The organism is Cupriavidus sp. 05N40, assembly GCF_056397305.1.
In genome coordinates this window covers 1-56,206 of sequence record NZ_JBFTND010000005.1, presented here as the reverse complement: position 1 = coordinate 56,206, position 56,206 = coordinate 1, and the positions used below count along the sequence as shown (strand labels likewise).

Sequence of the window (56,206 nt, the reverse complement as noted above, 5' to 3'; positions counted from 1 at the left end):
TTGCGCTGGCCGACGCTGGCGCGCAGCGCTGCCATCAGGTCGATCACTTCGGCGCCGCCGCCTTCGGCCGTGCGTTCCTCGGCCACCGTGATCTTCTTGCCGGCAATCTTCTTGTCGATGGCGGCCAGKATGCGCTCCTTCTCCTCGTCGACATAGGCCGACGAGTCGTAGCCGTCCACCGAGTTCTGCTCGATCAGTTGCTGGGCCAGCGCGAGCTCGGCCGGCTGCACGTCCGCCTTCTCCACATGCAGGTCGGTCATGGAGCGGACTTCATCGGCGTACAGCAACTGCTGCAGGATCAGCCCGTCTGCGCCCACGCGCACCTGCACCATGGCCTGCTTGCCTTTCCAGACCCAGCGCGCCAGCGCGCAGGTGCCGGTCTGCCGCATCGCTTCGGCCAGCAGGTTGTACGGCTTGGCGCCGCGCCGGTCCGGGCCGAGGTAGTAGGCCTTCTCGAAATAGATCGGGTCGATGGCGCCGGACGGCATGAACGAGACGATGTCGATGGTGTGCTGGGCCGTTGCGTCCAGCACTTCGAGCTCTTCCGGCTCGAACACCACGTAGTGGTCCTTCTCGAACTCGTAGCCCTTGACCATGTCGGCACGGTCCACCACGACGTCCTCGCGCAGGCAGACATATTGCTGCTTGAGCCGCGAGCCGCAGCCCTTGTGCAGCAGGTTGAAACTCACGCCGGCCTTGCTTTCCGTGGCGGAGTACACCTTGACCGGGATCGAGACGAGCCCGAAACTCAGCGAGAGAGAGGCGATGGAGCGCGCGGCCATGGCAGTCCCCTTGGGTCGGGAGCCGGTACGTGCGCCGTACCGGAACGATATCGTCCAGCTTATACCGTGCCCGCGCCGCGCGGGCACCGGGGCTGGAGCGCGCACTGCACATTGTGGCGAAAAATCCCTAAAGTTCTGCCGTCCCGCGTCGTTATCCAGTCGGACGAAACGGGCGAAGTCCATGACAACGGGGAGATAGAGCAATGATGTCTTTTGGCAACCTGAGCATCCGCGCGCGACTGGGCGCCGGCTTCGCGGTGGTGCTGGTGCTGATGGCGGCGGGGATCGCGGCGGGGCTGGGCAGCCTGCCGGATGCGTCGGGCGGTGACCTGGCGCAGGCGGTCGCATCCGCGCGGACCTGGATGTACGGGCTATGGGTGGTGGCGCTGCTGGCCGCCGCCGTCTTCACCTTCGGCATCGCGCGCGGGGTGGAGCAGCCGCTGGGCGAGGCGGTCTTCATTGCCGAGACGGTGGCCTCCGGCGACCTGAGCCAGGAGTTCGAGACCGAGCGCGGTGGCGAGTTCGGCCGCCTGCTGCGGGGCATGGGCGAGATGGAGGACATGCTGACCGACCTGGTCAGCCGCATCAAGGGTTCCACCGATTCCATCACGGATGCATCCAGGCAGATCGCGGTGGGCAACACCGATCTGTCCCAGCGCACGGAAGAACAGGCCGCCGCGCTGCAGGAAACCGCCTCGAGCATGGGCGAGCTGACCGCCATGGTCCGCCAGAACACCGAGCGCGCGCATGCGGCCAACGACCTTGCCGCCAATGCCTCCGAGATCGCGCAGCGCGGCGGCGCGGCGGTGGGCGAGGTGGTGCAGACCATGCAGGCGATCAGCGCCAGCTCGAAGAAAGTGGTGGACATCATCGACGTGATCGAGGGCATTGCGTTCCAGACCAATATCCTCGCGCTCAACGCGGCCGTGGAAGCCGCACGTGCCGGCGAACAGGGGCGCGGCTTTGCCGTGGTGGCGGGCGAGGTGCGCACGCTGGCGCAACGCAGCTCTTCCGCCGCCAAGGAAATCCGCGCGCTGATCGGCGACTCCGCCGACCAGGTGCGCAACGGTTCCGTGCGGGTGGAGCAGGCCGGCGAGACCATGCGCGAGATCGTGGCAGCGTCGCGCCAGGTGACCACCATCCTCAAGGAGATCTCGGTGGCTTCGGCGCAGCAGAGCAGCGGCATCGACCAGGTCAACCAGGCCGTGATGCAGATGGATTCGGTCACGCAGCAGAACGCGGCGCTGGTCGAGCAAGCCGCGGCCGCGTCGTCGGCGCTGGCAGAGCAGGCACAACAACTGCAGGCTGCGGTAGGCGAGTTCAAGCTCGACTGAGGCCGTACCGGGACGGGCCCGCGCGATGCGGGCCCGTTCGCGCAGCTTTGCACGTGGATTGAAATTTTTACCTGCCGCGCGGGCCGTTCGTGCCCGCCGCACTCCCGGGCCGCCGTGCCCGCCCGCCAGCCGGATCTCGCGCGCCTGAAGCGGCGCATGGCGCCGGTATTGCGCGCCACGGTCACTCTCCAGCCACTATCCTTGAACCGGGCATCGATGTTGCGAGCCATCCTGGTGCGACGAGTCACCGCGCGTGGCTAGCTCGTGACATGGCGCGTGCCCGGACGGACGTGTCGACGCGCCGCCACCGCGCGGCCACCGCGGCTATCGTGGCCGACCAAAGGAGTGCTCTATGACAAAAACCGTGAAAAGCAGATTGCTGGCGGGTCTCCTGCTAGCCTCCGGGCTGGTGGTCTGCGCGCAGGTCAGCGCGCAGCCCGGCCCCGAGCGCGGCTATCAGTACCAGGACAAGTCCGGTGAGGACCAGCGCCGCCCCGGTGGCCCGGGGCCCGGTGATGACCGCAACAACAACCGCATGACCCCGCAGCGCTGGCACAAGGGCGACCGGCTCCCGACGGAGTACCGCGACCGCCAGTACATGGTCGAGGACTGGCGCCAGTACAACCTCCCCGCGCCGCCGAAGGGACGCCACTGGGTGGGCGTCGGCGCGGACTTCTATCTGGTGGCGCCCAACGGCGCGATCATGGACATGGGACCGGGCGGCCGCTAGGCGGTCGATTCCTCTCGCCGGCGGTCCGGCGGCCCATGCCACCACGCTTGCCCCGCGCACGATGAACGTGTAGCCGGGCAAGCAGGCCGGCGCGCACCTTTTCTCGCACGCCGGCTTTCCGTTCGGCTTGCCTTGTCCCCCGCTTTTTTCCGTGTTTTTCCGTCTTTCCACGCCTTTTCCGCGCTTTTTTCCGCTTTCCATTGGCCTGCGTCAAAGCCGGTGCGACGCGCGCGCCAGGCCCTGGGCGCCGCGTTATTGCCGTGGCCTAGAATCAATCCAGCACCGGCCGGCGGCACGGCGCCCCCCGCTGCGTTTCCAGGTGTGTCTGGCGCCTGGATACCCGCAGCAGCGCGCGCCGTGCTCCGGCTGGTGCAGCGGTGCGCCGCATGGCGCGCCGCAAGCCGACGGGCCGGCCGCGCCGCGCGCTTGCGCGCGTGTTCCCGCCCGGGTTGTTCCCCCACAGAAAAAAGGAATAAAGATGTCAACTCGCCGTCATTTCCTGAAAGGCATCCCAATCGTCGCCGCCGCGGGCGCGTTGGGTTTTTCCGTATCGGCGCGCGCGCAGGGCAGCGGGCCCATGGTGGATGAAAAAGACCCGCAGGCTGTCGGACTCGGCTACAAGGCCGATACCACCAAGGTGGACAAGGCCAAGTACCCGAAGCACGAGGCCAGCCAGCATTGCGGCAACTGCCAGCTGTTCCAGGGCAAGGCGACCGATGCCAGCGGCGGCTGTCCGCTGTTCGCCGGCAAGCAGGTCGCCGGCAAGGGCTGGTGCAGCGCGTGGGCGAAGAAGGCCTGACCGGGTGCCTGGGCAGGGCCCGGTGAAGTCAGGCAGGCGGGCGCGCATCCAGGCGCGCCCGCCTGTTTTGCCTTTCAGCGGTCGACCGGCCAGAGGGGCCGGCGTATGCGGCGATAGGGCAGCGTGCGCAGGTCCAGCGCCACCGAGCCCGGCGCGTCCGCGTAGATGACCTTGCGCGCCACGCCCGCGAACGCGGCGTTGAAATGCTGCGCCGACTTGACCACGATCAGCGTCTTGTCCTCGAGCCGGCAGCCCAGCTGCGTGAACACATCGGTGTGCAGGGCCTGCGCGCGCAGCGTGATCAGCACGATCTCGATGCCGTCGGCCTCCACCAGCGCCGCGTTGCCCACCGGCGCCGGCGCTCCCGACAGGCCGGTCATGACCATGTCCGGCACCAGTGCCTTCACCGTGCAATCGAGATCGATCGGGTCGCCCGACATCGGGCTGACCTTGCCGCCGATGCGCAGCGGCAGCCGCGCGCCCGTGCCGGCGCTGAACGCGATGCGCACCGCCACCGGATCCCACAGCGGGCCCAGCGCCACGTTGCGCACGCCGCGCGCATGCAGCCGGCGCAGCAGGAAGGTGGCATCGCCAGCGCCGCCGCCGCCGGGGTTGTCGCCGGCATCGGCAATCACCACCGGCGTGGCGTCGGCGGCCAGCGCCTCGTCGATGGCTTCGTCCGGGCCGGGACAGGCCGGCATGAGCAGTTCACGCAGGCCGGCCAGCTCGGCGGCCAGGCGCTGCGCGAGCCGCTGCGCGGCGGCGCCGTCGCCGTCCGCGTAGACCAGCAGCCTGGTGCCCATGTCGGGCACGTCGCCCCAGGGGAATCCGTGCGCGACGGAGATCGAGAGGATGCCGTCACGGCCTTCGAGCGCCATCAGGCGGTCGACATAGCTGCGCGCCGGTTCCTGGTTGGTGCGGATGGTGACGATCATGCCGCAGTCGGCCACCGCCGCCACCGGCGCGATGCGCCCGGCCACCTGCGCCGCGCACAGGTCCACCAGTTCCAGCGCGCGCTCGCGGATATCGGTGTGCGGATATTCCTTGTAGGCCACCAGGATGTCCGCCTGCGCCACCATGGCCTCGGTGAGGTGGCTGTGTGGGTCGATCTCCGCGCCGATCACCACGCCGGGGCCGGCCAGCGCGCGCACGCGCGCCAGCAGGTCGCCCTCGCAGTCTTCATAGCCATCGGCCACCATGGCGCCGTGCAGGCCCAGCAATACCATGTCCACCGGCAGCGCGCGGCGCAGGTCCGCCAGCAGTTCGTCGCGCAGGGTCTCGTAGGCATGGCGCGTGGTCACGCCGCCCGGCTGCGCGCCGGCGGCCATGCCCTCGATCACTTCCCAGCCATGCTCGCGCGCGCGCTGGCGCGCGGCCCACAGCGGGCCGCTGAACACGGCCATCTCGGGCGGGTGCGTGCCGGCGGGATAGTAGCCGCGGTCGACGAAGGCTTCCAGCGAGGTGGGCAGCGGGGCGAAGGTGTTGGTCTCGGTGGCGAGCGAGCCGGTGAATACGCGCATGGTCACTCCGGGGTCGCGCCCGAGTTGCGCACCACCGCGCCCCACTTGGTGATTTCGGCGGCCACGTGCTGGCGCAGCGCATCGGGGCTACCGCCGCCAGGCGTGGCGACCATCGCGGCGAGCTTCTCGCGCGTGTCCTTCTCGGCCATGATCGCGTTGACCTCCTTGTTGAGCGTGTCGACGACGCCGGCCGGCGTGCCGGCGGGCACGAACAGCGCGTACCACGAGGTGACTTCATACCCCTTCAGGCCGCTGGCATCCACGGTGGGGATCTCCGGCGCGGACGGGTCCCTGGTGGCGCTGGTCACCCCGAGCGCGCGCAGCTTGCCGCTCTTGATCAGCGGGATGACCGACGGCGCGGTGTCGAACATCACCTGCACCTGGCCGGCCATCAGGTCGGTAAGCGCCGGCGCGCTGCCCTTGTACTGTACGTGCTCCATCTGGATGCCCGCCATCATCTTGAACAGTTCCGCGGACAAGCGCGTGGACGAGCCCGCGCCCGAGGAGGCGAAGAAGATCCCCTTCGGATGCGCCCTGGCATAGCTGATGAATTCCGCCACCGTGGTCGCCGGTACCGAAGGGTTCACCGCCATGATGTTGGGAAAGCGCGTGAGCAGCGCCACCGGCGCGAAGTCCTTCTGGAAATCGAACGGCAGTTTCTTGTACAGCGAGACATTGATGGTGCTGGCGTTGGAGCCCAGCAGGATGGTGTAGCCATCGGCGGGCGCGCGCGCCACGCCGGCGGCGGCGATATTGCTGGCGGCGCCGGGCCGGTTCTCGACCACGAAACTCTGCCCGAGCCGCTCGGACAGCCGGTTGGCGACCAGCCTGGCCACGGCATCGGAGGAGCCGCCCGGCGCATAGCCCACCACGATCTTGACCGGCTTGTTCGGGTACGCGCCGTCCGGCGGGGCCGCGCTTGCCGGTTGCGCGCAGAACATGCCGAGGGCCGTGGCGGCCAGGAGGGAAGCAAAGGGTTTCATGAGTGTGGGTGCGAGGAGTTCGTGGCCACTGATTATTCGCAATTCCGGTGTCCTGAATCAATGTAAGCTATCCGGAATTTTGTTGCCTATTTGGCAACGATCGGGCGGCGGCGGACCGGCCCTTGACAGCCCCGGACAGCCCCGGACAGCAGCAACGAAGAGACGCACGGAAAACGAAGTGAACCAGGAGGGAAGCGATGGAGGGAGGGCTGAGCGCGCGGCGCCTGCAGTATTTCTTCGAGGCGGTGACCGCCGGCTCGGTGCGCGGCGCGGCCGAACGGCTGGGCGTGGAGCCATCCATCGTCAGCCGGCAGATCCAGTTGCTGGAGTCCGAACTGGGCGTGGCCCTGCTCGAGCGCAAGGGCAGGGGCATCGTGCCTACCGAGATGGCCTCGATCGTGATGGACCATTACCGGGACCGCCAGGCCAGCGAGCAGGCGATGATGGCGCGGCTCGACGAGGTCAACGGCCTGCAGCGCGGCGATATCCACATCGTCGCCAGCGAAGGGTTTGTCGATATCCTGATGGGCGGGGTGGTGGACGCGTTCTGCCGCGAGTTTCCCGGCGTGCGCGTCTCGCTGCGCGTGGCCGGCGCATCGGACGCGGTGCGCGCCGTGGCGCATGACGATGCGCATATCGGCGTGGTGTTCGGGCCGCCGGCCGATCCTGCCGTGCGCGTGGTCAGCGCGCGCAACCATCCGCTGTGCGTGATCGCCTGGCCGGATCATCCGCTTGCGCGCCAGCGCAGGCGCGCCACGCTCAAGGATGTGGCGCGCTACCCGGTGGCGCTGATGGCGCCAGGGTTCGGCCTGCGCCAGCTGATCCAGATGGCGGAGCTGTCCGAGAACATCGTGTTGACGCCGAGCTTCGTCGCCAACTCCATCGTGACGCTCAAGCGCTACGTGGAATGCCGGCTCGGGCTGACCTTCACCTCGGCGAATTCGGTGGTGAAGGAGGTCGCCCGCGGCGAGCTGGTCGCGCTGCGCACCAGCAATCCGATCTTCGAAGCCGCGCAGTCGCGCTTGCTCGTGCGGGCCAACCGGCCGCCAACCAGCGCGATGCGCGCGATACTCGCGCGCATCGAGGCGTCGGCCCTGTTCGACGGCGGCGGGCGGGCGCCCCGGGCTGGCGTCTAGTCCGGCGTCCAGGTCTTCAGGTCGGTCATCCTGGCTGGCGTGGCGGTCGATGCGGCGACGCCGCTGCCGTTGCCGCCCGATGGCGCCACTGCCGCGCTCGACGTGCCGGCCCCGGGCGAGGGGGCGGCGCCGGTTGTCGGTCCGCTGGTTGCCGGTCCGCTGTTTGCCGGTCCGCTCTTYGATGCGGTCGCGGCGCCATATCCGCTGACGCCGGCGCCGCCGTCCCGCTGCACGCGGATGCTGTTCTGCACCTCGGTCACGCCGAACACATGGTCGGTCAGGTCCTCGATATCGTATTTCTCGCTGCGGCTGCGCACGATCCCGCTCAGCGTGGCCACGCCTGCGGTCACCTCCACGCCGACCTGGCTGACATCCACGCCGCGCGCGTAGGCGAGCTGCTCGCAGATGGCTTCCCGGATGCGCTCGTCGCTGCGCTGGTAGCCCTTGGGGCCCATGCGCCGGGTCGGGGCCTGGCCTTCGCGCCGGGCTTCACGCTCATCGGAGCGGTCGCTGTCGTTGCCGAAGACTTCGCCCACCACCTCGCCTATGCGGCGGCCGAGGTTGTAGAGCGCGCCGTGCTCCTGCCCGCCGTCGCGGAAATCCTCGCGCGGGTCGTCGCGCTCGCCGCGATATCCGCGACGCGGATCGTCATGGTATGCGTCGCCATATTCGTCACGGGATGGCCGGCCATATGCATCGCCGCGCTTGCCGCCGGACTCGCCATACCCGCCGCCTGCCCCGCCGCTTGCCCCGCGGCCATATTCGCCGCCATACCCGCCGGCGTACTCGTCGCCACGCTGGTTGCCGTAGGCACCCCGGTACGGCATCGTGTACCCGTGGCCTTGCCGCTCGCCTTCCGGCGCGTTGCCATAGCCGCCGCGCTCGCCGCGCCCGCCGATATCGCTGAAGTAGCCGCGTGCGGCGTGCCGGCGCATGTCTTCATAAGGCCGGTCGACCTCGCGCAGCCACTCCTGGTCGCGGTTGCCGGATCCGTAGCTCTCGCCCAGCCGCCAGGCCTCCTCGTCGGCGCGGTCGTACTGGCCGTTGAGGCCATAGCGCAGGTCGCTGCGGTATTCGCCGCGGCGCTGGTCTGCCCGCTCGGACGGGTGGTCCGGATAGCTGTCGCGCCCGTATTCGCGCCCGTACTCCTGCCTTTGTTCGCGCCCGTAGCTGCGTTCGTCGCGGGCCGCTCCGCCGTCGCTCAGTTGTCCGGGCGCCAGGCGCTGGCGGCGGCGTTGCGCTTGCCAGTCGTCGGCATCGGATTCGGGCTGCCGTGCATCGCGGTCCGTGCCGCCCTGCTCGTAGCCGCGCCAGGCCTGGCCGCGGCGATAGCGTTCGTTGTAGCGGTCGTCCATGCTTGTCTCCTAGTGTCGGGTTGGCCATGGGCGCGCAAACGACGCGCGCCGCACGGGAACTCCAGAAGAGGCGCAAGAAACGTACCGCCGCCGCGTGGGTGCGGGGCAGGCCACAGGCGCGGGCTGCGGGCGCGCGCGCAAGGCGCGCGAGTGCCTGTACCGGCGGGGGAGATTGGAAGCATTGGCGGGTGCTTGTGTAAATCCTGCGCGATGGCGTGCGCGGATTCGGGCGGGCGATGTGCCTGCCCGGACACCCGGCCGATCGTCAGTGCTGCGATTCGACCTGGCGCTCGGCTTGCCGGCCGCGGCGCACGCTATGGTCGTGCAAGGTGGCTTTCATGCGCAGCAGCGAGGCCGTGAGCGCGGTGCGCTCTTCGCTGCTGAACGGCGCCACCGAGACCGAATGCAGCGCTTTCAGTGCGCTGTAGACGCGGTCTACGCGGGGCAGGGCGGTGGCCGGGACGAAGGGCTGGCCGGCCGGGTCGAAGGCAATCCAGCCATCGGCCTGCAGCGCGCCGAGCATGGGTTCGGATTGCGTGACGGAAATCAGCATCAGCCCGAAATAGGGCGCATGGCGCACGAATTCTTCCTGGCGTATCGCGCGCAGCAGGATCCATCCTGGATAATCGAGACCGACTTCGGAAAGGGTCTGGTCGAGCGCACCCTGCCACTCACGCACGCTCTCCATCAAGGCAAGAAGCACGGACTCAGTCGGTTCTAGAGCCTTAGGCCGCATTGATTTGTCTCCTGTCTTTGGGCATTGCCGCAGACCAGCGCCGGTGCTTGGCCGGCCCGGGCGGCGCGGGAACGCGGCGCTCCTCCTCCCCCCGCGTTTCCTGCGGATGCGACATTAGCAGACAATGATGACAATGGCGCAATCGAGTGCCCGCGTGACGGGCCAAAAAAGGCACGACACTGCGCTTGGCGCACTAAACCAAGGGAAAATCCCAAGCCCGGGCTTGTGCCTGCGGGCTTCACCGCGCCGCGGCGCGGATGTGCCTTCGATCACGCGGGCGCTCAGATTTCGAGCACCAGGCCGGGATCGAACTTCGGATTCTCCAGCTTGCCCTCGCGCGCATAGCCGCGCGGGTTGCACACCACGCGGGTGGCGCCCACCCGATAGTCGAAGCTGTCATGGGTATGGCCATGCACCCACAGCGCGGGCTGCCATGCCTCGATCTCGCGGCTCAGGTCGGAGACAAAGCAGGCGTTGAGCGCGGAACCGGCGAACTGCGGGCTGATGCTCTGCGGGGATGGCGCGAAGTGCGTGATGACCACGGTCTTGCCATCGTGGCCGGCCGCGAAACGCTCGCGCAGCCAGGCCACCGATTCGCGGAACAGGGCCTGGGAAACCGCCGGCGTGAAGCGGTCCTCGAAATCCGGCGCGATACGGATGCGCGAAAAGTCCCGCATCAGCGTCTGGGCGTCGCGCAGCCCTTCCTCGCGCTGCTGTGCGGACGCGAACAGGCTGTAGTCGGACCACAGGGTGCAGCCGAGGAAGCGCACGCCGCCGTGATGCCACTCCGAGCGCTCCAGCACCCGCACGCGCGTGCCGGCCGCGCCTGCGCGCAGGGCGTCCATGGTGGTGGCGAGGTCGCCGCCGTAGAACTCGTGGTTGCCGGCCACGTACAGCGTGGGCACGGGGGCGGCGGCGGCCCAGGCCATGGCTTCCCTGGGGCGCCAGATATCACCGGCCAGCACCATCACATCGACATCCGGGGTGGGGTAGTCCATCGGATGGACGGATAGGTGCAGGTCCGATACCAGGCCAATCTTCACTGGGGTCTCCTTGGTGGCGTTTTTCTTGGGTGTCTCGCTGGGACGCATTATGCCGTTCCGGCGCTAGGTGCGACGGGGCAGGGCGAGCGCGCCTTCAGCAGATATTCGCGTTTTCCCTTATCGTGTCGGCTTGCCGCGGCCTTTGGCCGGTCCAGCGCTGAACCGCGGTCCATGTATCAGACATGGTGGGCGGATGGCGCGCGATGCGCGCGCGCCGCGTCCGAAGCGGTCACGGGCAGAGACAGTGTCGAATTTAGCGGATTCCAACCTCGCAGCGCGCGCAGCGGACGCGCGCATGACATCGATTGAGCGCCGCGGCATGGCCGCCATCCTGCTGGCGGTGTCGCTCGCCACGCTGGATACGGCGATCGCCAACACGGCGCTGCCGGCCATCGCGGCCGACCTGCACGCCACGCCGGCGGCCTCGGTCTGGATCATCAACGCCTACCAGCTCGCGATGGTGGCGACGCTGCTGCCGTTCGCGGCGCTGGGCGGCATCGTCGGGCACCGGCGCGTCTACCTGGGCGGGCTGGTCCTGTTCATCGGCGCCTCGGTGGTATGCGCGCTGGCGTGGTCGCTGCCCACGCTGGCGGCGGCGCGCCTGCTGCAGGGCGTGGGCGCGAGCGCCATCATGAGCGTGAACGCGGCGCTGATCAGCGCGATCTTCCCGCCGCACCGCCTCGGGCGCGGGGTGGGGCTGAACGCGCTGGTGGTGGGGGTGTCGTTCGCGGTGGGACCCACGGTGGCGTCGATCATCCTGTCGCTGGGGCCGTGGCCGTGGCTGTTCGCGGTGAACCTGCCGATCGGCCTGCTGGCGCTGTTCATCGCGTGGCCGTCGCTGCCGCACACCGCGCGCGGCAAGCACCGCTTCGACCGCGTGGCGGCGGGGCTCAACGTGGTCACCTTCGCGGCGCTGATCTTCGCGCTGGGCGAGGGGGCGCAGCGCGCGCCCGTGGGCCAGTCGCTGGCGGCGGTGGCGGTGTTCGCCGTGGCCTTCGTGCTGCTGTTGCGCCGCGAGCGCGGCCACCCCGCGCCGATGCTGCCGGTGGACCTGATGAAGCGGCCGATGTTCGCGCTGTCGACCATGACGGCGATCTGCTCGTTCGCGGCGCAGGGGCTGGCCTTTGTCTCGCTGCCGTTCTTCTTCGAGAGCGTGCTGGGCCGCAGCCCGATCGAAACCGGATTCCTGATGACGCCGTGGTCCGCCGTGGTGGCGCTGATGGCGCCGCTTGCCGGGCGCTTGTCGGACCGCTATCCGCCGGGTCTGCTCGGCGGCGTGGGGCTGGCGGTGATGAGCGCGGGCATGGCGTCGCTGGCCTTGATGCCGGCGCATCCGAGCGCGCTCGATATCGGCATCCGCATGGCGATCTGCGGCGCGGGCTTCGGCTTCTTCCAGTCGCCCAACCTCAAGGCGCTGATGYCGAGCGCGCCGCGCGAGCGCGCTGGCGGCGCCAGCGGCGTGATCGCCACCGCGCGCCTGCTGGGCCAGGCCACCGGCGCGGCGCTGGTGGCGCTGAGCTTCGGCATTGCCGGGCGCCACGGCCCCACGCTGGCGCTGGGGCTGGGCGCGGGCTTCGCTGGCGTAGCGAGCATTGCCAGCGGCCTGCGGCTGATCACGCGCGATCCCGGCACGGCGAAGGCGTAGCCGGCCCGCGGGCCGGCCGCCGCAGTCTGCTCAGAACCCGACGGGTGCGTGCGGCACGTAGGGCGCTTCGAGCGCCTTGATCTCGTCGGCGGTGAGGCCGAGCGACAATGCGGCCACCGCATCTTCCAGATGGTGCGGCCTGGATGCGCCGACGATGGGCGAGGTGATGCCCGGTTTCTGCAGCACCCACGCCAGCGCCACCTGGGCGGCGGGCACGCCGCGCGCCTGCGCGATGGCATGCACCTGCTCCACCACGGCACGGTCCGAGTCCTCGGCGCCGTGGTAGAGCGTATTGCCGAATTCGTCGCTCGCTTCGCGCGCGCTGCCGGCCTGCCAGGGGCGCGTCAGGCGGCCGCGCGCCAGCGGGCTCCACGGCATCACCGCGATCCCCTCGGCCGCGCACAGCGGCAGCATCTCGCGTTCTTCTTCCCGGTTGAGCAGGTTGACATGGTTCTGCATGCTGACGAACTGCGTCCAGCCGTGCAGGCGCGAAGTGTAGATGGCGCGCGAGAACCGCCAGGCGAACATCGATGACGCGCCGATATAGCGGACCTTGCCGGCCTTGACCACGTCGTGCAGCGCTTCCAGCGTTTCCTCGATCGGCGTGTTCGGGTCCCAGCGGTGGATCTGGTAGAGGTCGACGTAGTCGGTGCCAAGCCGGCGCAGGCTGTTGTCGATCTCGGCCAGGATGGCGCGGCGCGACAGGCCGGCGCCGTTGGGGCCGGCGCGCATGCGCCCTTGCACCTTGGTGGCGATCACCACGTCGTCGCGATGGGCGAAGTCCTTGAGCGCGCGGCCCACGATCTCTTCCGAGGTGCCGTCCGAGTAGACATTGGCGGTGTCGAAGAAGTTGATGCCGGCTTCCAGCGCCTGGCGGATCAGCGGGCGGCTGGCTTCCTCGCCCAGCGTCCACGGATGTTTGCCGCGCTCGGGCACGCCATAGGTCATGCAACCCAGGCAAAGCCGCGATACCTTCAGTCCTGTCGAGCCAAACCGCACGTAGTCCATCTTGCCACTCCTTGCCGTTGATCGATGCCATGGATGCCGGCCAGCCCGCGCGGCCGCCGACGCACCCCCGGATGGTATGCGAATCCCCGCATGCCTGCAGGCGGCCGCACGGCGCCCGGGCGATGGCGTCCCCCGGCGCTTTTTCCTCGCGCCGTTGCGGCGTTCCATGGCGTCGTGCATCCGGGCGCATGCCGCGAGAGTAGAATCTCGCCACATTTTTCCGCCCGGCGGAACAACGGATGCACGGAAGACGGGACACAGGGATGGGGAACATGACTCAGGGCAACGCTGGCGCCGGGACGGCCGGCATGGGCGCGGGCGCCGCGCACACCGCGGACATGGCGCACGCCGCGCGCAGCGAGCGGGAACAGGATGCCTATGCACGCAAGGCGGTCATCGCCTCGGCGGTCGGCTACGCGCTGGATGGCTTCGACCTGCTGATCCTCGGCTTCATCCTCAGCGCGGTCTCCGCCGGGCTGGGGCTGACCAGCACCCAGGCGGGCTCGCTGGTGACCTGGACCCTGGTGGGCGCGGTCGCCGGCGGCATCTTCTTCGGCATCCTGAGCGACTATGTGGGGCGGGTGAAGGTGCTGACCTGGACCATCCTGCTGTTCGCCGCCTTCACCGGCCTGTGCGCGCTGGCCCAGGGCTACTGGGACCTGCTGGCCTACCGCACCATCGCCGGCTTCGGCCTGGGCGGCGAGTTCGGCATCGGCATGGCGCTGGCCACCGAAGCCTGCCGGCCTGGCCAGCGGGCGCGTGTCTCTTCCTATGTCGGGCTGGGGTGGCAGGCGGGCGTGCTGGCCGCGGCGCTGCTCACCCCGGTGCTGCTGCCGCATATCGGCTGGCGCGGCATGTTTGCCGTGGGCGTGCTGCCGGCGCTGGCATCCTTCGTGGTGCGGCGCTTTATCGGCGAGCCCGAGGTCTTCGTGCAGGGCAGCAAGGCGCCGCGCAAAGGCAACCCCCTCAAGATGCTGGTGGCCGATGCCGCCACGGCGCGCGCCAGCCTCGGCGTGGTGATCCTGTGCTCGGTGCAGAACTTCGGCTACTACGGGCTGATGATCTGGATGCCGACCTACCTCTCCAGGCAGTTCAACTACTCGCTGACCAAGTCGGCGCTGTGGACGTCGGTGACCATCGTCGGCATGGCGATCGGCATCTGGGTCTTCGGCCAGCTTGCCGACCGCATCGGCCGCCGGCCTACCTTCCTGATCTACCAGGCCGGGTCGGTGGTCATGGTGCTGGTCTACTCGCAACTGGTCTCGCCGTACGCGCTGCTGTTTGGCGGGGCGGTGATGGGGCTGTTCGTCAACGGCATGATCGGCGGCTACGGGGCGCTGATCTCCGAGCTTTACCCGACACAGGCGCGGGCGACCGCCCAGAACGTGCTGTTCAATATCGGGCGTGGCGTGGGCGGCTTCGGCCCGCTGGCGGTGGGAGCGCTGGCGGCCAGCTATTCGTTCGATACCGCAATCGCCGTGCTGGCTTCGATCTATGTGCTGGATATCGTCGCCACGCTGTTCCTGATTCCCGAGCGCAAGGGCGCGGTGCTGGCGTGAAGGGCCGGGGCGCGGCGCGCGTGCAATGCCTTGTCCGCCGCATCCCTGGTCTATACTTGTCAGCATGCTAACAATTTGGTGAGTGGAATGTCTGCAACGAAACGCCAAGCGCCGCGCCCGGCAGCCCAGGCCGAGGCACCGGCCTCACCCGACGCCGATCCGGCCAAGGAGCTCCTGTGGGCACGCCCTGGCTTCCTGGTGCGCCGCCTGCACCAGATCCATGTGGCGATGTTTTTCGAGGAGTGCAAGTCGGCGAGCATCACGCCGGTGCAGTACGCCATCCTGACGGTATTGTCCGTGCTGCCCGGACTGGACCAGACCGCGCTCGGCCAGGAAGTGGGGTTCGACCGCACCACCACCGCCGATGTCGTGCGCCGGCTGGAAGAGCGCGGCCTGCTCGAGCGCAAGGACAATCCGGCCGACCGGCGTACCCGCCACGTGCACCTGACCAAGGAAGGGCAGGCCGTGGTGGCGTCGCTGCGCGCGGACATGGAGCGCGCGCAGGAGCGCATGCTGGCGCCGCTGCGCCCGGCGCAGCGCAAGGTGTTCATGGAGTTGCTGTCCACGCTGGTGGAAGCCAACAACGACTACAGCCGCACGGTGCTGCGCATCTTGTGATGCGCGGCCCGGCGGCCGCGGCTTCGTTGCCGGCCCGGGCAGGGTGGTCTAGACCGGGTACACCAGGTCGTTGGCGATGATGGTGGTGTCGTAGATGACCTGGCGTTCGGCCAGCAGCAGCCCGTCGCCGGCGCGGGCGAAGCGGTCGTGGTAGCTGCCCGCCATGTGGATGGTGGTGGCGCCTTCGACCAGCGTCTGCAGCAACAGGAAGCTGGCCTGGGCGTGGATCGAGCCATCGGCGCTTTCGTCGGTGACGCGTGTATTGGTGACCAGGTGCAGCATATAGCGCGGGGCGAACATCTGGGTGCGGGAGATGGCCACTGCGCGGTCGTGCATCATGCGCCGGCCTTCGGCGTAGACCAGGCCGACCGGCATGTCGAGTTCCGCGTTCTCCCTCGAGGTGACGCGGTAGATGCAGTCCTCGGTGAAGAAGTCCGGCCACGACTCCACCAGGCCGGCGTCGAGCACGGCGCAGTATTCGGCGTGGAAGGCTTCGACCTCCATGCGCAGGGGCAGGGCGCGCGCGGCGGGCAGCGTGCGGGGGCGGTAGAGCGTATGCGTCGTCGGTGTCATGGTGCTCAGAATCCCATCACGCTGCGGTAGTACTGGTACATGGCGCGGATCGCGGATTCCGAGATCAGCGAGTTGGCGGTGCCCACGTGGCCCGGGTCCAGCTTGAGCACGTTGACGTCGCTGCTGGAGCGGCGCACGCCTTCCTGCACGAACTTCATCGCCTCGTTGTCCTCCAGCCCCAGGAAGCCGGCCGGGCCCATCAGGTTGCCCTGGCGCAGGCGGTGGCGGGTCATTTCCTCGGTGTCGTCCTCATAGCCGAACATGGTCCACAGCATCAGCATGCTGTCCGGGCCGTTGGGCACGATCTGGCGCACGCCCAGCGTGTTCATCTCGCGTTGCACGACCAGGTTGGGCCAGATGGTCTGCATCGTCACCGACCACGGCGAATCGAACTCCTTCACGTACTCCAGGAAGCGGTCGTCCTGCAGGCGCATGCCTTCGTGGAAGGAGCGCATTTCCTTCTTGTTCTCCTCGCTCACCGCGGCGTACTTGTCTTCCTTCTTGGCCGAGGCCATGGTGCCGTGGCGGCCGTGCACCGGATCCGCGATCATGGCCGACTCGTTGCCGGCCACCAGCAGGCCGAACACCACCAGGAAGGAGTGCAGCAACGTGGCGTGGTACGGGTCCTTCAGGTTCTCGTGGTACATCTTCCAGTTGCACGGCAGCTCGTTCTTGTAATACCCGAGTATCTTGAGCGGCTTGCCGTTGAAGACCACGTCGAAGTCCTTGCGGATCTCCGGCGTGAGGTATTCCTCGATGCTCTCCATGTCGCTGGCGTACGAGGCGAAGATCACGCCGTTGCGCGTGGTCACGTTGAGCTTGACCAGGCCGTGGTCCTCGTTGCSGAAATCCTTGGGCATGCCGCCGGCGCGGTTCACGCCGCGCTTGAACGGCACGCCCTGCAGGTTGCCCTTGAGATCGTAGGACCACTGGTGGTACGGGCAGACGAATTCCTTGGCGTTGCCCTGGCCATGGCGGCAGAATTCCGCGCCGCGGTGGGCGCAGCGGTTCTCGAAGACATTGATCGAGCCATCCTCGGCGCGCGCCACCACCACCGGCGTTGGCCCCACGTAGGAGCGCTTGAAGTCGCCCGCGGCGGGGATCTCGGCTTCCAGGGCGACGAAGTTCCACGAACGGCCGCGGAAGATCTTCTCCAGTTCGCGGTCGTACACGGCGTTGCTGGTGTACACCCAGTCCGGGATGAAGTGCAGGGCGTCGTCGGGCCATCGGCAGGCGGCCAGTTCGGCATCCTTGGCGCGCGGCGTGCGGTTGATGACCGCATGGGTCTGGTACATGTCTGTTCCTCGTTCAGGATGGGGTTTGGCACGCAGGCGCGGCGGTGGCTTCGCGCACCGCCTGCTTCAGGGGCAGGGTGGTGTCGCAGAGCCGCGCGATATCGCAGGCGGCGCGCGTATCGATCAGGCTGCGCAATTGCCTCAGGTCGCCGCCCGCGTTGACGGCGATGGCATGGCGCAGTCGCGCGCCATCCATGCCAAGCAGCAAGAATTTGTCGTGCTCCGCCGAGGTGCTGCCGCGCAGGGTGTAGTGCAGGTCCGGTGCGAAGGCGCCCAGCATCTGGATATTGCAGCCGAGCTGGTCGGTCCAGAACCAGGGCACGGCGGGCGGCGCGGTGTCCACGCCGAGCATGGCCGCCGCCGCGATGCGGGCCTGCTCGTTGGCGTTCTGCCACGACTCCAGCCGCATCTCCTGGCCGAACAGCGGCTGGTACTGGCTGGCGCAGTCGCCGGCGGCGAACACGCCATGCGCGCTGGTGCGGCACCGGGCGTCGACCCGGATRCCGCCGTTGGTGGCGTGGAGCGCCAGGCCGGCGGCCTGCGCCAGGGCAACTTCGGGCTGCAGGCCGATGGCCACCACCGCCAGCGGTGCCTGCAGGGCGCTGCCGTCCGCCAGCGCCACGCTGACCTGCTGCGCGCCGGTCTGCACCGAGGCGATCGCGCTGCCGAGGCGCAGGTCGATGCCCAAGGCGCGGGCGCGCTCCGCCAGCCAGGCAGAGAACACTGCCGGCACCGCGCGCTGCAGCAGCAGCGCAGCGGCTTCGATCACCGTGACCTGCAGGCCCAGGGCGCGCGCGGTGGAGGCCGTCTCCAGCCCCAGGAAGCCGCCGCCGATCACCAGCAGGCGGCCGCCGGCATGGGCCGCGGCACGCATGGCCGTGCGCAGGCCGCGCGCATCGCCGAGCGAGCGCAGGTAGTGCACGCGCGGCGTGCCTTCGGGCAGGGCGGGCAGGGTGCGGGCGCGCCCGCCGGTGGCCAGCAGGCAGCGGCTGAAGCGGATCGATCCGCCGTCGGCGAGGTGGGCGGTGCCGGTGGCGGGATCGAGCGCGGCAATCGTGGTGCCCAGGCGCAGGTCGATGCCCTGCTCGGCGTAGAAGCCCGCGGCATGCACGCCGATGCGGGCGTCCTGCTCCTCGTCCGCCAGCACGGCTTTCGACAGCGGCGGCCGCTCATAGGGTGCGTGCGCCTCGCCGCCGGCCATGACGATGCCGCCGGCATGGCCCAGCGCGCGCAGCGCGGCAGCCGCGGTGGCGCCAGCCTGGCCGGCGCCGATGATGAGGATGGGGGCGTCGTGTGACATGGCCGCGGGCCTCAGGCTGCCACCAGGACATCGACCATCACGTCGGCGCCTTCGATCCTGACCGGGTAGACGCGGATCGGCTGCGTGGCGGGCGCGCACATGGCCTGGCCGGTGCGGATATCGAAGCGGGCCTGGTGCAGCGGGCATTCGATGCAGCCGTCTTCCAGGTAGCCGTCGGACAGCAGGGCGTACTGGTGGGTGCAGACGTTGTCGGTGACGAAGAACTCGCCTTCGCTGCGGTAGAGGGCCAACTGGGCGTCGCCGAGCGTGAGCGGCATCACTTCGTCGTCCTGAAGCTGGCCGGTGGTGGCAATCTTGGTCCAAGCCATGATGCATCTCCTTTGTTCAGTACACTGAGTATTTATATTCAGTGTACTGATTTAAATTGGCAACTGAATCAGCGTAAACCCTTGGCTAGCCCTCGGGCGTGCCGGCGGAGGCGGAAGCGGCATGGAACGGCGTGTTGCCGCCTGGCGCGCGCGGCCGCGCGGCAGCCGCGCGCCGTGCGAACAAGGCCTGCACTTCGCCCATCACGCCGCGCCGGAAGGTCAGCACGCACACCACGAAGATCAGCCCGGTGACCATGCTGACCGATTCGCCGAGCGTGTTGAACCAGTCCACGCCTGTCAGCGCGGCCAGGCCGCTGCCGAAGTCGCCCAGCTTGTTCTCCACCGCGACGATCACCAGCGCGCCAAGCACCGGCCCGGACAAAGTGCCCATGCCGCCGACCAGCGTCATCAGGATGACCGAGCCCGACATGGCCCAGTGCACATCGGTCAGGGTGGCAAAGCCGAGCACCAGCGTCTTGAGCGCGCCGGCCAGTCCGGCCAGCGCCGACGACAGCACGAAGGCCAGCAGCTTGACGCGGTCGGTGTCGTAGCCAAGCGAGATGGCGCGCGGCTCGTTTTCCTTGATGGCGCGCAGCACCTGCCCGAACGGCGAGTTGACCACGCGCGCGATCAGGGCCAGCGCGGCTACCGTGACGGCCGCCGCCACGTAGTACATGGAAAGGTCGTTGTCGAGCGGCAGCAGGCCGAACAGGCGGCCGCGTGGCACGCCTTGCAGGCCGTCCTCGCCGCCGGTGACCGGCGCCTGCAGGCAGAAGAAGTAGAACATCTGCGCCAGCGCCAGCGTGATCATGGCGAAGTAGATGCCCTGGCGCCGGATCGCCAGCGCGCCGAAGGCCAGGCCGAGCAGCGCGCCGAACGCGGTGCCGGCCAGCAGGCCCAGCTCCGGCGTGACCTGCAGCGATTTCATGAGGTAGCCGCAGGCATAAGCCGCGCCGCCGAAGAAGGCGGCGTGGCCGAACGACAGCAGGCCGGTGAAGCCCAGCAGCAGGTTGAAGGCGCAGGCAAACAGCGCGAAGCACATCAGCTTCATCGCCAGTACGGGGTAGGCGCCGAGGAAGGGCGCCAGCGCCACGGCCGCCAGCAGCGCGGCCAGGACCAGTCTTGCGCGTGAATCGTTGCTCATCATTTTTCCTTTCCGAACAGGCCGGCGGGGCGCACCATCAGCACGCACACCATGGCGACGAAGACGACGGTGGCCGAAGCCTCCGGATAGAACACCTTGGCCAGCCCTTCGAGCACGCCCAGGCCCAGGCCGGTGAAGATCGAGCCGAGGATCGAGCCCATRCCGCCGATCACCACGACGGCAAAGACCGTGATGATCAGGTTCTGCCCCATCAGCGGCGACACCTGCATCACCGGTGCCGCCAGCACGCCGGCAAAGGCGGCCAGCCCCACGCCGAAGGCGTAGGTCAGCGTCACCAGCAAGGGCACGTTGATGCCGAATGCCTCCACCATGCGCGGGTTTTCGGTGCCGGCGCGCAGGTAGGCGCCCAGGCGTGTCTTCTCGATCACGAACCAGGTGGCGAAGCACACCGCCAGCGAGGCCAGCACCACCCAGGCGCGGTAGTTGGGCAACACCATGAAGCCGAGGTCGCTGGCGCCGCCGAGCGCGTCCGGCGTGGCGTACGACAGGCCGGACACGCCGTAGCCGGAGCGCACCAGTCCCTCGATCAGCAGCGCGATGCCCAGCGTGAGCAGCAGGCCGTAGAGGTGGTCGAAGCGATAGAGCCGGCGCAGCATGGTGCGTTCCAGCGCCACGCCGAGCGCGCCGGTGACGAGCGGGGCGAGCAGCAGCATCAGCCAGTAGTTCAGCCCGAGGTATTGCAGCCCGGCCCAGGCCAGCATCGCGCCCAGCATGAACAGGGCGCCGTGGGCGAAGTTGATGACGTTGAGCAGGCCGAAGATCACGGCCAGGCCCAGGCTGAGGATGGCGTAGAACGAGCCGTTGACGAGGCCGAGCAGCAACTGGCTCAGCAGCGCGGGCATGGGAATGCCAAGTAATTCCATAAGGGGTCTTCCTGGGGAGCTTGTATCGGGGAGGGCGAGGCGGCGCGCGGGCGCCGCCGCCGTTGAAGCGGGCCGCCTTACACGCCGAGCAGGGCGTTGAGCGTGGGCATCTTGCGTTCGAGCGCCGCGGCATCGAAGGACTCCACCATGCGCCCGTGCTCCATCACGTAGAAGCGGTCCGCGAGCGGCGCCGCGAAGCGGAAGTTCTGCTCCACCATCACGATGGTGTAGCCGCGCTTCCTGAGCGTGGTGATCATCCGCGCCAGCGTCTGCACGATGACCGGCGCAAGGCCTTCCGAGATCTCGTCGAGCAGCAGCACGCTGGCGCGCGTGCGCAGGATGCGGGCCACCGCCAGCATCTGCTGCTCGCCGCCGGACATGCGCGTGCCCTGGCTCTTGCGGCGCTCCCACAGGTTGGGGAACATGGCGTAGATCTCGTCCAGCGGCATCGGCTCGCGGCCGCCGGCCGCGCCGGTCTCCTTGAAAACGGGCGGCAGCAGCAGGTTCTCCTCGCAAGACAGGCTGGAGAAGATGGCGCGCTCCTCCGGGCAGTAGCCAAGGCCCAGCGGCGCGATACGGTGCGTCTTCATGCCGATGGTCTCGGTGCCGTTGACGCGCACCGAGCCTTTGCGCGCGCCGACCAGTCCCATGATGGCGCGCATGGTGGTGGTGCGCCCGGCGCCGTTGCGCCCCAGCACGGTGACCACCTCGCCCGGCTGGACGGTGAGGTCCACGCCGTGCAGGATGTGCGATTCACCGTACCAGGCGTGCAGGTCCTTGATGTCGAGGGCGGGGGTGGGGCGGCTCATTGCACCGTCTCCGCCGTCGTGCCCATGTAGGCCTCCATCACCTGCGGGTTGCGCGTCATTTCGTCGTACGAGCCTTCGGCCAGGATGGCGCCACGCTGGAGCACCGTGATGCGGTCCGCGATGGAGGACACCACGTTCATATTGTGCTCGACCATCAGCACCGTGCGTCCGGCGGACACCTGCTTGATCAGGGCGGTCACGGTTTCCACGTCTTCGTGGCCCATGCCCTGGGTGGGCTCGTCGAGGAGCATGAGTTCGGGGTCCATGGCCAGGGTGGTGGCGATCTCCAGCGCGCGCTTGCGGCCGTAGGCCAGCTCGGCGGTGGGCAGGGCGGCGAAGCTCTCCAGGCCGACCGCGCGCAGCAGGGCCAGCGCGCGCTCGTTGAGTTCGTCCAGCGCGCGCTTGCTCTTCCAGAAGTGGTAGGTCGTGCCCAGCTTGCGCTGCAAGGCCACGCGCACGTTCTCCATCACCGTGAGCTGCGCAAACACCGCGGAGATCTGGAACGAGCGGATCACGCCCTGGCGGGCAACCTGCGCCGGCCGCTCGCGCGTGATGTCCGCGCCGTTGAACAGGATCGCGCCGGCGGACGGCGCATGGAACTTGGTCAGCAGGTTGAAGCAGGTGGTCTTGCCGGCGCCATTSGGMCCGATCAGGGCATGGATGGCGCCGCGCCGCACGCGCAGGTTCACCTGGCTGACCGCGGTGAAGCCCTTGAACTCCTTGGTCAGCCCGCGCGTTTCCAGGATCACGTCGGACTGGCTCATGCAGGATCCTTGCTCTTGTCGTTGCGTGCCTCCATGCCCTTCTTCAACAGCGGGCACTCGCTTGCGGACAGCGGGCGGAAGGCCGAGTCGCCCGGGATGGTGCCGATGTACTTGACCAGGTCCCACGGGCCCTTGGATTCGGCCGGCGACTTGGCCTGCGCCAGGTACATGTCGTGCACCATGCGGCCGTCGGCGCGCACCTTGCCGCCATGCACGAAGTCGTCGTTGACGGCGAGCGCGCGCATCTTCTCCGCCACCGCCGGGCCGTCCACGGTCTTGGCTGCCTCGACCGCCTTCAGGTAGTGCAGCACGCCCGAGTAGACGCCGATCTGGCCGTGCGTGGGGTAGGCCTTGTGCTTGGCGTAGAAGCGCTCGACGAAGGCTTTCGACCTGGCGTCCAGGTCGGTCTTGAACGGGTCCACGTAGGTCAGCCCCTGCGCCACGCTGGGGCCGAGGCTCTTGAGGTCGGTGATGAAGGTGGACGGCGTGATCACGGTCTGCCCGCCCTTGATCAGGCCGAATTCGCCGGCCGCCTTGACGCCGTTGATCATGTCGTTGCCGGCGTTGGCCAGCACCACCACCTTGGCCTTGGAGGCGGAAGCCGCCACGATGGGGCTGCTGAAATCGCTGGCGTTGAGCGGGTGCTTGGTGCTGCCCACGTTCTTGCCGCCGCTGGCGTCCACCTCCTTGCGGAAGTCCGACTCCAGCGACTGTCCCAGCGCGTAGTCCACGGTGATGTAGTACCAGGTGCCCTTGCCCTGCTCGATCAGGCGCTTGACCAGCGGCGCCGACACCGAATACGTGTCCCAGCCCCAGTGGAAGCCGGTGGGCGAGCAGTTCTGGTTGGTCAGCGCCATGGCGCCGCCGGTGGAGACGATGTTGATCTTCTGCTTCTGCTTGGCGATCTCCTGCACCGCCAGCGCGGTGGAGGAATTGGGGAAATCGATCACCATGTCCACGCCGTCGGTGTCGAACCAGCGCCGCGCCAGCGACGAGGCGATGTCGGCCTTGTTCTGGTGGTCGCCCGACAACACCGTGACCGGCTTGCCAAGTGCCTTGCCGCCGAACTCGTCCACCGCCATCTGCGCGGCCAGCACCGAGCCGCGGCCGGAGAGGTCGGCGTAGGAGCCGGACATGTCGGTGATTACACCCACCTTGACGCCGTTGGCGTCGGCCCACGCGGCGGTGCTGCACAACAGCCCGACCAGGGCCGGCAGCAGGGCGGGAATCACGGTGAGGCGGGATGCTGCATGCAGAGACTTCATGGGCTTCATGGGGGCGCTCCAGACAGGTTTCAAGGGAAGGTGGGCATGCTGTCCCGCACCGTTTTCCTGCGCGGCCCGCGCTGCGGGCCTTGCCTTGGTGCATCGATCAGCATGCTGATTAATAATGCAGTGTACTGAGCAAATTCCGGGCCATGCGGCGCGGGTCGTGAATCGGTTTCGGGCCTTGGCCGCGCTTCAGGTATCCAGGTCGCGCCCGCGGGTTTCCGGCACGAACAGCATGCCGATCACGAAAGCCAGTGCCGCGATCGAGACCGGATACCACAGGCCGAAGTAGACATTGCCGCTGGATACATTCATCGCCGTCACCACGAAGGAGAGCATGCCGCCCACCCAGCCGGCGCCGAGGTGGAAGGGCAGCGACAACGAGGTGTAGCGGATGCGGGCCGGGAACAGTTCCACCATGAAGGCCGCCAGCGGCCCGTACACCATGGCGAGGAACAGGATGGGGATCAGCAGCAGCAGGAACAACATCGGCCGGTTGATGGCGGCCGGGTCGGCGCGCTCCGGCCAGCCGGCCGCCACCAGGGCCTGCTTGATGGCGGCCCTGTCGAAGTCCTGCAGGACCTGGCCTCCGACCCGCAGTTCGGGCGCCGGCCGAGCGTCGTCCTGCGTGAACTCGTAGCCCACGCCGAGATCGGTCAGGTAGCCCTTGACCTTGTCGCAGGCCGACACCGGCTCGGCGAACAGGCGGAAATGGCAGTCGCCGGCGCGCAGCTGCACGGCGTTGCGCTGCTGGAACTGCTCCAGCGCCGGGTTGGCATAGTGCGTCAGTCCCTTGAAGATGGGCTGGGTGCCCAGGGCGGCCAGCAGGCAGGCGGCCATCATGATGTGCTTGCGGCCGATCCGGTCCGACAGCCAGCCGAAGAACAGGTAGCAGGGCGTGGCGACCACCAGCGCGATGCCGATCAGCATGTGTACCAGCTCCAGCGGCACATGCAGCGTCTTGTTGACGAAGAACATGGTGTAGAAATGCCCGGTGCCGAAGATGGCGCCAAGCCCGGCCGACACCACGAACAGCAACAGCACGTACTTCAGGTTCGCCCAGTTGGTGAAGCTGTCGAGGATGGGCGATTTCGAGGTGTTGTTGCCGGCCTTCATGCGCGCGAAGATCGGCGATTCGTGCAGCTTGCCGCGGATGTAGACCGACACCACCAGCATGACGAAGGACACCAGGAAGGGCAGGCGCCACCCCCATTCGCGGAACTGCGCCTCGCTCAGGAAGGTCTTGAGCAGGTACACCACCAGCAGCGAAGAGAGCAGGCCGAGCGTGGCCGTGGTCTGCAGCGAGCTGGTGTAGAGCCCGCGCTTTTCCATCGGCGAGTGCTCCGCCACGTAGGTGACCGCGCCACCCACCTCGCCGCCCAGTGCCAGGCCCTGCAGCAGCCGCAGGGACACCAGCAGGATGGTGGCGGTGATGCCGATGTGCCCGTAGGTGGGCAGCAGGCCCACGCCGACCGTGGCAATGCCCATCAGCAGGATGGTGACCAGGAAGGTGTACTTGCGCCCGATCAGGTCGCCCAGGCGGCCGAACAGCAGGGCGCCCACGGGTCGCACCAGGAAGCCCGCGCCGAAGGTGGCCAGGCTGGCGAGGAAGGCAGCGGTCTCGTTGCCGGGCGGGAAGAACAGTGCGCCGAAATAGACCGCGAGCGCGGCGTAGATGTAGAAGTCGTACCACTCCATCAAGGCCCCGAAGGAGGACGCAAGGATCACCTTGCGCTCCTCCCGGGTCATGCCTTGCGTGCGCGCGGCGGTGCCGTCGCTGGTGAGGCTTGCTGTCATGGTCGTACTCTCCGGGGGCGTCGCAGCCGTGCTGTCGTGCTTTGCTCTACACTGTCAGCATGCTGATTAATTTCGATCAGTGTACTGATCAGAATTTGTGAGTGTTATGAGGGTTAACCCCTCGCCGTCACGGTCTGGACATTCGATATCGCGGTTGCTATGCTAAAAATACTCAGCATACTGATCAATTAAGCGGAAAGCCCGTGAAAGACGCCTTCGCTGCGATGTCACAGGCCTTGCGCATGCCCGCCCCCACCACCCTCAGGAGCCGTCCCAGCATGACGAGAATCCGCAAGATCGCCCTCGAAGAACACTTCATGACGCCGGATTTCCAGGCCTATTCGAAGGGCTATCTCCAGCATATCGATGCCGCAGTCATGGCCGACCTTGCCAGGCGCCTGGCCGATTTCGACGATATCCGCATCGGCGAGATGGACCGCGCCGGCATCGATATCACCGTGCTTTCGCAGACCGGCCCGGGCGTGCAGGCCGAAGCCGACCACGCCGCCGCGGTGCGCCGCGCGCAAGAGAGCAACGATTTCCTGGCGGCGCAGATCGCGCGCCATCCCACCCGTTTCGCCGGCTTCGCCGCGCTGCCCATGCACGATCCGCGCAAGGCCGCGCAAGAGCTGGAACGCGCGGTCACGCAGCTCGGCTTCAAGGGCTCGCTGGTCAACGGCCACACGCAGGGGGTCTACTACGACGACCCCGCCTACGACGCCTTCTGGGAACGCATGCAGGCGCTCGACGTACCCATGTACCTCCACCCCACCGATGCCTACGTGGCGCCGCACGTGTACTCGGGCCATCCCGAGATGGCCGGTGCGTCCTGGGGCTGGGGCGTGGAAACCGCGGGCCATGCGCTGCGCCTGCTGTTCGGCGGCGTGTTCGACCGCTTCCCGCGCCTGAAGATCATCCTCGGCCACATGGGCGAGGGTCTGCCGTACCAGCGCTGGCGCTTCGACAGCCGCTTCGCCGTCTACTCGCACGGCATCAGGCTGGCGCGCGCGCCTTCCGAATACATCGGCAGCAATATCGTCATCACCACTTCCGGCGTGTGCTCGCCGGCCGCGCTGGCCGGCGCCATCGGCGAGATGGGCGCCGACGCCGTGCTGTTCTCGGTCGACTATCCCTACGAATCCACCGCCATCGCAGCCGATTTCATCGAGCAGGCACCGATGGACGAAGCGACCCGCCGGCTGGTCTGCCACGGCAACGCCGAGCGCCTGCTCAAGCTTTGAACACCGACTTCCCTTCCTTTTCATAACGGAGCGCCCCCGTGCAAAAGACTTTCCGGATCGGCCAGATCGTGCCGAGTTCCAACACCACGATGGAAACCGAGATCCCCGCCATGCTGACCGCGCGCCAGCTGGTGCGGCCCGAGCGGTTCACGTTTCACTCCAGCCGCATGCGCATGAAGAAGGTGGTCAAGGAGGAGCTGGCGGCGATGGATGCCGAGTCCGACCGCTGCGCGGTCGAGCTCAGCGATGCGCGCGTCGATGTGCTGGGCTATGCCTGCCTGGTGGCGATCATGGCGATGGGACACGGCTATCACCGCGTCTCGGAGAAGCGCCTGCAGGCCCATACCGCGGCCAACGGCGCCGATGCCCCGGTGATCACCAGCGCCGGCGCGCTGGTCGATGCGCTCAAGGTGATCGGCGCGAAGCGCATCGCGCTGGTGGCGCCGTACATGAAGCCGCTCACGGAACTGGTGGTGGACTACATCCGCAACGAAGGCTACGAGGTGGTGGACTGGCGCGCGCTGGAAATTCCCGACAACCTCGAAGTGGGCCGCCATGATCCCGCGAAGCTGCCGGGCATCGTCGCGCAGATGAACACGAAGGACGTGGATGCCATCGTGCTGTCCGCCTGCGTGCAGATGCCGTCGCTGCCGGCCGTGGCCAGGGTGGAAGCCATGACCGGCAAGCCGGTGATCACCGCCGCCATTGCCACCACCTACGCCATGCTCAGGTCGCTCGACCTGGAGCCGGTGGTGCCCGGCGCGGGCGCGCTGCTGTCCGGCGCGTATTGAGCGCGGGCACAGGGAGCCAAGCGATGACCAATCTTGTCTGCGGCGGCAATGTCCAAGCCAATGGCATCCGCCAGCACTACCTGCGCTACGGTGGCAGCGACGGCGCGCGCGCACGGCGCGACCCGGTGATCGTGGTGCCGGGCATCACCAGCCCGGCCATCACCTGGGGCTTTGTCGGCGAGCGCCTGGGCGAACAGTTCGATACCTACGCCCTCGACGTGCGCGGCCGCGGCCTGTCGTCCGCGGGCGATACGCTCGACTACAGCCTCGATGCGCAGGCGGCCGACCTGCTGGCCTTTGCCGAAGCACTCGGTTTGCAGCGCTACAGCGTGCTGGGCCACTCCATGGGCGCGCGCATCGGCATCCGCGCCGCGCGCAGCCGGCCGGCTGCGCTGGCGCGCCTGGTGATGGTGGACCCGCCGGTGTCCGGCCCGGGCCGCCGCGAGTATCCCGCGCAACTGGCCTGGTACGTGGATTCGATGGCGGTGGCGCGCCACGGCGTGGATGCGCACACCATGCGTCGCTTCTGCCCCACCTGGACCGAAGCGCAGCTCGCGCTGCGCGCCGAATGGCTGCACACCTGCGACGAGCGCGCGGTGCTCGCCAGCTTCCAGGGCTTCCATATCGACGATATCCACGCCGATGTGCCGCGCATCGCGGTCCCGACGCTGCTGATGACGGCGGGGCGCGGCGACGTGGTCCGCCCGGGCGATATCGCGGAGCTGCGCGCGCTGCTGCCGGCGCTGCAGACCAGCCATGTGCCCGGCGCAGGCCACATGATCCCGTGGGACGACGAGGAAGGCTTCTACGGCGCACTCGGCGATTTCCTTGGCGCCGGGCTTGGCTCCCCAAGCGCTGCCGCAGCCTGAGCCGCCCCCAACCGCAGAGAACGAACATGCCAGTCAGCGATCACGCCCTTATCCAGGCCTGGAAACAGGTCCTCACGCTGTCCCGCCTCGAAGCCGGGCAGACCGTCACCATCCTCACCAGCGCGGCCACGCATCCGCAAACGCTGTCGTGCGCGCTGGTCGCCACGCAGGCCATGGGCGCCATCGTCAACCGGCTCGACCTGCCGCCGGTCAACGGCGACAAGGCCCTGAGCCGCGATCCGCTGGCTTACCTTGGCACCACGGCGCTCACCGGCAACCGCGCCGCCATCGCCGCGCTCAAGGAGAGCGACCTGGTGCTGGACCTGATGACGCTGCTGTTCTCGCCCGAGCAGCACGACATCCTCAAGACCGGCACCAAGATACTGCTGGCCGTGGAGCCGCCCGAAGTGCTGGTGCGCATGGTGCCCACCGAGGCCGACCGCGAGCGCGTGGCCAGCGCCAACGCGCGCCTGTCGCGCGCGAGGGAGATGCATGTGACCTCCGCCGCCGGCACCGATCTGCGCTGCCCGCTCGGTGAGTTCCCCGTCATCAGCGAGTATGGTTTCGTCGATGAGCCCGGGCGCTGGGACCACTGGCCCAGCGGCTTCGTGCTGACCTGGCCCGACGAAGGCGGCGCCAGCGGCCGCATCGTGCTCGACCGCGGCGACATCCTGCTGCCGCAGAAGGGCTATGTGGCGGACCGCGTGGAGCTGACCGTGGAGAACGGCTTCGCCACGCGCATCGAGGGTGGCCTGGACGCCGAGCTGCTCAACGACTACATGGCCTCGTTCAACGATCCGCAGGCCTATGCCATCGCGCATATCGGCYGGGGCCTGCAGCCGCGCGCACGCTGGTCCACGCTCGGCCTGTATGACCGCGAGGCCTCCATCGGCATGGACGCGCGCGCCTACGAGGGCAATTTCCTGTTCTCGCTCGGCCCCAACAACGAAGCCGGCGGCAGCCGCACCACCGCCTGCCATATCGATATCCCGCTGCGCCATTGCACCGTGCGCCTGGACGGCGAGGAAGTGGTCAGGCAAGGCAAGGTATTGGACGGATGGACATCGCAATGACCGCAATGACTGTAATGACTGCAAGCACCACCGCGCACAGCGAACTCCCCACCTACGCGCGCCAGGGCTTCGGCACGCAACTGCCGTTGCAGGCGCCCGTGGGCCTGCTGATCGTCGACTTCGTCAACGGCTTTGCCGATCCGGCCGTGTTCGGCGGCGGCAACATCGCTGCGGCGATCGCCAATACGGTGCCGCTGCTGGCGGCGGCGCGCGCGCAGGGCTGGGCCGTGGCGCACAGCCGCATCGTCTTTGCCGACGACGACGGCGACCACAATATCTTCACGCTCAAGGTGCCCGGCATGCTCACGCTCAAGGAGCATGCGCCGGCCAGCGCCATCGTGCCGCAGCTCGCGCCGCGCGCGGGCGAGCTGGTGGTGCGCAAGACCGTGCCGTCCGCCTTCTTCGGCACCGGGCTGGCGGCGTGGCTGACGCAGCGCGGCGTGCGCACCTTGCTGGTGGCCGGCGCGGTGACCAGCGGCTGCGTGCGCGCCAGCGTGGTGGATGCCATGTCGCACGGCTTCCGTCCGCTGGTGGTGTCGGATTGCGTGGGCGACCGCGCCCTGCAGCCGCACGAGGCCAACCTGTTCGATATGGAGCAGAAGTACGCGGCAGTGATGCCGCGCGAACAGGCGCTGGCCGCACTGGCCGCGCTGTGAGCGGCGGCGGGATCGGCTGAAGTCCCGATTGACGCGTGCCGCACGCTTCGCCAATCTGGCGATAAGTTCAGTGCACTGAATATGTGCGCTGCGGGGCGTACGGAAATTGCTTTGGAGGCCTCCTTTGGAGGCCGCATCAGGCTTCTTCCGGTTTCCCGGCCTGGTCGCGATCCACGAACCCCACAAACAGCCCCGGCGGCCACCCAGGCGGCAATGCCGGACTGAATAATGTATGGACAAAGACGACATGGACAAGCAAGGAGCGCACGCCAGCCAGGGCGGCGGCGGTGATCACAGCGATCACGGCGATCACGGTGGCCGCGGCGGGCAAGGCGTCGGCGCGCGCGTGGCGCGCAAGGAAGATGCGCGCCACCTGCACGGCAAGGGCCGCTTCGTGGCCGATATCGCCATGCCGGGCCTGCAGGAAGTGGCCTTCCTGCGCAGCCCGATGGCGCATGCGCGCCTGCTCTCGGTGCGCAAGCCGCAGGGCATGGAGGCATCCGTGATCGTGCGCGAAGACATGCAGGGCGCGCGCGATATCGTGGCGGACTCTGCTTTCCCGTCGTACCAGCCCTCCGCGCAGCCGCCGCTGGCGGCCGGCAAGGTGCGCTTCGTCGGCGAGCCGGTGGCGATGGCCTTCGCGCCCACGCGCGCCGAGGCCGAGGACATCGCCGAGGCCATCGTCGCCGAGCTGGACGAACTGCCGGCGCTGACCGACGTGGAAGGCGCCCGCCAGGCCAGCGCCACCGCGCGCGTGCACGAACACTGGAAGGACAACCACTTCCTCACCCTCAGCGCCGACAAGAACTTCGACGCGCTGAGCCGCACCGCCACGGTGGTGGTCAGCCGCAAGATCGACCTGGCGCGCCAGTGCATGGTGCCGATGGAAGGCAAGGCCGTGCTGGCCTACTGGGACCACCAGTTCGACCAGCTCATCGTCTACAGCGCCACCCAGGTGCCGCACATGATCCGCACCGTGCTGAGCCATTGCCTCGGGCTCGAGCAGGAAAAGGTGCGCGTGATCTCGCCCGACGTGGGTGGCGCCTTCGGCTACAAGTGCGTGTTGCAGCAGGAAGAGCTGTGCATCGCCTGGCTGGCCATGACCTACCGCAAGCCCTTCCGCTTTATCGAGGACCGCCGCGAGCACCTGACCGCCGGCGCCAACTCGCGCGAGCACCACTACGAGGTGACCGCCTATGCCGATGCGCGCGGCCGCCTGCTGGCGCTGGACGCGAAGATCGCCATCGACGGCGGTGCCTACTCGGTATGGCCCTTCACCATCGGCCTCGAGCCCGGCCAGGCCATCGGCAACCTGCCCGGGCCCTATGCCTTCGACGGCTACCGCTGCATCACCGAGTGCGTCGCCACCAACAAGCCGGGCTTCGTGCCCTACCGCGGCGTGGCGCGCACCGGCGTGTGCTTTGCCATGGAGCTGCTGATGGATGCGCTGGCGCGCGAGGTCGGGCGCGAGCCGTGGGAGATCCGCTGCGAGAACCTGGTGCAGCCCGAGGCCATGCCCTACGTCAACGTCACCAACAAGCACTTCGACGGCGGCGACTACCCGGCCAGCGTGCGCAAGGCCGCGGAAATGATCGGCCTGGCGCGCGTGCGCGAGCGCCAGCGTGCCGGCCCTGACGGCGCGCGCTACCTGGGCGTGGGCTTCGGCACCTACACCGAGCAATCGGCGCACGGCACCTCGGTGTTCGCCGCCTGGGGCACGCCGGTGATTCCGGGCTTTGACTCCGCCACCGTGCGTATCACGCCCGATGGCGGCCTGGAAGTGCGCGTGGGCGTGCATTCGCACGGGCAGGGCATGGAGACCACCTTCGCCCAGATCGCGCACGAGATCCTCGGCATCGACGTGGCGCGGGTCAAGGTGGTGCACGGCGACACCGGCATCACGCCGTTTTCCACCGGCACCTACGCTTCGCGCTCGCTGGTGATGTCGGGCGGCGCGGTCTCGCGCGCCTGCAAGGCGCTGGTGCCGCGCCTGCTCAAGATCGGCGCGCACATGCTGCAGCAGCCCGAGCACGAGGCGGCGCTCGGCAGCGGGGCGGTGAAGGCCGGCGATGCGGCCGTGGCCATCGCCGAGATCGCCAATGCCTGGTACATCAACCCCCAGCGGCTGCCCGCGGATGTGGACCCCGCCGGGCTGGAAACCACCATGGGCTACAAGCCCGGGGTGGATACCGGCAGCTTCACCTACTCCACGCACGCCGCGCTGGTCGAGGTCGACATCGACTCCGGCCACGTGGAGATCCTGGACTACGTGGTGGTGGAAGACTGCGGCACCATGGTCAACCCGATGGTGGTGGAAGGGCAGACCTACGGCGGCGTGGCGCAGGGCATCGGCACCGCGATGTTCGAGGAGATGCGCTACGACGGCAACGGCCAGCCGCTGGCCTCCACGCTGGCCGACTACATGCTGCCCGGGCCCACCGAGATCCCGTCGATCCGCATCCATCATTTCGAGACGCCGTCGCCGCACACCGAGTTCGGCGCCAAGGGCATGGGCGAGGGCGGTGCCATCGCGCCGCCGGCCGCCATCTTCAACGCGGTCAACGATGCCCTTGGCCAGTTCGGCGTGGAGCTGCTGGAAACGCCGCTCACGCCGCGCAAGGTGCTCGAAGCGCTGGCGCGCGCGGAGCAGCAGGCGCCGCGCAGAACCGCGCCATCTCCGCAACCCGTGCCGGCGAGGGAGGCGGCCTGACCATGAAAGCAGCTGCATTCACCTATCACGCGGCCCCCACGCTGGCCGCCACCTGCGMCGAACTGGCGCAGCGCACCGACAACGCCAAGGTCATGGGCGGAGGCCAGTCGCTGGGCCCCATGCTCAACCTGCGCCTGACCCGGCCCGACACCATCTATGACCTGTCGAAGCTCGAAGAGCTGCGCACGGTCGGGCCGCAGGGCCAGCGTGTGCGTATCGGCGCGGCGGTCACGCACGCGCAGATCGAGGACGGCGTCTTCGCCGAGCTGCGCGGCGCCATGCTGCAGTCCGTGGCGCGCGGCATCGCCTACCGCGCCATCCGCAACCGCGGCACCATCGGCGGCAGCCTTGCCCATGCCGATCCCGCCGCCGACTGGGTGGTGGCGCTGACCGCGCTGGGCGCCGATATCGAGCTGGCCAGCGCGGCCGGCACACGCATGGTGCCGATGACGCAGTTCATGCTGGGCGCCTACACCACCGCGCTTGGCGAGGGCGAGGTCATCGCCGCCGTGCACGTGCCGCGCCAGGGCGATGGCGCGCGCTGGGGATACCACAAGCTGTGCCGCAAGACCGGCGAGTTCGCCGAAGCCAGCTGCGCCGCGTATTTCGATCCTTCCGCGCGCTTCGCCCGCATCGTGCTCGGCGCGCTCGACGGCGCGCCCGCGCTGCTGCCCGGGCTGGCGCGCGAGGTCGCCACGCGCGGTCCAGCCGCGCTGGACGCGCAGGCCATCGCTGCCGCCGTGGCCCAGGCCACGCCAGGCAAGGACGCGATCGACCGCAAGCTCTACTGCACCGCGGCGACGCGCTGCATCGAACAACTTTTCAACTGAGGGCCGCAGTGGAAACCATTGCACTGACCATCAACGGCCGCGCCGCCAGCGGTGCCTGCGCGCACCGTACCCACCTGGGCGACTTCCTGCGCGACGGCCAGGGCCTTACCGGCACCCACCTCGGCTGCGAGCACGGCGTGTGCGGCGCGTGCACCGTGCTGGTGGACGACAAGCCGGTGCGTTCCTGCATCACCTTCGCCGCCGGCTGCGCCGGCAGCAAGGTGGTGACCATCGAAGGCTATGACGAAGATCCCGTGATGCGCGAACTGCGCGTGGCCTTCAACCAGCATCACGCGCTGCAATGCGGCTACTGCACGCCCGGCATGCTGGCCACCGCGCGCGATATCGTGCTGCGCCTGCCGCATGCCGACGAGGCCACCATCCGCCACGAGCTGTCCGGCAACCTGTGCCGCTGCACCGGCTACATGGGCATCGTGGCCGCGATCCGTTCCGTGCTGGCGCAGCGGCAGCCACCCGCCGCGGCAAACGCAGCGCAGGCGGCACCAGGGGGCACGCCCCGCGGCTTCGCCTGTTTCACGCCGGACGCCGATGGCGCCGCGGTCGCCGCGGGTGCGGCCCCGGCCCCGGAAGAGTCGGGGCGCAGTGCCGACAAGAAGGGCTGGTCGCGCATCGACGGCGGCTTCAAGGTGCCGTTCCCGGTCGACGACGTATGGCGCTTCATGGCGGACTTGCCGGCCGTGGCGAGCTGCCTGCCTGGCGCCGCGCTGACCGAGCAGGACGGCGAGCGCGTCAAGGGCCATGTGGCCATCAAGTTCGGCCCCATGGCCGCGCGCTTCAACGGCGCCGCGCGGCTGGAGCGCGACGAGCAGAACCGGCGCGGGGTGCTCAAGGGCGCCGGCCAGGACTCGCTGAGCAACTCCAAGGCGGCCGGCGACATCACCTACGTGCTCAAGGCCGTCTCGCCGGCCGAGACCGAGGTGCTGATCGACCTGCAGTACTCCCTGCAGGGCCCGCTCGCGCAGTTTTCCCGCTCGGGCCTGGTGCGCGATTTCGTGCGGCGCATGATGGCGGACTTCGGCAAGAACGTCACCCGCAGGATGGATCCGTCGCTCTCGGAGAGCGAGCGGAGCAAGGCGGCGACCATGAACCCGGTGGCCATGATGCTCGGCGTGATGTGGGAACGCGTGAAGCGCCTGTTCGGCGCGGGCGGGGATTGAGGCGGGCGGCCGCGCCGGCGCGGCCGGCCAAGGCAAAAAGCCCAATGCAAAAAGCCCGTACGGGGTGAACCGTACGGGCTTTGGGAATCTGGTTGCGGGGGCAGGACTTGAACCTGCGACCTTCGGGTTATGAGCCCGACGAGCTGCCAACTGCTCCACCCCGCGAAACGAAATATACCCGGATCGGGGCGTAATGGAAAGTCCTCATTGGATTTTCTTTTTTCGTCGCAGGTGGGAGTGGGGCGTGAATTCAGCCGTTCCAGCGCGCAAAGATCCCGAAACGCCCGGCATCTGCGCGGTACGAAGTGGGAAAAACCGCATTCGCGGTCAACGTCGAGGCGTGCGGGGAAGCGCCCGGCCGCTGCTGCGCAGGCAAAATGCCGCCGGCTCAGGGGCCGCAAGGCGCTCACAAGAGGCACCAAGCGGCCATAGGCGGCCACAAGCGGCCACAAAGGATCGCAGGATCCCCACTCGCGCAGGGAACGCAGACTTAGCCGGTGCTGCCGTCCGCCTTCTGTACGGGCGCCAGCGTGAACCGGGCCGACAGGTCGGCTTCCCCGCTGAGCGGATCCTGGGGTTGGACGATGCCCTTGGTGCTGAGCTTGGTCAGCGTGCGCGCGGCCTGGATCGGGCTTACGCCCGCGGCCTTGGCGACCTGATATGCATCCATCGGGGTGCCCGTTTTCTGCAGGGCGTCGATTACTGCCTGTCGGGTGTCGTGATTGTTGTTCATTTCCGGGCGCGGGTTGGATTTGCTCAGACTAGACGGACTGAGGCGCGCGCGCAAGCCCGGGTTCTCGCCAATCCCGCCGGTGCCGTCGCTGTTTTATGCCGGCCTGCGCGGCTGCGCGCCGCGCGGCGCGGTTGCGCCGCCGGCCCGGCACGTCAGAATAGAGGGTCTGACGCAAGATGCACCACAAGCACAATGACGCAAACTCTCCTGCTGATCGACGGCCTGAACATCCTGCGCCGCGTCTACGAGGCCAACCCGGCGCAAGACATCCCGGCCAAGGTCGAGGGCGCCGTGATCTCGGCGCTGGCCTCGTTCCGGCGCGCGCTCACCGAGTGCCGCACCACGCATGCGCTGGCTGCCTTCGACGCCGGCGGCAAGACCTGGCGCCACGATCTGTACCCGCAGTACCGCCAGCACCGCAAGCCCATGGATCCCGAACTGGCCGAGGTGATTCCCGATTTCCGCCTGACGCTGACCGAGGTGCTGGGCCTGCAGACCGTCGCCATCGACGGCTACGAGGCCGACGACATCATCGGCACCGCCTACTACCGCTGGATTGCCGCCAAGGACGGCGCGGCGATTCCCGTGAGCACCGACAAGGACGTGCTCCAGCTCATCGCCGACGGCGCCGTCGTGCGCAACCACTTCGCCACCGCGAAGAACGGCGAGCGGTCCTGGTTCGACGAGACCTACGTGATGGACAAGTTCGGCGTGGCCAGCCACCAGCTGGCGGACTATCTTGCCCTGCTGGGTGACAGTTCGGACGATATCCCCGGCATCAGCAAGATCGGCGCCAAGACCGCCGCCCGGCTCCTGGTGCAGTACGGCGACCTCGAAGGCGTGCTTGCCAACGCGGGCGAGGAGAAGGGCGTGATCGGCAAGAACCTGGCGGAACAGGCCCATCTCGCGCGCCTGTCGCGCCAGTTGCTTTCGCTCAGGACCGATGCGCAGCTCGGGCTCACATGGAACATGCTGCGGCTGCCCGAGCAGGCCTAGCGGCGATGCCGCGACGTGGCTCCCGCATGCCCTGCGCACGCCTTGCGCATGCCGTGCCCGCGGCCTCGCCTAGTCGAGCGCGGGCAGCATCTTGGCCGGGTTGAGCAGGTTCTTGGGGTCGAGCGCGCGCTTGACCTGCCACATCAGCTCCAGCTCCACCGGCGACTTGTAGCGCTTCAGGTCGTCGCGCTTGGCCACGCCGATGCCGTGCTCGGCGGAGATCGAGCCATGTTCGGCGTGCGCCAGCGAGTCCACCGCCTCGGTGATGGGCGCATACCACCGGCCAAGGAAATCCGCCGCACTGGTGTCCCTGGGCCGCAGCGGGTTGAAGTGCACGTTGCCGTCGCCCATATGGCCGTAGATCACCATGCGCGCGGCCGGCTCGAGCGCCAGCACCCTGGCCGACGCCTCGCCGATAAAGGCGGCGATGCGCGACAGCGGCACCGAGACATCGCACTTGATGCTGCCGCCGGTGCGGGTCTGCGCGTCCGAGATTTCCTCGCGGATGCGCCAGAAGGACTGCGCATCCGCCACGCTGGCGGCCACTGCCGCGTCCTGCACCAGTTGCTGCTCCAGCCCGGCTTCCAGGATTTCCATCAGGGTGGCATCCAGGCTTTCGCTGCTGCCGCCGGAGGTCAGCTCGATCAGGACCATCCAGGCCGGTTGGCCGGACAGCGGCGAGGCCACGTCGCCCAGGTATTCCAGCACCAGCTCGAGCGCCGGCGCGGAGATCAGCTCGAAGGCGGTGACAGCCTGGCCGCCATGCTGCTTGGCCAGGCCCAGCAGCCGCACCGCGGCCTCCGGGTCCGTCACCGCCACCAGGGCCACGGCGCTGGCGCGCGGCAGCGGCATCAGCTTGAGCACGGCGGCCGTGATGATGCCGAGGGTGCCTTCCGAGCCGATGAAAAGCTGCTTGAGGTCGTAGCCGGTATTGTCCTTGCGCAGCCCGCGCAGGGACGAATAGATGCGGCCATCGGGCAGCACCGCCTCGATGCCCAGCACCAGGTCGCGCATATTGCCGTAGCGCAGCACGGCGGTGCCGCCCGCGTTGGTGGCCAGGTTGCCGCCGATCTGGCACGAGCCCTCGGAGCCGATGCGCAGCGGAAACAGGCGTTGTTCCTGCTCGGCGGTGGTGCGCGCCGCGTTGAGCGTCACGCCGGCCTGCACGGTCATGGTGTCGTTGACGGTGTCCACCGCCAGCACGCGGTTCATGCGCGCCAGGCTGAGCACCACGGCGCTGCCGCTGGCGTCCGGCACCGCGCCGCCCATCAGCGAGGTGTTGCCGCCCTGCGGCACCACCGGCACGTCGTGCGCGTGGCACCACGCCATCACCGCGCTGACCTGCTCGGTGGTGGAGGGCAGCACGACCACCTGGGCCTTGCCGCGATAGAGGCGGCGGTAGTCCGTGACGAAGGCTTCGGTGTCGGCGTCGCCGCTGAGGCAGGCGCCGGCGCCGACGATGGCGCGCATGGCTTCGAGCGTGGTTGCGGGGCTGTGGTCGGGGGTGGTGGCAGGCATGTCGGTGTGTGGCGTGGCCAGGAGGGCAGGCGCGGCGCGCGCGCGGGTGTCGCGCGCGGCCGGGCGCTCAGGAGAGCGGAGAGCGGAGGTTGAGCGGGAAATGAGCCGGTTGGCGGGCGGCGTTCAGTAGGCTGCCGAAGGGCCGGCGGCCGGCGCCGCGGCGGAACCGATGAATTCCGCGGCCAGGCGGCGCGCCGCGCCGGCATAGAGCATCACGTCCACGCCGGTGGCCACGAAGGTGCAGCCCAGCTCCAGGTAGCGCCGGGCCAGGCTGGTGTCGGAGGTCAGCGTGCCGGCGGCCTTGCCACTGGCGACGATGGTGCGCATGGCGCCCTCGATGGCGGCCTGCACCTCGGGATGGCCCGGGTTGCCGCGGTGGCCCATCGACGCGGCCAGGTCGGCCGGGCCGATGAACACGCCGTCCACGCCGTCCACCGCGCAGATGGCTGGCAGGTTCTTCAGCGCGGTCACGGTCTCGGCCTGCACCAGCAGGCAGATCTCATCGTCGGCCACCGCCAGGTAGTCGGTGCGCGCGCTCCAGCGCGAGGCCCGGGCGATCGCGCTGCCCACGCCGCGCACGCCCTGCGGCGGATAACGCGTGGCAGCCACCATGGCGGCCGCCTGCTCGGCGGTATCCACCATCGGCACCAGCAGGCTCTTGGCGCCGATATCGAGCAACTGCTTGATCAGCGGCACTTCGCCCGCCACCGCGCGCACCACGGGCTGGGAGGGATAGGGCGCGATCGCCTGCAGCGCATGCAGCATGTCGCCCAGCTCGTTGGGCGCGTGCTCGCCGTCGACCAGCAGCCAGTCGAAGCCGGCCGTGGCCGAGACTTCGGCCAGGTAGGGCGATGCCATCGACAGCCACAGGCCGATCTGGGGCTTGCCGGCCGCGAGCGCGGCCTTGAAGGGGTTGTTTGCGGGCATGATGTTCCGGATGGTGTTGGTCGGGTTGCGGCGGTGGGTGGCCTGAAGTTTAGCGCGCCTCTCAGCCCAACTGGCCCTGGCAGATGTATTTGGTGTGCATGTAGTCATCCAGCCCGTGGCGCGATCCCTCGCGGCCGTAGCCCGATTCCTTCACGCCGCCGAACGGCGCCGCCTCGGAGGCAATGGCGCCTTCGTTGACGCCGACGATGCCGGTCTCCAGCGCCTGCGCCACGCGCCAGATGCGGCGCACGTCGCTGGAGTAGAAGTAGGCCGCCAGGCCGAACGGCGTGTCGTTGGCGTCGCGCACCACTTCGTCTTCGTGCGTGAAGCGGAACACGGCGGCCACCGGGCCGAAGGTCTCCTCGCTGGACAGGGCCATGTGCGGGGTGGCGTGGGTGAGCACGGTGGGCGCGTAGTAGTGCGGGCCGTCGTTGCGGCGCACGCGTTCGCCGCCGACCACCAGGCGCGCGCCCTTGGCGACGGCGTCTTCCACGTGGCGGGCGATCTTCTCCACCGCGCGGGCATTGATCATGGGGCCGATCTGGGCCGCTTCCTCGGTGGCCGGGCCCACGTGCAGCGCCGCCACGCGCAGCGCCAGCCGCTCGACGAAATCGTCGTGCACGCCGGCCTGCACGTAGACCCGGTTCGGACACACGCAGGTCTGGCCGCCGTTGCGGAACTTGGACGCCATCAGGCCGTCGACCGCGGCATCGAGGTCGGCATCGTCGAACACGATAAAGGGCGCGTTGCCGCCCAGCTCCAGCGAGAGCTTCTTGAGCGTGCCGGCGGATTCGCGCGCGAGGTGCTTGCCTACCGGCGTGGAGCCGGTGAAGGTGATCTTGCGCACGCGGCTGTCGGCCAGCCAGCTGTCCACCACCGCCGGCGTGCCTTCGCGCGAGGCGGTGACGATATTCAGCACGCCCGCGGGGAAGCCCGCCAGCTCGGCCAGGTAGACCAGCGCCAGCGCGGTCAGCGGCGTGTCCTCCGCCGGCTTGGCCACCACCGTGCAGCCGGCGGCCAGCGCCGGCGCGATCTTGCGCGCGATCATGGCCAGCGGGAAATTCCACGGCGTGATCGCCGCCACCACGCCGACCGGCTCCCTGAGCACCAGCATCTTGCGCCCGGGCACGGCCTCGGCCACGATCTCGCCGCTGATGCGGGTGGCTTCCTCCGCAAACCACTCCACATAGGACGCGCCATACAGCACTTCGCCGCGGCTCTCCTGCAGAGGCTTGCCTTGCTCACTGGAGATGATGCTTGCCAGGTCGTCGCGGTGCTCGAGGATCAGCGCGTGCCAGCGCTTGATCAGTTGCGCCCGCTCGCGCGCCGGGCGGCGGCTCCAGGCCGGGAAGGCGGCATGCGCGGCATCGGCGGCGCGCGCCGCGTCGGCGGCGGTGCTGTCGGGCACGCAGGCGAAGGCGGCGCCGGTGGCCGGGTTACGGACGTCGAAGCGCTGGCCGGCATCGCTGGCGCACCATGCGCCCTGGATGAAGTTGCCGGTGCGCAGCAGCGCGGGATAGGACAGGGGAAGCGAGGTCATGGGCTTGCCGGGATTCAGGGGTTGTTCGGGTTTGGCGCGCGTTTGGGCGGGGACTCAGCTGACGATGCCCAGGTGCCAGGGCACGAACTCGTTGTCGCCCAGGCCCAGCGCTTCGCTCTTGGTTGCCTCGCCCGAGGCGGCCCGCAGGATATGCTCGAAGATCCGCTGGCCCATCTCGGCCACGCTCAGCTCGCCGTCCAGCACCAGCCCGCAGTTGATGTCCATGTCGCCTTCCAGGCGCGTGTACATCGGCGTGTTGCTGGCCAGCTTGATGGTGGGCGCTGGCTTGGAGCCGAACATGGAGCCGCGCCCCGTGGTGAAGCAGATCAGGTTGGCGCCGCTGGCGATCTGGCCGGTGGCGGCCACCGGGTCGTAGCCGGGCGAGTCCATGAAGACAAAGCCCGCCTGGTCGATGGGCTCGGCGTATTCGTAGACGGCCTGCAGCGGCGTGGTGCCGCCCTTCATGGCCGAACCCAGCGATTTCTCGAAGATGTTCGCCAGCCCGCCCTGCTGGTTGCCGTGGCCCACCACGCCGTTGAACTGCGCGTTTTGCCCGGCGGTGTAGCGCTCCCACCAGGCCAGGCGGTCGAGCAGCTTCTGGCCCACCTCCGGGGTTACCGCGCGGCGCGTGAGCATGTACTCGACGCCATGGATTTCCGGGGTCTCGGACAAGATGGCGGTGCCGCCGTGGCGCACCAGGATGTCCATCGCCGCGCCCAGCGCCGGATTGGCGCTGATGCCTGAGAAGCCGTCCGAGCCGCCGCACTCCAGGCCGATCTTCAGGTGGCTGGCCGGCACCGGCTGGCGCACCGCGGCGTTGGCTTCGGGCAGCATTTCCTCGATGGCGCGGATGCCCGCCTGGATGGTGGCGAGCGTGCCGCCGACTTCCTGCATGACCATGGTGCGCACGTGGCTGCCGGGCACCAGGCCCTGCGATTCCACCAGCGCCGCCACCTGGTTGCGCTCGCAGCCCAGTCCGACGATCAGCACGCCGGCCAGGTTGGGGTGGCGCGCATAGCCCGCCAGCGTGCGGCGCAGCACGTCGAAGTGTTCGCTGGGCGACGACATGCCGCAGCCGCTGCTCTGCGCGAAGGCCGCCACGCCGTCCACGTTGGGATAGGCCGCCATGCGCTGCGGCGTGAAATGGTCGGCGATATGCCGGATCACCGTGGCCGAGCAGTTCACCGAAGACAGGATGCCGATGAAATTGCGCGTGCCCACGCGGCCGTCGGGCCGCACGAAGCCCATGAAGGTGGCGCGCTCGGCCTCGGGCACGTAATCCACCGGCCGCACGTCCTCGCAGAAGGCCGGGTCGCGGTAGAAGTCCACCAGCGCCAGGTTGTGCGAATGCACGTGGTCGCCGGCCTCGATATCGCGCGCGGCCACGCCGATCACGGTATCGAACTTGCGTATCTGCGTGCCCTTGGCGATCGCGCAGGCGGCGATCTTGTGCCCGGCCGGCACCTGGGCGCGCACGCGCAGTCCCAGCCCGGGCAGGCTCTGGCCAAGCGCGAGCGCATCGCGGGCAATCAGCACGTTGTCGTTCGCGTGCAGGCGGATCAGGCAGCCGGGGGCTGCGGGCGTGGCGGGCGTGGCGGGCGTGGCGGGGGCGGCAGTGTTCACGGGGCGGTCAACCTTGTTGCAGCAGTTCTTTGAGCTTGAGGCGCTGGATCAGGTGGGTCTCCTGTTCGTACACCGTGCTGACGTAGCGCTTGTATTCCGGGCCGTCCAGGTACATCACGGGCGCGTCGATGCGCGCCGCCACCTGCTGGAATTCCTTGCTGGCCACGGCCTGGCGGAACGCATCGCGCAGCGTCTTCTCGATGGCCGGGTCCAGTCCCACCGGCGCGCCGATGCCGTTGGGCGCTTCCACCACCACGTTGTAGCCAAGCTCCTTGAGCGTGGGCGTGTCCTTGAAGCGGGGCGTGCGCTGGGCACCCCAGGTGGCCAGCAGGCGCAGCTTGCCGGCTTCCACGTGCGGCGCCCACGAGCTGGAATCGGCCAGCAGGTCGACCTGCCCGGCCAGCACATCCTGCAGGGCCTGCGCGCCACCCTTGTAGGCGATCGCATTGAAACGGATGCCCGCGGCCTGCGCGAACTCTTCCATGCCCACGTGGGTGGCGCCGCCGATGCCGGCATGCGCGTAGGTGAGCTTGCCGGGGTGCGCCTTGGCCTCGGCCACGACTTCGCCGAGCGACTTGAAGCGCGAACCCGCCGGCACCGCGATGCCGAAGGTCTGGCCGGAGGTGCGCGCCAGGTAGGTCAGCTCGCTGCGCGGGTCCATCTGCAGCATGCCGAGCTGCGAGAAGCGCGTCACCGAGATCGGCACCTGGCCGATGGTGTAGCCGTCCGGCTTCGCGCGCGCCAGTGCCTTGGTGCCGATCATGCCCGAGGCGCCGGCGCGGTTCTCCACCACGATCGACTGCTTGAGCACGACCGAAGCCACCTGGCACAGCGCGCGCATGGACTGGTCGGCCGTGCCGCCCACGGGCCACGGGCAGATGAAGGTGATCGGCCGCTCCGGGTACGCGGCGGCCCGGGCCAGGGCCGGCAGCAGCAGGCCGGCGCCCGAGACCGAGGCAGCGGTGGCAGCGGCGCCGCCGATGAGCAGGCGGCGGCGTCCGGGATTGAAGCCGTGGGGTGCGGTCATGTGTCGTCCTCGCAGGTCGTTATAGGTGTCGTGGGCCGGATGGATCGCGCAGCAACGGTTGCGCATCGGCGAGGCCCGATTGTGGGGGTCCGCTTCATAACAATCCAATCAAAGATCGGAATGGCTTCATAACCTGAAAGTTAAGTAGAATCGGTCCATGCCCCAGATCGACCGCGCCCTGCGCTCCAATATCAAGCTGCGCCACCTGCAACTGGTGGTGGCGCTGGACGAGTTCCGCCACCTCGGTCACACCGCCGACTTCCTCTCGGTGAGCCAGCCGGCGGTGTCCAAGATGCTCACCGAAGTGGAGAAGACGCTCGGCCTCACGCTGTTCACGCGTTCCACGCGCGGCACCGAGCCCACGCCGGCGGGCGCATCGCTGGTGCGCTTTGCCCGCTCGGTGCTGGCGCAATACGAGCGCACGCGCGACGAGATCGCCGCGGAGGCCAGCGGCGCCGCCGGCCGCACGCGCGTGGGATCGATGGGCGCCGCGCTGCCGGTGCTGCTGGCGCAGGCCGTGAGCCTGCTCAAGCAGCGCTCGGCACAGGCCACCGTGCTGGTCGAAGAGGGCGACCTGCCGCACCTGCTGCCCAAGCTGCGCCTGAGCGAGCTGGACCTGATCGTGGGCCGGCTCGAGCCTGGCTACGCGGCGCCCGACCTGCTCACCGAAGCGCTCTACAACGAGCCCATGGTGGCGGTGGTACGCAAGGGTCACGCGCTGGCGCGCAAGCGGCGTCCGGGCTGGCCGGACCTGGCCGGCGTGCCGTGCGTGGTGCCGCCGCCGTGGGCATCGCTGCGCGTCAAGATCGAGCAGGAGTTCTACCGCCATGGGCTGCAGCCGCCCACCGACCTGATCGAATCCTCGTCCTACCTGGCCATCAGCACCTTCGTCGGCCAGGGCGAGGCGGTGGGCTTCCTCGCCCGCTCCGTGGCGCGGCAGCTCGAGCGCGAGGAGCGCGTCCACGTCCTGGCCATGGACCTGTCGCTGGAACTGCCGCCGGTCGGCGTGATCACGCTGCGCGAAGGCCGGCCCACGCCCAGCAGCGTCCAGCTGGTGGCGTGCCTGCGCGCGGCCGCGGCGCAACTTGCCGCCTGATATCGCGGCCTCGATAGTCGCCTGCTTCGCGCCTCGCGCGGGCGAATCCGGCCGGACCCGATCGTTCGCCACCCCCTTGCGCGGCGGGCGGAATTGGCTGGCCGGGCGGTTTCCGGAGATTGCGCCGGCGCCACGGATGAGCGCACGGCGGCGAGACTAAGGCTGGCTCGCGGGCGGCCTGACGAACTTGAGCGTCATGCGGTCCGATTCACCGATGGCCTGGAAGGCCGCGCGGTCGCGATCGCCGCCGCGCAAGGTGGGCGGCAGCGACCACACACCGTCGGGGTGGTCGTGGTCGTCGCGCGGGTTGGCGTTGATCTCGCTGCGGCCGGCCAGGGCGAAGCCCGCCGCGCGCGCGTGGTCGATCACGAAATCCTCGGTGACATAGCCGGTGGCGATCATCTGCTCCAGCGACGTGCCCGGCGGGGCGCGGTGCTCCTCCACGCCCAGCACGCCGCCGGGCTTGAGCACCGCATGGAAGGCGCGCAGGCTCTCGTCCAGGTGGCCATCCTTGATCCAGTTGTGGATATTGCGGAAGGTCAGTACCAGGTCGGCGCTGCCGGCCGGGGCGAAATCGCCGGCACTGCGCAGCGGCAGCGTGCCGACCACCACCTTGTCGTAGCTGGCCGGATCGCGCGCCAGCTTTTGCGCGAAGTTCGCCCTCGATTTCATGCTTTCCTCGCTGGCCGGCCCCACCGCGTAGTGCGCGGCGTACAGCTTGCCGTGTTCGCGCAGCGTGGGCGCCAGGATTTCCGTGTACCAGCCGCCACCCGGTGCGATCTCCACCACCGTCTGGCCTGGCTGCAGGCCAAAAAAGCGCAGCGTCTCGCGCGGATGCCGCCAGGCGTCGCGCGCTTTATTGGCCGCGCTGCGCTGCGGGCCGGCAATGGCCGCGGCCAGCGCGGCATCGCCGCCCGCGGCCCCGACGCTGCGGGCGGCACCGGCCGCCAGGCCGAGCGCGGCGGCGCACGCCAGCAGCACGGCTTTGCGCRCCGGGATGTGCAGTGAAGACATCTGGATCATGGTGTTCCTTGTCTGAGGCAGGGCGCGGCGGCGGCCGCGCGGCGTGCTGAAGTGCATCATCGCACACGATTCCGGACGCGGTGCTGCATCGTGTCAAGCATGCATAAGTGTCTTTTGGATCACCGCAAAGCAGGGCGGGCAGCGCGAAGGCGCGCGAAAAACGCCGGTGCGGACGCCCCGAAACCCGCATAAGACCATGTTATCGGGCATGAATTGGCACGCGGCCTGCGTTTTCTCCTAAAATCCGCTATCTTTCTCACTTTTGAGTCGGCGTGTCTTCCAGCCTTCGGACCGGAGCCGCCTTGTTGAACGCAACCGGCAAGCTTTCGCCCGCCATTGGCACGAGGCCCTTCGACGCCGGCGCTACAAAGCGCTCTCCAGCGCCTTTTTCATGAGCAATCTCAACCAGCAAAGCATCCTCTCCGTCCACCACTGGACCGACRCGCTCTTCAGCTTCACCTGCACCCGCGATCCTGGCTTCCGCTTCGAGAACGGCCAGTTCGCCATGGTGGGCCTGGAGGTCAACGGCCGCCCGCTGCTGCGCGCCTACAGCATCGCCAGCGCCAACTACGAGGAAACGCTGGAATTCTTCAGCATCAAGGTGCCTGACGGCCCGCTGACCTCGCGCCTGCAGCACCTGCGCGARGGCGACCAGATCTTCGTCGGCAAGAAGCCCACCGGCACGCTGCTGGTCGACAACCTGCTGCCTGGCAAGACCCTGTGGCTGCTGGCCACCGGCACCGGCCTGGCCCCGTTCCTGTCGATCATCCGCGACCCGGAAGTGTACGAGCGCTACGACAAGATCGTGCTGACCCACACCTGCCGCTTCGTCGAGGAACTGGCTTACCGCGAACTGATCCAGGAGCACCTGCCGCAGCATGAATACCTGGGCGAACTGGTGCGCGACAAGCTGGTGTATTTCCCCACCGTGACCCGCGAGGAATTCGACAACCAGGGCCGCATCACCGACCTGATCGCCTCGGGCGAACTGTTCGAGCGCCTGGATGTGCCCTCGTTCTCGCTCGAGAACGACCGCATCATGCTGTGCGGCAGCCCCGACATGCTCAAGGATGTGCGCAACATCCTGGTCGAGCAGCACTTCGTCGAAGGCAATATGAACCACCCGGGCCACTTTGTGCTGGAAAAGGCCTTCGTCGGCTGAGCCTGCCGCTCACACCTGATACGACGGGCGACAGGGATGTCGCCCTCGCTTCCCGGCGGGGTTTTTCCCGGCGGCTAGGCCTGCTGGCGGGACATCACCCAGAAGTGCATGCCCAGGGTGGTCAGGAAGACCCCCGCCAGTTGCATCCATCCCGAGTCCGCTCCCAGCGCCAGGCATAGTCCCGCCGCGCCTGCGGCCGCGCCTGCGCGCCCGCGCCAGGCGCCGCGCCGCACGCCATGTCCCGCGCACGCCGGACCACCCGCTTCGTCAGCCGGTACGGGGCCTGCCGCCCCTTGCGCGATCGCGCTCGCTTGTTCCGTCGTTCGTTCCATTGCCTTGCTTCCCCGCTTTGCCGGCAAGGCCGTCATGCCTCGCGCCCGGCAGGCTACCGCGCGCCTGAGCGCCGGCGCAAAGAAGGAAACTGCCCATCGATATGCGCCCACCGGCTTTGGGCGCCCTGGCGTGAACCGCATATTCACTTGCGTTCTTATTCGTTAAGAACCGCGCAGGCGCGGCGTATGTTCACGGCTTGTCCGCGCGGACCGGGCCCATCGCCCATGCCGCCGCATCCCGAACCAGGAACAGGAGTCTTCGATGAGCGTGGAAATCATTGGCATGATCCAGACCCAGAAGCAGTCGGAGATCCATCCGGCCAGCGGGCCGGTGGTGGATCGCGACTATGTGCGAGCCTTCGCGCAGGCGCACGAACAGGCCGGCTTCGACCGCGTGCTGGTGCCACATCACTCCACCGGGCCCTCGGCCACGCTCACCATTTCCTACGCGGCGGCCGTGACCGAGCGCGTGCATTTCATGCTGGCGCACCGGCCCGGCTTTACCGCGCCCACGCTGGCGGCGCGGCAGATCGCCTCGCTCGACCAGTTCAGCGGCGGCCGGCTCGGCGTGCATTTCATCTCCGGCGGCTCGGACTCGGAGCAGCAGCGCGACGGCGATTTCCTCAGCCATGACGAGCGCTACGCGCGCACCGATGAGTACCTCGGCATCCTGCGCCGCATCTGGACCGAGGACAAACCGTTCGATCATGAAGGCAGGTACTACCGCTTCACGCAGGGCTTCTCGGAGGTCAAGCCAGCGCAGCGCCCGCATGTGCCGGTCTTCTTCGGCGGCGCCTCGGACGCCGCCATCGAGGTCGCCGGGCGTCATGCCGATGTCTACGCGCTGTGGGGCGAATCGCTGGACCAGGTGCGCGACATCACCACGCGCGTGCGTGCCCAGGCCGCGCAGAACGGCCGGCAGGTGCGTTTCTCGGTCTCGTTCCGCCCGATCCTGGCGCAGACCGAAGCGCTGGCCTGGGAGCGCGCCGAGCGCATCCTCGCGCAGACGCGCAGCCTGCGCGACGCGGCGGGCCTGGGGCAGGGCGGCCCGCAGCARAGCGAAGGCGCGCGCCGCCTGCTGGCCGCSGCCGRRCAGGGCSMKCGCGTGGACMAGCGCCTSTGGACCGAGATCGCGAAGCTGACCGGCGCACGCTCCAACTCGACCGCGCTGGTCGGCACGCCCGAACAGGTGGCCGATGCGCTGCTGGACTACTACGACCTTGGCGTCACCACCTTCCTGATCCGCGGCTTCGATCCGCTGGAAGACGCGGTGGACTACGGCCGCGAGCTGATCCCGCGCGTGCGCGAACTGGTGGCGCAGCGCGAGGCGGCAACCGGCGCCGGGCGCCGCGCGGCGTGACGACGACAGGCATATGACGAACCGCAACATGACGGCATCCAGAAGACAATTCCTGCGCCTGGGCGCGGCGGCGGGCGTGGCAGTGGCAAGCGGCACGCTGCCGCTGGCCGCGGCGGCGCAGGCGCGTCCCGTGCTCAAGGCCGGCGACCAGAAGGGCGGCCTGCGCGCCTTGCTGGAGAGCGCGGGCGAACTGAAGAACCTGTCCTACGACATCCAGTGGACGGAGTTTCCCGCCGCCGCGCCACTGGCCGAAGCGCTCAACGCCGGCGCGGTGGATTGCGGCCCCATCGGCGACGCGCCGGTCATCTTCGCGCTGGCCGCGGGCACGCCCATCAAGATCATCGGCGCCAACCGCTCGGACCCGTTCGGCACCGCCGTCCTGGTGCGCGCGGATTCGCCCCTGAAGACCGCGGCGGACCTGCGCGGCAAGAACATCGGCACCAACCGCGGCTCCATCGGCCACTTCGTCACGCTCAAGGCGCTCGCATCGGCGGGGCTCAAGCCGGAGGACGCCAACCTGCGCTTCCTGCCGCCGGCGGACGCCAAGCTGGCGCTGGTCAACGGCTCGATCGATGCCTGGGCCACGTGGGAGCCTTACACCGCGCTGGCCGAGACCAGCGGGCACGCGCGCGTGCTGGTCAACGGCCGCGGCCTGTGGTCGGGCCTGAGCTACCTGGCCGCCACCGACAGCGCGCTGGCTGCCAGGCGCGAAGTGCTGCGCGACTTCCTGCAGCGCGCGGCGCGCGCGCAGGCGTGGTCCTACCAGCATGTGGATGGCTTCTCCGCGGCGCTGGCGCGCATCATCGGCATCCCGCCCGAAGCGGCACGGCTGCAGTTCGAGCGGCGCCGCACGCAGTGGCGCAATATCGATGCCACGCTGATCGCGGAGCAGCAGCGCACGGCGGATTTCTACCTGAAGGCGGGTTTGCTCCGGCAGCGGCTGGATGTGCGCACCACCTTCGATACGGGCTTCCCGCTGGCCGCCCAGGCGGCGGCGTAGCCAGCCGCCGGCCCGGCGCTCAGAGCGGCAGGACGGGTTCGGGCGCCAGCGCGCACACCACCCGGTTGCGGCCACTGCGCTTGGCTTCGTAGAGTGCTTCGTCGGCGCGCCCGTAGGCGTGCTCGAAGCTGGTGCCGCGCGGGTTCCAGCTCACGCCGAAGCTCGCCGTCACCTGCAGCCCGGGCGCCTCGGCAAAGACACAGGCCGCAATGCGCAGGCGGATGCGGTCGGCCAGTTCCATCGCGGCGGCGAGCGAGCGCGCCGGCAGCAAGGCCGCGAACTCCTCGCCGCCCATGCGCCCGACGGTGCCCGCATCCAGTACGGCCTGCGCCAGGCAGTCGGTGATGCCGCGGATCACCGCGTCGCCCACCGGGTGGCCGAGTGTGTCGTTGACCCGCTTGAAGTGGTCGATGTCCAGCACGATCAGCGCCATGCTGCCGCCGGCCAGGACCATGCCGGCCTGCTCGATCACCGCGCCGCGGTTGAGCGCGCCGGTGAGGGTGTCGCGCGTGGCGCGGAACGCAAGCTCGCGCGCCAGCTCCTGCAGGCGCTGGTTGAGCCGGTTCATTTCCAGTTCCTCGCGGTCGCTGCGCCGGATCAGGCGCCGCGTCTCGCGCATCAGCCGCTCGTAGTGGCCAATCAGCTCGCCAAGCGTGCGGCGGTACGCCTCGGCGCTGGCGCGCGGGTCGCCGAAGACCGCGCGCGCCCCGGCCAGGGCGCTGTTCTCCGACTCGAAAAGATCAGGCTCGGACATCGGCGGATCGGCGCGTATCAGCCTGCGGTGGTGGCGTGGTCGATGAACTCGATGGCAGGGAAATCGGCGTGCAGCTCCTGCCCGAACTCCAGGATGGTGTCGTCGTCGACGTCGTGGTACCAGTTCACGATCACGTGGTTGCCCTTGTCGGCGGCGTCGTTCATGGCGTCGAACATGCTGAACAGCACCTTGGTGCTGGAGCTGTTGAAGTAGGTCAGCGCCACATGCGCGGTGACCTCGGTGTCCTCGCAGGCGGCCAGGTACTTGCGCAGGCGCACGATCACATCGCCGTAGAACACGGCGGCGTTCTCGGGATAGGACTCGCCCTTGAGCGACAGCGTATGCCGCGCGAAGTCGAGATTCACCTCGGGCGAGGAGGGGGTTGCGGCGATGAACAGGTTTTCCATGACGTTCTTTTCTCGTCCTGCTCAGATCGTGGCGACCAGGTGGAACATGGTCGAAGCCGGATCGGCGTCGATCGGCTGGAAGTTGTACTCCAGGGGCGCGCTGGCGTCGCGCGCCACGGTCAGGAAGCCCAGGCCGGCGCCCTTGCTTCCCTCGGGTGCCTCGGCCCGCATGGTCTCCTTGTAGGCCTGCTTGATCTGGTCCAGCGTCATCGTGCGCAGCGGCTCCAGCGCGGCGCGCAGCTGTGCCACGCGCGAGATCGCCACGGGGTTGGAGCACATCAGGCGGTAGCGCTCGTCGATCATGCTGATGCACACCGAGCCGTGGCGCAGCTGGTTGGTGTCCTGCGTGGGTGGCGTCAGCGCGTCAGACGAGTAATGGACGATGTTCTGCGCCATCTCCACGAACGACGAGAACAGCTTGCGCCGCGTGCCGTTGTCCACGCCGCTGACCGCCAGCTGAAGCCGCACCGCGTCCGACATGGCAGCGATGATGTTCTGGGAGAAATAGCCCACGTAGTAGAAGATCACGTTGCGTTCCCGGGCCATTTCGAAGAAGGCCCCGTATTCATGGTCAATCGAAGTACCGCTCATCGGCGTTGTCATCGACGTTGTCATCGGCGTTGTTGTCAGGCCCCGCCACGCATTCCCGGCTATTGAACGCGGAAGCAGAAGAAGGTGAGGTCGTCGCGGCGGCTCTGCTGGCCTTGCCAGGCGCCGTACTGCGCCAGCACGGCCTGGTTGATGCGCGCGGCCGGCTCGAGCCGGGCGGCCCGCACCGCCTCGCGGATACGGCGCTTGCCGAAGGCGATCTCCTTGGGCCCGCCGATCTGGTCGACCAGCCCGTCGGTGGTCACGAACACCAGGCTGCCCGGCGCGGTCTGCACGGTGCGGTTGCGCCATGCGAAATCCATGCCGGTGTCGACATAGCCCGCGCCCATGCGCTCGCCGTCCACCATCTCGCCGTCGTCGTCGCCCGCATGCAGCACGAACAGGGAGCTCTTCGCCCCCGCGAAGGACAGCCGCCGGCTGGCGTTGTCGAACCAGAAGAAGGCCGCGTCCAGGCCGTCATTGGATTCAGGCGTATCGCCGTTGCATTCCACCTGGCCGAGCATCTGCTTGATGCCGCGGTTGACCGCCATCAGCAGCGCGCCGGGGTCGCGCGGGCCGCGCTGCTCGATCGCCTGCGTCAGGATGGACGAGGCGATCAGCGTCATGAAGGCGCCCGGCACGCCGTGCCCGGTGCAATCCGCCAGGGCCGCGAACCAGCCGTCCTCGAATGCCGCGAAGTGATAGAAATCCCCGCCCACCACGTCGCGCGGCTCCCACACCAGCCCGGCATCGCCGAGCGTGCGGGCCATGGCCTCGCGCGAGGGCCGCAGCATCGAGCGCTGGATGATGCTGGCGTAGTCGATGCTGTGCATGATCTGGCGGTTCTTCTCCGCCTGCATGTCGGCCACCACCCGCATCAGCTGCAGGCCACGCCCGAGGCCGAGGAAATGGCCGTCGCGCGCGATGATGAAGCCGTCCGCGAGCGCCTTTTCACCGTATTCCACCGCCTTGAAGGTGAGCGCCTCGATGCTCATGGCSGCGTCCACSACSAGCGGCTCCTTGTCCATGAASGCGATGCAGCTCTTGCGGTTGTASAGTTCCYGGTGRTASGGCTTGCTCATCTGCGACAKGAAGATCGMSCGGTTGATCAGSCCGATCGGCCTGTCATCCTCGGTCACCGGCAGGCTGTCCAGGTCGCGGTGCTTGCCGAAGACATCCAGGACGTCCTGGTTGGTCTGCTCCGTGGTCACGGATGGCGTGGCGGCGCACAGATCCTCCGCGCAAGGCTGCCGGAAGCGGGCACGCCCTGCACGGGTTTCAACCCCACTGGAACCGGCCGGAACGTCAGACATCGCCAGGGAATCCGGATGATTTGGAAACCGCCGATTCTAGGAGTGGCGTATGTCGGCTTTGTGACGGTTTGAAGAAAAGAGGGGATTTACGGGGGTATTTCAAGAAGGACCGCTCCGGCCGCCGACACGCGCCGGCACGCGCCGGCCCGCTGCGACGGGCTCGCGCGGCGGAGTGGCGGGCGCGCCTTCAGAGGCCGAGCTGCCGCGCGGCCAGGTCCTTCATGATCTCCTCGGCGCCGCCGCCGATCATCATCACCTTGACCTCGCGATACAGGCGCTCCACCCGGCTGCCGCGCATATAGCCCATGCCGCCGAGCAACTGGACTGCGCGGTCGGCGCAGAACTGGAAGGTCTGCGTGGCGAGGTTCTTCGCCATGGCGATCTGCGCCACCGGCGCCGCGCCGTCGTCGAGCCGGCTGGCCAGGTCGTCCAGCATGGCGCGCGTCGATTCGATACGGGTGGCCATATCGATGAACTGGTGCCGCACCACCTGGTGTTCCACCAGCCGTTTGCCGAACGTCTGCCGCTCGCGCGCCCACGCCAGCGCGTCGTGGAAGCAGACCTGCGCGTAGCCGCAAGCCGCCGCCGCGAGCGCCAGGCGCTCATGATTGAAGTTCTTCATGATCGCGGCAAAGCCCTTGCCTTCCTCGCCGATCAGGTTCTCCGCCGGCACCCGGCAGTCTTCGAAGAACAGCTGCGCGGTGTCGGAAGCCCACCAGCCCATCTTCTTGAGCGGCGTGCGCGTGAAGCCCGGGGTATCGCGCTCGATCAGCAGCAGCGAAACACCCCTGGCATCCGGGCCGCCGGTGCGCACCGCCACGGTGAAATAGTCGGCCCGCATGCCCGAGGTGATGTACAGCTTGGTGCCGTTCACCACGTAGTGATCCCCGTCGCGCCTTGCGGTGGTGGCCAGGTGCGCGACGTCGGAGYCCGCCGCGGGTTCGCTGATGGCGAGCGCGGAGATCTTCTCGCCCGCGAGGATCTGCGGCAGGACCCTGGCCTTGAGCGCTTCGCTGCCGGCCGCGGCGATCGGCGGCGCGCCGATCGTGTGCGAGAACAGCCCCGACGCGATGCCGCCGGAGCCGCCCCAGGCGCGCTCCTCGAACAGGATCATGCGATAGAACGCGTCGCAGGGCGCGCCGCCATAGGCCTCGGGAAAGCCGGGTTGCAGCAGGCCCGCCTCGGCGGCCTTGCGGTAGAGCTCGCGCGGAAAGCTCTCGGCCTCGTCCCAGGCCTCGGCATTGGGCGCGACTTCCTTGTCGAAGAAGCGCCGCACGGAGGCGCGGAAGGCCTCGTGCTCGGCGGTGTAGTAACGGGGGTTCGGCGGCTGCAGGATCATATCGTGGCTGGGCATCTCATTGTGCGGACGGGTCCAGGCATTGCGGTGCCTGGTAGAGCGGAAAGCCGTCGAACGGCACCGAGCGCCGGTGCTCGGGCAGCGGCCAGGTGTGCTTGGCATTGGGCACGCCGCCATCCACGCGCAGCGTCGATCCCGTGATGAAGGCCGCCGCCGGCGAGAGCAGGAATACCACGGCGGCCGAGACCTCCGCCTCGGTGCCCAGGCGCTGCAGGGGGACCTTGCGCCCGAGTTGCCGGATTTTCTGCTGGAACGCCTCGGGGTAGGTATCGAAGCCGGAAGAGGCGATCCAGCCGGGCGCCACCGCATTGACGCGCACCCCCGACGCCGCCCATTCGCACGCGGCCGTCTCGGTGAACGACAACATGCCGGCGCGCGCCGCGCCGGAGTGCCCGAGGCCCGGCATGCCGTTCCACATGTCGGCGATGATGTTGACGATGGCGCCGCCGTTGGCCTCCATCCATTGCGTGAAGCATTCGCGCGCGACCAGGAAGCCGCCTGTCAGGTTGTTGCGCACCACGGCTTCCCAGCCCTTGAGGCTGATATCGCGCAGGGCCGACGGATACTGGCCCCCGGCATTGTTGAAGAGGCCGTCGATGCGGCCATGTGCCGCCAGCGCCGCGGCCACGGTGTCGCGCACCTGGGCTTCATCGCGGATGTCGCAGGCGTGCACGCTGACCCGGCCGGTAGCATCCGGCTGCGCGGCGACGATCTCCGCGCGCACCTGCTCCAGCTTCTCGAGCTTGCGCCCGGCCAGCGCCAGCCGGCAGCCGAGACTGGCCAGTTCGTGCGCCGTGCAGCGGCCGATGCCGCTGCCGCCACCGGTGATCAGCACCGTCTGCCCGGCGAACAGGTCCCGGTGGAATACGGATCGGTATTGCATGCCTTGTCCTTTCGGTTGGATTCGCGATGGATGTCGTTCAGCCGGCGCTCAGTCCCAGCCGCTTGACCAGCTTGCCCTGGCTCTCGAAGCGCTGGCGCGCGAACGCCGTGTAGTCGGCGCTGTCGAGGTACGCCATTTCCTGGTCGAGCCGGTCGAGCAGCCTGGCCGTGGACGGCTCGTAGAGCGCGCTTTTGAAGGCGTCGTGCAGCACGCGCACCACCTGCGGGTCCATGTCGCGCGGGCCGGCGATGCCGAACGGGCCGGTCGAGACGATATCGATGCCGAGGTCGCGCAGCGTGGGCACGGCGGGCCAGTGGCGCGAACGCCGGGCCGTCCACAGCACCAGCCAGCGCGCCTTGCCGGCATCGACGTAGCTGCCGATGGTGCCCGCGGTGATGCCCAGGTCGATGTGCCCGCCGAGCGTCGCCGTGATGATCTCCGCCTCGCCCTTGTAGGGCACGTGGTTGAGCTGGATGCCCGCCTTCTGGCAGATCTCCTCCATCGTCACGTGCATGGTGCCGCCCGTGCCGGTGGTGCCGTAGCTGATCTTGCCGGGGCGCCGCCTGGCGTCCTCGACCAGGTCCTGCCAGGTCTTCCAGGGCGTTTCGCTGCGCGTGGCCACGCCGAGCGGATAGCCGCTGAGATGGATGATGTAGGTGAAGTCCTGGAGCGGGTCGAACTGCGTCTTCTGCAGGTGCGGCAGGCGGAAGACCGGCTCCGGCATCACGGTGAGCGTATAGCCGTCGGGGCGGGCGCGCGCCACCAGGTTCGCGCCGAGCAGCCCGGACGCGCCCGGGCGGTTTTCGACGATCACGGGCTTGCCCAGGGTCTTGCCCGCGCTTTCCGCCAGGGCGCGGATGACGGTGTCGGTGGCGCCGCCCGCGCCGAAGGGCACGGTGAGCGTGACCGGCTGGGCCGGGAATGCGGCCGCTGCCGCGTGCCGCGAGAGCGCCGGCAGGGCAGTGCCGAGCGCCAGCGTCAACATGGTCTGGCGGCGTTTGCGATCGAAGGCTGCTGGTTTCATCGGTGTCTCCGTCTTGATTTTGTGGTTCCGATCAGCGAGGTACTGCGCGCGGTTTCAGTCGTGGTGCTCCTGGAGAACGAGTGCGTCGAGCGCCACCGCGCCGTGGCCCGCCGCCTTGACCAGCAGCGGGTTGATCTCCAGCTCCGAGAGCGTGTCGCCCAGCGCGAGGGCGGCATCGGAAACCGCGGCGATCGCGCGCGCCGCCGCCTCGACGTCGGCGGGTGGGCGGTTGCGGTAGCCGGTCATGAGCCGATAGCCGCGCAGCTCGGCGAGCATCGCGTGCGCGATCTCCTGGTCCACCGGCAGCAGGCGGTGCGACACATCCTGGAACACCTCCGTGAAGATGCCACCCAGGCCGACCGTCATCGCAAGCCCGAACACGGGGTCGCGCGTGACGCCGACGATCAGCTCGCACTCGCCGGCTTCCATCTTCTGCACCAGCACGCCGCGCAGCTCCGCCGCGGGCGCGGCCCGGCTCGCGGCCGCCGCAATCTCCCCGGCAGCCGCGCGGACCGATGCGGCGTCCGCGAGGTGCAGGCGCACGCCGCCCACCTCGGTCTTGTGCGGGATATCGGGGCTCAGGATCTTGACCACCACCGGGTAGCCAAGCGCCTCCGCGGCGTCCGCGGCCGCCGCGGGCGTGGTGGCCGCGCGCACGTCGCCGACCGGCACGCCATGGGCGCCGAGGTATTGTTTCGCCTCGTACTCGTCCATGCGCGCGCACGACGGCGCGGGCGCCGGCAGCGTGCGCGCCTGGCCGCGCGCGGCACGCAGCGCGCCCCAG

Annotated in this window: 53 protein-coding genes and 1 tRNA gene (1 of these 54 cut by a window edge); 20 read left to right on the top strand and 34 right to left on the bottom strand. The window is 68.8% G+C overall.

Going from position 1 to position 56,206, the window contains the following annotated elements; all coding sequences use genetic code 11:
- On the bottom strand, positions 1 to 782 hold the 5' portion of the coding sequence (ku, locus tag AC1DO7_RS02490) for a non-homologous end joining protein Ku (protein ID WP_441620565.1). 109 nt of this gene lie to the left of the window's left edge; only the first 782 of its 891 coding nucleotides appear in the window; the start codon lies at positions 780 to 782; its stop codon lies off the left edge, out of view.
- Positions 783 to 985: 203 nt separating this feature from the next.
- On the opposite strand from ku, the gene AC1DO7_RS02485 reads away from it, so the two are divergent.
- The 3 genes from AC1DO7_RS02485 to AC1DO7_RS02475 all read left to right on the top strand — a co-directional run bounded on the left by AC1DO7_RS02485 (position 986) and on the right by AC1DO7_RS02475 (position 3,645).
- Positions 986 to 2,116: a methyl-accepting chemotaxis protein gene (locus AC1DO7_RS02485; protein WP_441620563.1), complete on the top strand. Its 1,131-nt coding sequence runs from the start codon at positions 986 to 988 to the stop codon at positions 2,114 to 2,116.
- Between the two features lie 364 nt (positions 2,117 to 2,480).
- Positions 2,481 to 2,846: an RcnB family protein gene (locus AC1DO7_RS02480; RefSeq protein WP_441620562.1), complete on the top strand. Its 366-nt coding sequence runs from the start codon at positions 2,481 to 2,483 to the stop codon at positions 2,844 to 2,846.
- Between the two features lie 478 nt (positions 2,847 to 3,324).
- On the top strand, positions 3,325 to 3,645 hold the full coding sequence (locus tag AC1DO7_RS02475; protein ID WP_441620560.1) for a high-potential iron-sulfur protein: 321 nt from the start codon (positions 3,325 to 3,327) through the stop codon (positions 3,643 to 3,645).
- A gap of 74 nt (positions 3,646 to 3,719) precedes the next feature.
- Here the strand turns inward: AC1DO7_RS02475 and AC1DO7_RS02470 are convergent, their stop codons facing one another.
- Both AC1DO7_RS02470 and AC1DO7_RS02465 read right to left on the bottom strand, forming a co-directional pair.
- On the bottom strand, positions 3,720 to 5,165 hold the full coding sequence (locus AC1DO7_RS02470; protein ID WP_441620558.1) for a M81 family metallopeptidase: 1,446 nt from the start codon (positions 5,163 to 5,165) through the stop codon (positions 3,720 to 3,722).
- Positions 5,166 to 5,167: 2 nt separating this feature from the next.
- A complete protein-coding gene (locus AC1DO7_RS02465) occupies positions 5,168 to 6,148 on the bottom strand; it encodes a tripartite tricarboxylate transporter substrate binding protein (RefSeq protein ID WP_441620556.1) in 981 nt (326 codons plus the stop codon).
- 197 nt (positions 6,149 to 6,345) lie between these two features.
- Here AC1DO7_RS02465 and AC1DO7_RS02460 point away from each other — a divergent pair, with 197 nt between their 5' ends.
- Positions 6,346 to 7,284, top strand: a complete 939-nt coding sequence (locus AC1DO7_RS02460) for a LysR family transcriptional regulator (protein WP_441620554.1) — start codon at positions 6,346 to 6,348, stop codon at positions 7,282 to 7,284.
- Here AC1DO7_RS02460 and AC1DO7_RS02455 read toward each other — a convergent pair.
- The 3 genes from AC1DO7_RS02455 to AC1DO7_RS02445 all read right to left on the bottom strand — a co-directional run bounded on the left by AC1DO7_RS02455 (position 7,281) and on the right by AC1DO7_RS02445 (position 10,418).
- Complete coding sequence (locus AC1DO7_RS02455) at positions 7,281 to 8,639, bottom strand: BON domain-containing protein (protein WP_477115753.1); 1,359 nt, start codon at positions 8,637 to 8,639, stop codon at positions 7,281 to 7,283. The genes AC1DO7_RS02460 and AC1DO7_RS02455 overlap by 4 nt on opposite strands.
- Before the next feature lie 265 nt (positions 8,640 to 8,904).
- Positions 8,905 to 9,318 carry a MarR family transcriptional regulator gene (locus AC1DO7_RS02450; RefSeq protein WP_441620550.1) on the bottom strand — a complete coding sequence of 138 codons (414 nt, stop codon included), beginning with the start codon at positions 9,316 to 9,318 and terminating at the stop codon, positions 8,905 to 8,907.
- A 338-nt stretch (positions 9,319 to 9,656) separates the two neighbouring features.
- The gene (locus tag AC1DO7_RS02445; protein WP_441620548.1) at positions 9,657 to 10,418 is read right to left on the bottom strand and encodes a metallophosphoesterase; all 762 of its coding nucleotides are present in this window, start codon (positions 10,416 to 10,418) and stop codon (positions 9,657 to 9,659) included.
- 295 nt (positions 10,419 to 10,713) lie between these two features.
- Here AC1DO7_RS02445 and AC1DO7_RS02440 point away from each other — a divergent pair, with 295 nt between their 5' ends.
- Positions 10,714 to 12,063: an MFS transporter gene (locus AC1DO7_RS02440; RefSeq protein ID WP_477115752.1), complete on the top strand. Its 1,350-nt coding sequence runs from the start codon at positions 10,714 to 10,716 to the stop codon at positions 12,061 to 12,063.
- A gap of 30 nt (positions 12,064 to 12,093) precedes the next feature.
- Here the strand turns inward: AC1DO7_RS02440 and AC1DO7_RS02435 are convergent, their stop codons facing one another.
- Positions 12,094 to 13,071: an aldo/keto reductase gene (locus AC1DO7_RS02435; RefSeq protein WP_441620544.1), complete on the bottom strand. Its 978-nt coding sequence runs from the start codon at positions 13,069 to 13,071 to the stop codon at positions 12,094 to 12,096.
- Between the two features lie 338 nt (positions 13,072 to 13,409).
- On the opposite strand from AC1DO7_RS02435, the gene AC1DO7_RS02430 reads away from it, so the two are divergent.
- Together AC1DO7_RS02430 and AC1DO7_RS02425 are read left to right on the top strand one after the other, a co-directional pair.
- Positions 13,410 to 14,630 carry an MFS transporter gene (locus AC1DO7_RS02430; protein ID WP_441620650.1) on the top strand — a complete coding sequence of 407 codons (1,221 nt, stop codon included), beginning with the start codon at positions 13,410 to 13,412 and terminating at the stop codon, positions 14,628 to 14,630.
- Between the two features lie 87 nt (positions 14,631 to 14,717).
- A complete protein-coding gene (locus tag AC1DO7_RS02425; RefSeq protein ID WP_441620542.1) occupies positions 14,718 to 15,248 on the top strand; it encodes a MarR family winged helix-turn-helix transcriptional regulator in 531 nt (176 codons plus the stop codon).
- A 48-nt stretch (positions 15,249 to 15,296) separates the two neighbouring features.
- Here the strand turns inward: AC1DO7_RS02425 and AC1DO7_RS02420 are convergent, their stop codons facing one another.
- The 10 genes from AC1DO7_RS02420 to AC1DO7_RS02375 all read right to left on the bottom strand — a co-directional run bounded on the left by AC1DO7_RS02420 (position 15,297) and on the right by AC1DO7_RS02375 (position 25,411).
- A complete protein-coding gene (locus AC1DO7_RS02420; RefSeq protein WP_441620540.1) occupies positions 15,297 to 15,821 on the bottom strand; it encodes an aromatic-ring-hydroxylating dioxygenase subunit beta in 525 nt (174 codons plus the stop codon).
- A gap of 5 nt (positions 15,822 to 15,826) precedes the next feature.
- Positions 15,827 to 17,116 (bottom strand): Rieske 2Fe-2S domain-containing protein, encoded by a 1,290-nt coding sequence (locus AC1DO7_RS02415; protein WP_477115751.1) that lies wholly within the window; start codon positions 17,114 to 17,116, stop codon positions 15,827 to 15,829.
- A gap of 13 nt (positions 17,117 to 17,129) precedes the next feature.
- A complete protein-coding gene (locus AC1DO7_RS02410; protein WP_441620536.1) occupies positions 17,130 to 18,416 on the bottom strand; it encodes an NAD(P)/FAD-dependent oxidoreductase in 1,287 nt (428 codons plus the stop codon).
- Between the two features lie 11 nt (positions 18,417 to 18,427).
- The gene (locus AC1DO7_RS02405) at positions 18,428 to 18,745 is read right to left on the bottom strand and encodes a non-heme iron oxygenase ferredoxin subunit (protein ID WP_441620534.1); all 318 of its coding nucleotides are present in this window, start codon (positions 18,743 to 18,745) and stop codon (positions 18,428 to 18,430) included.
- A gap of 85 nt (positions 18,746 to 18,830) precedes the next feature.
- Entirely contained in the window at positions 18,831 to 19,889 is a 1,059-nt protein-coding gene (locus AC1DO7_RS02400) for a branched-chain amino acid ABC transporter permease (protein WP_441620532.1), read from the bottom strand.
- Positions 19,889 to 20,773: a branched-chain amino acid ABC transporter permease gene (locus AC1DO7_RS02395; RefSeq protein ID WP_441620530.1), complete on the bottom strand. Its 885-nt coding sequence runs from the start codon at positions 20,771 to 20,773 to the stop codon at positions 19,889 to 19,891. The genes AC1DO7_RS02400 and AC1DO7_RS02395 overlap by 1 nt, the downstream gene beginning before the upstream one ends.
- A gap of 77 nt (positions 20,774 to 20,850) precedes the next feature.
- On the bottom strand, positions 20,851 to 21,582 hold the full coding sequence (locus AC1DO7_RS02390) for an ABC transporter ATP-binding protein (RefSeq protein ID WP_441620528.1): 732 nt from the start codon (positions 21,580 to 21,582) through the stop codon (positions 20,851 to 20,853).
- Entirely contained in the window at positions 21,579 to 22,346 is a 768-nt protein-coding gene (locus AC1DO7_RS02385) for an ABC transporter ATP-binding protein (RefSeq protein ID WP_441620526.1), read from the bottom strand. Before AC1DO7_RS02385 ends, AC1DO7_RS02390 begins: the two co-directional genes overlap by 4 nt.
- Positions 22,343 to 23,620: an ABC transporter substrate-binding protein gene (locus tag AC1DO7_RS02380; protein WP_441620524.1), complete on the bottom strand. Its 1,278-nt coding sequence runs from the start codon at positions 23,618 to 23,620 to the stop codon at positions 22,343 to 22,345. Before AC1DO7_RS02380 ends, AC1DO7_RS02385 begins: the two co-directional genes overlap by 4 nt.
- A 186-nt stretch (positions 23,621 to 23,806) precedes the next feature.
- Complete coding sequence (locus AC1DO7_RS02375) at positions 23,807 to 25,411, bottom strand: MFS transporter (RefSeq protein WP_441620522.1); 1,605 nt, start codon at positions 25,409 to 25,411, stop codon at positions 23,807 to 23,809.
- Between the two features lie 278 nt (positions 25,412 to 25,689).
- Between AC1DO7_RS02375 and AC1DO7_RS02370 the strand changes: the two genes are divergently transcribed.
- From AC1DO7_RS02370 to AC1DO7_RS02335, 8 genes are all read left to right on the top strand, one after another.
- Complete coding sequence (locus AC1DO7_RS02370; RefSeq protein WP_441643365.1) at positions 25,690 to 26,652, top strand: amidohydrolase family protein; 963 nt, start codon at positions 25,690 to 25,692, stop codon at positions 26,650 to 26,652.
- A 38-nt stretch (positions 26,653 to 26,690) separates the two neighbouring features.
- Positions 26,691 to 27,443: a maleate cis-trans isomerase family protein gene (locus tag AC1DO7_RS02365; RefSeq protein ID WP_441620518.1), complete on the top strand. Its 753-nt coding sequence runs from the start codon at positions 26,691 to 26,693 to the stop codon at positions 27,441 to 27,443.
- A 23-nt stretch (positions 27,444 to 27,466) separates the two neighbouring features.
- Complete coding sequence (locus tag AC1DO7_RS02360) at positions 27,467 to 28,312, top strand: alpha/beta fold hydrolase (protein ID WP_441620517.1); 846 nt, start codon at positions 27,467 to 27,469, stop codon at positions 28,310 to 28,312.
- 26 nt (positions 28,313 to 28,338) lie between these two features.
- The gene (locus AC1DO7_RS02355; RefSeq protein ID WP_477115750.1) at positions 28,339 to 29,385 is read left to right on the top strand and encodes a 2,5-dihydroxypyridine 5,6-dioxygenase NicX family protein; all 1,047 of its coding nucleotides are present in this window, start codon (positions 28,339 to 28,341) and stop codon (positions 29,383 to 29,385) included.
- 14 nt (positions 29,386 to 29,399) lie between these two features.
- Positions 29,400 to 30,041 (top strand): isochorismatase family protein, encoded by a 642-nt coding sequence (locus AC1DO7_RS02350; RefSeq protein ID WP_441620648.1) that lies wholly within the window; start codon positions 29,400 to 29,402, stop codon positions 30,039 to 30,041.
- A 247-nt stretch (positions 30,042 to 30,288) separates the two neighbouring features.
- Positions 30,289 to 32,751, top strand: coding sequence for a xanthine dehydrogenase family protein molybdopterin-binding subunit (locus tag AC1DO7_RS02345; RefSeq protein ID WP_441620513.1), 2,463 nt, complete (start codon positions 30,289 to 30,291; stop codon positions 32,749 to 32,751).
- A gap of 2 nt (positions 32,752 to 32,753) precedes the next feature.
- Positions 32,754 to 33,581: an FAD binding domain-containing protein gene (locus tag AC1DO7_RS02340; RefSeq protein ID WP_477115749.1), complete on the top strand. Its 828-nt coding sequence runs from the start codon at positions 32,754 to 32,756 to the stop codon at positions 33,579 to 33,581.
- Between the two features lie 8 nt (positions 33,582 to 33,589).
- The gene (locus AC1DO7_RS02335; protein WP_441620509.1) at positions 33,590 to 34,759 is read left to right on the top strand and encodes a xanthine dehydrogenase family Fe-S subunit; all 1,170 of its coding nucleotides are present in this window, start codon (positions 33,590 to 33,592) and stop codon (positions 34,757 to 34,759) included.
- 89 nt (positions 34,760 to 34,848) lie between these two features.
- Here AC1DO7_RS02335 and AC1DO7_RS02330 read toward each other — a convergent pair.
- Both AC1DO7_RS02330 and AC1DO7_RS02325 read right to left on the bottom strand, forming a co-directional pair.
- A tRNA-Met gene (locus AC1DO7_RS02330) sits at positions 34,849 to 34,924 on the bottom strand.
- A 325-nt stretch (positions 34,925 to 35,249) separates the two neighbouring features.
- On the bottom strand, positions 35,250 to 35,492 hold the full coding sequence (locus tag AC1DO7_RS02325; protein WP_441620507.1) for a hypothetical protein: 243 nt from the start codon (positions 35,490 to 35,492) through the stop codon (positions 35,250 to 35,252).
- 192 nt (positions 35,493 to 35,684) lie between these two features.
- On the opposite strand from AC1DO7_RS02325, the gene AC1DO7_RS02320 reads away from it, so the two are divergent.
- Positions 35,685 to 36,488 (top strand): 5'-3' exonuclease, encoded by an 804-nt coding sequence (locus tag AC1DO7_RS02320; protein ID WP_441620505.1) that lies wholly within the window; start codon positions 35,685 to 35,687, stop codon positions 36,486 to 36,488.
- Positions 36,489 to 36,557: 69 nt separating this feature from the next.
- Here AC1DO7_RS02320 and AC1DO7_RS02315 read toward each other — a convergent pair whose 3' ends face one another.
- The 5 genes from AC1DO7_RS02315 to AC1DO7_RS02295 all read right to left on the bottom strand — a co-directional run bounded on the left by AC1DO7_RS02315 (position 36,558) and on the right by AC1DO7_RS02295 (position 43,123).
- A complete protein-coding gene (locus AC1DO7_RS02315; protein ID WP_441620504.1) occupies positions 36,558 to 38,006 on the bottom strand; it encodes an FAD-binding oxidoreductase in 1,449 nt (482 codons plus the stop codon).
- Positions 38,007 to 38,129: 123 nt separating this feature from the next.
- Entirely contained in the window at positions 38,130 to 38,933 is an 804-nt protein-coding gene (gene hpaI, locus AC1DO7_RS02310; protein ID WP_441620502.1) for a 4-hydroxy-2-oxoheptanedioate aldolase, read from the bottom strand.
- 61 nt (positions 38,934 to 38,994) lie between these two features.
- On the bottom strand, positions 38,995 to 40,473 hold the full coding sequence (locus tag AC1DO7_RS02305; RefSeq protein ID WP_441620500.1) for an NAD-dependent succinate-semialdehyde dehydrogenase: 1,479 nt from the start codon (positions 40,471 to 40,473) through the stop codon (positions 38,995 to 38,997).
- A gap of 54 nt (positions 40,474 to 40,527) precedes the next feature.
- The gene (locus AC1DO7_RS02300) at positions 40,528 to 42,096 is read right to left on the bottom strand and encodes a UxaA family hydrolase (RefSeq protein WP_441649855.1); all 1,569 of its coding nucleotides are present in this window, start codon (positions 42,094 to 42,096) and stop codon (positions 40,528 to 40,530) included.
- A gap of 7 nt (positions 42,097 to 42,103) precedes the next feature.
- Positions 42,104 to 43,123, bottom strand: coding sequence for a tripartite tricarboxylate transporter substrate binding protein (locus AC1DO7_RS02295; RefSeq protein WP_441620497.1), 1,020 nt, complete (start codon positions 43,121 to 43,123; stop codon positions 42,104 to 42,106).
- A gap of 157 nt (positions 43,124 to 43,280) precedes the next feature.
- Here AC1DO7_RS02295 and AC1DO7_RS02290 point away from each other — a divergent pair, with 157 nt between their 5' ends.
- Positions 43,281 to 44,219, top strand: a complete 939-nt coding sequence (locus AC1DO7_RS02290) for a LysR substrate-binding domain-containing protein (protein WP_441620495.1) — start codon at positions 43,281 to 43,283, stop codon at positions 44,217 to 44,219.
- A 156-nt stretch (positions 44,220 to 44,375) separates the two neighbouring features.
- Here AC1DO7_RS02290 and AC1DO7_RS02285 read toward each other — a convergent pair whose 3' ends face one another.
- Entirely contained in the window at positions 44,376 to 45,242 is an 867-nt protein-coding gene (locus tag AC1DO7_RS02285; protein WP_477115748.1) for a class I SAM-dependent methyltransferase, read from the bottom strand.
- Between the two features lie 391 nt (positions 45,243 to 45,633).
- Between AC1DO7_RS02285 and AC1DO7_RS02280 the strand changes: the two genes are divergently transcribed.
- On the top strand, positions 45,634 to 46,404 hold the full coding sequence (locus tag AC1DO7_RS02280) for a ferredoxin--NADP reductase (protein WP_477115747.1): 771 nt from the start codon (positions 45,634 to 45,636) through the stop codon (positions 46,402 to 46,404).
- A 74-nt stretch (positions 46,405 to 46,478) separates the two neighbouring features.
- Here AC1DO7_RS02280 and AC1DO7_RS02275 read toward each other — a convergent pair whose 3' ends face one another.
- Positions 46,479 to 46,736 (bottom strand): hypothetical protein, encoded by a 258-nt coding sequence (locus AC1DO7_RS02275; protein WP_441624348.1) that lies wholly within the window; start codon positions 46,734 to 46,736, stop codon positions 46,479 to 46,481.
- Positions 46,737 to 46,998: 262 nt separating this feature from the next.
- Here AC1DO7_RS02275 and AC1DO7_RS02270 point away from each other — a divergent pair, with 262 nt between their 5' ends.
- Both AC1DO7_RS02270 and AC1DO7_RS02265 read left to right on the top strand, forming a co-directional pair.
- Complete coding sequence (locus tag AC1DO7_RS02270; RefSeq protein ID WP_477115746.1) at positions 46,999 to 48,096, top strand: LLM class flavin-dependent oxidoreductase; 1,098 nt, start codon at positions 46,999 to 47,001, stop codon at positions 48,094 to 48,096.
- 28 nt (positions 48,097 to 48,124) lie between these two features.
- The gene (locus tag AC1DO7_RS02265) at positions 48,125 to 49,096 is read left to right on the top strand and encodes an ABC transporter substrate-binding protein (protein WP_441624352.1); all 972 of its coding nucleotides are present in this window, start codon (positions 48,125 to 48,127) and stop codon (positions 49,094 to 49,096) included.
- A 19-nt stretch (positions 49,097 to 49,115) separates the two neighbouring features.
- Here AC1DO7_RS02265 and AC1DO7_RS02260 read toward each other — a convergent pair whose 3' ends face one another.
- The 8 genes from AC1DO7_RS02260 to AC1DO7_RS02225 form a co-directional block, all read right to left on the bottom strand.
- Positions 49,116 to 49,850 (bottom strand): GGDEF domain-containing protein, encoded by a 735-nt coding sequence (locus tag AC1DO7_RS02260; protein WP_441624344.1) that lies wholly within the window; start codon positions 49,848 to 49,850, stop codon positions 49,116 to 49,118.
- 17 nt (positions 49,851 to 49,867) lie between these two features.
- On the bottom strand, positions 49,868 to 50,257 hold the full coding sequence (locus tag AC1DO7_RS02255) for a DUF1987 domain-containing protein (RefSeq protein ID WP_441624342.1): 390 nt from the start codon (positions 50,255 to 50,257) through the stop codon (positions 49,868 to 49,870).
- 21 nt (positions 50,258 to 50,278) lie between these two features.
- Positions 50,279 to 50,848: a SiaB family protein kinase gene (locus AC1DO7_RS02250; protein ID WP_441624340.1), complete on the bottom strand. Its 570-nt coding sequence runs from the start codon at positions 50,846 to 50,848 to the stop codon at positions 50,279 to 50,281.
- A gap of 59 nt (positions 50,849 to 50,907) precedes the next feature.
- Positions 50,908 to 52,158, bottom strand: coding sequence for a SpoIIE family protein phosphatase (locus tag AC1DO7_RS02245; protein ID WP_477115745.1), 1,251 nt, complete (start codon positions 52,156 to 52,158; stop codon positions 50,908 to 50,910).
- A 187-nt stretch (positions 52,159 to 52,345) separates the two neighbouring features.
- Complete coding sequence (locus AC1DO7_RS02240) at positions 52,346 to 53,512, bottom strand: acyl-CoA dehydrogenase family protein (protein ID WP_477115744.1); 1,167 nt, start codon at positions 53,510 to 53,512, stop codon at positions 52,346 to 52,348.
- A gap of 1 nt (position 53,513) precedes the next feature.
- On the bottom strand, positions 53,514 to 54,398 hold the full coding sequence (locus tag AC1DO7_RS02235; protein ID WP_441643362.1) for an SDR family oxidoreductase: 885 nt from the start codon (positions 54,396 to 54,398) through the stop codon (positions 53,514 to 53,516).
- A gap of 37 nt (positions 54,399 to 54,435) precedes the next feature.
- Entirely contained in the window at positions 54,436 to 55,422 is a 987-nt protein-coding gene (locus AC1DO7_RS02230) for a tripartite tricarboxylate transporter substrate binding protein (RefSeq protein WP_441624333.1), read from the bottom strand.
- Between the two features lie 54 nt (positions 55,423 to 55,476).
- On the bottom strand, positions 55,477 to 56,206 hold a 730-nt coding region (locus AC1DO7_RS02225), incomplete at its 5' end, for an acetate--CoA ligase family protein (RefSeq protein WP_441624331.1).

Excerpts from the sequence above, each read along its gene's own strand:
- AC1DO7_RS02485 (WP_441620563.1), top strand. The coding sequence starts at position 986 with ATGATGTCTTTTGGCAACCTGAGCATCCGCGCGCGACTGGGCGCCGGC.
- AC1DO7_RS02475 (WP_441620560.1), top strand. The coding sequence starts at position 3,325 with ATGTCAACTCGCCGTCATTTCCTGAAAGGCATCCCAATCGTCGCCGCC.
- AC1DO7_RS02470 (WP_441620558.1), bottom strand. The coding sequence starts at position 5,165 with ATGCGCGTATTCACCGGCTCGCTCGCCACCGAGACCAACACCTTCGCC.
- AC1DO7_RS02465 (WP_441620556.1), bottom strand. The coding sequence starts at position 6,148 with ATGAAACCCTTTGCTTCCCTCCTGGCCGCCACGGCCCTCGGCATGTTC.
- AC1DO7_RS02460 (WP_441620554.1), top strand. The coding sequence starts at position 6,346 with ATGGAGGGAGGGCTGAGCGCGCGGCGCCTGCAGTATTTCTTCGAGGCG.
- AC1DO7_RS02435 (WP_441620544.1), bottom strand. The coding sequence starts at position 13,071 with ATGGACTACGTGCGGTTTGGCTCGACAGGACTGAAGGTATCGCGGCTT.
- AC1DO7_RS02430 (WP_441620650.1), top strand. The coding sequence starts at position 13,410 with ATGGCGCACGCCGCGCGCAGCGAGCGGGAACAGGATGCCTATGCACGC.
- AC1DO7_RS02425 (WP_441620542.1), top strand. The coding sequence starts at position 14,718 with ATGTCTGCAACGAAACGCCAAGCGCCGCGCCCGGCAGCCCAGGCCGAG.
- AC1DO7_RS02420 (WP_441620540.1), bottom strand. The coding sequence starts at position 15,821 with ATGACACCGACGACGCATACGCTCTACCGCCCCCGCACGCTGCCCGCC.
- AC1DO7_RS02405 (WP_441620534.1), bottom strand. The coding sequence starts at position 18,745 with ATGGCTTGGACCAAGATTGCCACCACCGGCCAGCTTCAGGACGACGAA.
- AC1DO7_RS02400 (WP_441620532.1), bottom strand. The coding sequence starts at position 19,889 with ATGAGCAACGATTCACGCGCAAGACTGGTCCTGGCCGCGCTGCTGGCG.
- AC1DO7_RS02390 (WP_441620528.1), bottom strand. The coding sequence starts at position 21,582 with ATGAGCCGCCCCACCCCCGCCCTCGACATCAAGGACCTGCACGCCTGG.
- AC1DO7_RS02380 (WP_441620524.1), bottom strand. The coding sequence starts at position 23,620 with ATGAAGCCCATGAAGTCTCTGCATGCAGCATCCCGCCTCACCGTGATT.
- AC1DO7_RS02375 (WP_441620522.1), bottom strand. The coding sequence starts at position 25,411 with ATGACAGCAAGCCTCACCAGCGACGGCACCGCCGCGCGCACGCAAGGC.
- AC1DO7_RS02370 (WP_441643365.1), top strand. The coding sequence starts at position 25,690 with ATGACGAGAATCCGCAAGATCGCCCTCGAAGAACACTTCATGACGCCG.
- AC1DO7_RS02360 (WP_441620517.1), top strand. The coding sequence starts at position 27,467 with ATGACCAATCTTGTCTGCGGCGGCAATGTCCAAGCCAATGGCATCCGC.
- AC1DO7_RS02350 (WP_441620648.1), top strand. The coding sequence starts at position 29,400 with ATGACTGCAAGCACCACCGCGCACAGCGAACTCCCCACCTACGCGCGC.
- AC1DO7_RS02345 (WP_441620513.1), top strand. The coding sequence starts at position 30,289 with ATGGACAAGCAAGGAGCGCACGCCAGCCAGGGCGGCGGCGGTGATCAC.
- AC1DO7_RS02325 (WP_441620507.1), bottom strand. The coding sequence starts at position 35,492 with ATGAACAACAATCACGACACCCGACAGGCAGTAATCGACGCCCTGCAG.
- AC1DO7_RS02320 (WP_441620505.1), top strand. The coding sequence starts at position 35,685 with ATGACGCAAACTCTCCTGCTGATCGACGGCCTGAACATCCTGCGCCGC.
- AC1DO7_RS02315 (WP_441620504.1), bottom strand. The coding sequence starts at position 38,006 with ATGCCTGCCACCACCCCCGACCACAGCCCCGCAACCACGCTCGAAGCC.
- hpaI (WP_441620502.1), bottom strand. The coding sequence starts at position 38,933 with ATGCCCGCAAACAACCCCTTCAAGGCCGCGCTCGCGGCCGGCAAGCCC.
- AC1DO7_RS02305 (WP_441620500.1), bottom strand. The coding sequence starts at position 40,473 with ATGACCTCGCTTCCCCTGTCCTATCCCGCGCTGCTGCGCACCGGCAAC.
- AC1DO7_RS02295 (WP_441620497.1), bottom strand. The coding sequence starts at position 43,123 with ATGACCGCACCCCACGGCTTCAATCCCGGACGCCGCCGCCTGCTCATC.
- AC1DO7_RS02290 (WP_441620495.1), top strand. The coding sequence starts at position 43,281 with ATGCCCCAGATCGACCGCGCCCTGCGCTCCAATATCAAGCTGCGCCAC.
- AC1DO7_RS02275 (WP_441624348.1), bottom strand. The coding sequence starts at position 46,736 with ATGGAACGAACGACGGAACAAGCGAGCGCGATCGCGCAAGGGGCGGCA.
- AC1DO7_RS02265 (WP_441624352.1), top strand. The coding sequence starts at position 48,125 with ATGACGGCATCCAGAAGACAATTCCTGCGCCTGGGCGCGGCGGCGGGC.
- AC1DO7_RS02260 (WP_441624344.1), bottom strand. The coding sequence starts at position 49,850 with ATGTCCGAGCCTGATCTTTTCGAGTCGGAGAACAGCGCCCTGGCCGGG.
- AC1DO7_RS02255 (WP_441624342.1), bottom strand. The coding sequence starts at position 50,257 with ATGGAAAACCTGTTCATCGCCGCAACCCCCTCCTCGCCCGAGGTGAAT.
- AC1DO7_RS02250 (WP_441624340.1), bottom strand. The coding sequence starts at position 50,848 with ATGAGCGGTACTTCGATTGACCATGAATACGGGGCCTTCTTCGAAATG.
- AC1DO7_RS02235 (WP_441643362.1), bottom strand. The coding sequence starts at position 54,398 with ATGCAATACCGATCCGTATTCCACCGGGACCTGTTCGCCGGGCAGACG.
- AC1DO7_RS02230 (WP_441624333.1), bottom strand. The coding sequence starts at position 55,422 with ATGAAACCAGCAGCCTTCGATCGCAAACGCCGCCAGACCATGTTGACG.